The 51,914-nt window shown below is 49.7% G+C and carries 72 protein-coding genes (1 of these 72 running past the window's edge); 21 read left to right on the forward strand and 51 right to left on the reverse strand.

Translation table 11 applies throughout. The features are described 5' to 3' along the window. Nucleotides 1–108 precede the first annotated feature (108 nt). The 17 genes from NDA01_RS21525 to NDA01_RS21605 form a co-directional block, all read right to left on the reverse strand. Nucleotides 109–366, reverse strand: coding sequence for an antibiotic biosynthesis monooxygenase (locus NDA01_RS21525; protein ID WP_348229557.1), 258 nt, complete (start codon nt 364–366; stop codon nt 109–111). A 102-nt stretch (nt 367–468) separates the two neighbouring features. Further along, the gene (locus NDA01_RS21530; RefSeq protein WP_348229558.1) at nt 469–897 is read right to left on the reverse strand and encodes a hypothetical protein; all 429 of its coding nucleotides are present in this window, start codon (nt 895–897) and stop codon (nt 469–471) included. Continuing rightward, nucleotides 894–1,226 (reverse strand): hypothetical protein, encoded by a 333-nt coding sequence (locus NDA01_RS21535; RefSeq protein ID WP_199295633.1) that lies wholly within the window; start codon nt 1,224–1,226, stop codon nt 894–896. The genes NDA01_RS21530 and NDA01_RS21535 overlap by 4 nt, the downstream gene beginning before the upstream one ends. A gap of 293 nt (nt 1,227–1,519) precedes the next feature. Continuing rightward, nucleotides 1,520–1,693 carry a hypothetical protein gene (locus NDA01_RS21540; protein ID WP_348229559.1) on the reverse strand — a complete coding sequence of 58 codons (174 nt, stop codon included), beginning with the start codon at nt 1,691–1,693 and terminating at the stop codon, nt 1,520–1,522. Between the two features lie 2 nt (nt 1,694–1,695). Further along, complete coding sequence (locus NDA01_RS21545) at nt 1,696–2,181, reverse strand: hypothetical protein (protein ID WP_348229560.1); 486 nt, start codon at nt 2,179–2,181, stop codon at nt 1,696–1,698. 179 nt (nt 2,182–2,360) lie between these two features. Further along, complete coding sequence (locus NDA01_RS21550; protein ID WP_348229561.1) at nt 2,361–3,119, reverse strand: hypothetical protein; 759 nt, start codon at nt 3,117–3,119, stop codon at nt 2,361–2,363. A gap of 763 nt (nt 3,120–3,882) precedes the next feature. Then, nucleotides 3,883–4,491, reverse strand: coding sequence for a hypothetical protein (locus NDA01_RS21555; protein ID WP_348229562.1), 609 nt, complete (start codon nt 4,489–4,491; stop codon nt 3,883–3,885). Nucleotides 4,492–4,964: 473 nt separating this feature from the next. Then, nucleotides 4,965–8,495 carry a tetratricopeptide repeat protein gene (locus NDA01_RS21560; protein ID WP_348229563.1) on the reverse strand — a complete coding sequence of 1,177 codons (3,531 nt, stop codon included), beginning with the start codon at nt 8,493–8,495 and terminating at the stop codon, nt 4,965–4,967. Between the two features lie 294 nt (nt 8,496–8,789). Then, nucleotides 8,790–12,476, reverse strand: a complete 3,687-nt coding sequence (locus NDA01_RS21565) for a hypothetical protein (protein WP_348229564.1) — start codon at nt 12,474–12,476, stop codon at nt 8,790–8,792. Nucleotides 12,477–12,611: 135 nt separating this feature from the next. Beyond that, entirely contained in the window at nt 12,612–13,667 is a 1,056-nt protein-coding gene (locus tag NDA01_RS21570; protein WP_348229565.1) for a hypothetical protein, read from the reverse strand. Further along, nucleotides 13,664–14,455, reverse strand: coding sequence for a hypothetical protein (locus tag NDA01_RS21575; protein WP_348229566.1), 792 nt, complete (start codon nt 14,453–14,455; stop codon nt 13,664–13,666). The genes NDA01_RS21570 and NDA01_RS21575 overlap by 4 nt, the downstream gene beginning before the upstream one ends. After that, the gene (locus NDA01_RS21580; protein WP_348229567.1) at nt 14,443–14,748 is read right to left on the reverse strand and encodes a hypothetical protein; all 306 of its coding nucleotides are present in this window, start codon (nt 14,746–14,748) and stop codon (nt 14,443–14,445) included. The genes NDA01_RS21575 and NDA01_RS21580 overlap by 13 nt, the downstream gene beginning before the upstream one ends. After that, complete coding sequence (locus NDA01_RS21585) at nt 14,748–15,041, reverse strand: hypothetical protein (protein ID WP_348229568.1); 294 nt, start codon at nt 15,039–15,041, stop codon at nt 14,748–14,750. Before NDA01_RS21585 ends, NDA01_RS21580 begins: the two co-directional genes overlap by 1 nt. Further along, nucleotides 15,038–15,370: a hypothetical protein gene (locus tag NDA01_RS21590; protein ID WP_348229569.1), complete on the reverse strand. Its 333-nt coding sequence runs from the start codon at nt 15,368–15,370 to the stop codon at nt 15,038–15,040. The genes NDA01_RS21585 and NDA01_RS21590 overlap by 4 nt, the downstream gene beginning before the upstream one ends. Then, nucleotides 15,363–15,671, reverse strand: coding sequence for a hypothetical protein (locus NDA01_RS21595; RefSeq protein WP_348229570.1), 309 nt, complete (start codon nt 15,669–15,671; stop codon nt 15,363–15,365). The genes NDA01_RS21590 and NDA01_RS21595 overlap by 8 nt, the downstream gene beginning before the upstream one ends. 3 nt (nt 15,672–15,674) lie before the next feature. Beyond that, nucleotides 15,675–16,547, reverse strand: coding sequence for a hypothetical protein (locus tag NDA01_RS21600; protein ID WP_348229571.1), 873 nt, complete (start codon nt 16,545–16,547; stop codon nt 15,675–15,677). A 151-nt stretch (nt 16,548–16,698) separates the two neighbouring features. Further along, nucleotides 16,699–16,956 carry a hypothetical protein gene (locus NDA01_RS21605; protein ID WP_348229572.1) on the reverse strand — a complete coding sequence of 86 codons (258 nt, stop codon included), beginning with the start codon at nt 16,954–16,956 and terminating at the stop codon, nt 16,699–16,701. A gap of 248 nt (nt 16,957–17,204) precedes the next feature. Between NDA01_RS21605 and NDA01_RS21610 the strand changes: the two genes are divergently transcribed. The 4 genes from NDA01_RS21610 (at nt 17,205) to NDA01_RS21625 (ending at nt 20,741) form a co-directional block, all read left to right on the forward strand. Further along, nucleotides 17,205–17,573 carry a hypothetical protein gene (locus NDA01_RS21610; protein WP_348229573.1) on the forward strand — a complete coding sequence of 123 codons (369 nt, stop codon included), beginning with the start codon at nt 17,205–17,207 and terminating at the stop codon, nt 17,571–17,573. A gap of 154 nt (nt 17,574–17,727) precedes the next feature. Beyond that, nucleotides 17,728–18,093, forward strand: a complete 366-nt coding sequence (locus tag NDA01_RS21615) for a hypothetical protein (RefSeq protein WP_348229574.1) — start codon at nt 17,728–17,730, stop codon at nt 18,091–18,093. Between the two features lie 211 nt (nt 18,094–18,304). After that, complete coding sequence (locus tag NDA01_RS21620) at nt 18,305–19,546, forward strand: RNA-guided endonuclease InsQ/TnpB family protein (RefSeq protein ID WP_348229575.1); 1,242 nt, start codon at nt 18,305–18,307, stop codon at nt 19,544–19,546. Between the two features lie 661 nt (nt 19,547–20,207). Further along, nucleotides 20,208–20,741, forward strand: a complete 534-nt coding sequence (locus NDA01_RS21625) for a hypothetical protein (protein WP_348229576.1) — start codon at nt 20,208–20,210, stop codon at nt 20,739–20,741. 187 nt (nt 20,742–20,928) lie between these two features. Here NDA01_RS21625 and NDA01_RS21630 read toward each other — a convergent pair whose 3' ends face one another. After that, nucleotides 20,929–22,530 carry a DUF4055 domain-containing protein gene (locus NDA01_RS21630; RefSeq protein ID WP_348229577.1) on the reverse strand — a complete coding sequence of 534 codons (1,602 nt, stop codon included), beginning with the start codon at nt 22,528–22,530 and terminating at the stop codon, nt 20,929–20,931. A gap of 223 nt (nt 22,531–22,753) precedes the next feature. On the opposite strand from NDA01_RS21630, the gene NDA01_RS21635 reads away from it, so the two are divergent. Together NDA01_RS21635 and NDA01_RS21640 are read left to right on the forward strand one after the other, a co-directional pair. After that, a complete protein-coding gene (locus tag NDA01_RS21635; protein WP_348229578.1) occupies nt 22,754–23,323 on the forward strand; it encodes a Pycsar system effector family protein in 570 nt (189 codons plus the stop codon). Between the two features lie 43 nt (nt 23,324–23,366). After that, complete coding sequence (locus NDA01_RS21640) at nt 23,367–23,606, forward strand: hypothetical protein (protein ID WP_348229579.1); 240 nt, start codon at nt 23,367–23,369, stop codon at nt 23,604–23,606. Here the strand turns inward: NDA01_RS21640 and NDA01_RS21645 are convergent. From NDA01_RS21645 to NDA01_RS21670, 6 genes are read right to left on the reverse strand one after another with little or no spacing between them, the layout of a single operon-like run. Continuing rightward, on the reverse strand, nt 23,578–24,915 hold the full coding sequence (locus NDA01_RS21645) for a PBSX family phage terminase large subunit (protein ID WP_348229580.1): 1,338 nt from the start codon (nt 24,913–24,915) through the stop codon (nt 23,578–23,580). The two genes, NDA01_RS21640 and NDA01_RS21645, sit on opposite strands and share 29 nt — an antisense overlap. Next, nucleotides 24,897–25,370, reverse strand: a complete 474-nt coding sequence (locus NDA01_RS21650) for a hypothetical protein (protein ID WP_348229581.1) — start codon at nt 25,368–25,370, stop codon at nt 24,897–24,899. The genes NDA01_RS21645 and NDA01_RS21650 overlap by 19 nt, the downstream gene beginning before the upstream one ends. Next, the gene (locus NDA01_RS21655) at nt 25,354–25,524 is read right to left on the reverse strand and encodes a hypothetical protein (protein ID WP_348229582.1); all 171 of its coding nucleotides are present in this window, start codon (nt 25,522–25,524) and stop codon (nt 25,354–25,356) included. Before NDA01_RS21655 ends, NDA01_RS21650 begins: the two co-directional genes overlap by 17 nt. 35 nt (nt 25,525–25,559) lie before the next feature. Further along, complete coding sequence (locus NDA01_RS21660; RefSeq protein ID WP_348229583.1) at nt 25,560–25,835, reverse strand: HU family DNA-binding protein; 276 nt, start codon at nt 25,833–25,835, stop codon at nt 25,560–25,562. Between the two features lie 51 nt (nt 25,836–25,886). Then, nucleotides 25,887–26,846 carry a tyrosine-type recombinase/integrase gene (locus NDA01_RS21665; RefSeq protein WP_348229584.1) on the reverse strand — a complete coding sequence of 320 codons (960 nt, stop codon included), beginning with the start codon at nt 26,844–26,846 and terminating at the stop codon, nt 25,887–25,889. A gap of 34 nt (nt 26,847–26,880) precedes the next feature. Then, complete coding sequence (locus tag NDA01_RS21670) at nt 26,881–27,204, reverse strand: hypothetical protein (RefSeq protein WP_348229585.1); 324 nt, start codon at nt 27,202–27,204, stop codon at nt 26,881–26,883. Nucleotides 27,205–27,492: 288 nt separating this feature from the next. Here NDA01_RS21670 and NDA01_RS21675 point away from each other — a divergent pair, with 288 nt between their 5' ends. Then, nucleotides 27,493–28,269, forward strand: a complete 777-nt coding sequence (locus NDA01_RS21675; protein WP_348229586.1) for a sigma-70 family RNA polymerase sigma factor — start codon at nt 27,493–27,495, stop codon at nt 28,267–28,269. A 2-nt stretch (nt 28,270–28,271) separates the two neighbouring features. Further along, on the forward strand, nt 28,272–29,099 hold the full coding sequence (locus NDA01_RS21680; RefSeq protein ID WP_348229587.1) for a DUF3102 domain-containing protein: 828 nt from the start codon (nt 28,272–28,274) through the stop codon (nt 29,097–29,099). Here the strand turns inward: NDA01_RS21680 and NDA01_RS21685 are convergent. Next, nucleotides 29,096–29,293 carry a hypothetical protein gene (locus NDA01_RS21685; RefSeq protein ID WP_348229588.1) on the reverse strand — a complete coding sequence of 66 codons (198 nt, stop codon included), beginning with the start codon at nt 29,291–29,293 and terminating at the stop codon, nt 29,096–29,098. The genes NDA01_RS21680 and NDA01_RS21685 overlap by 4 nt on opposite strands. Before the next feature lie 68 nt (nt 29,294–29,361). Between NDA01_RS21685 and NDA01_RS21690 the strand changes: the two genes are divergently transcribed. Then, complete coding sequence (locus NDA01_RS21690; RefSeq protein WP_290224061.1) at nt 29,362–29,535, forward strand: hypothetical protein; 174 nt, start codon at nt 29,362–29,364, stop codon at nt 29,533–29,535. Continuing rightward, on the forward strand, nt 29,535–29,912 hold the full coding sequence (locus NDA01_RS21695; protein ID WP_348229589.1) for a hypothetical protein: 378 nt from the start codon (nt 29,535–29,537) through the stop codon (nt 29,910–29,912). Before NDA01_RS21690 ends, NDA01_RS21695 begins: the two co-directional genes overlap by 1 nt. Here the strand turns inward: NDA01_RS21695 and NDA01_RS21700 are convergent. Together NDA01_RS21700 and NDA01_RS21705 are read right to left on the reverse strand one after the other, a co-directional pair. Further along, nucleotides 29,909–30,118, reverse strand: a complete 210-nt coding sequence (locus NDA01_RS21700; RefSeq protein WP_348229590.1) for a hypothetical protein — start codon at nt 30,116–30,118, stop codon at nt 29,909–29,911. The genes NDA01_RS21695 and NDA01_RS21700 overlap by 4 nt on opposite strands. A gap of 77 nt (nt 30,119–30,195) precedes the next feature. Continuing rightward, on the reverse strand, nt 30,196–30,783 hold the full coding sequence (locus tag NDA01_RS21705) for a hypothetical protein (RefSeq protein ID WP_348229591.1): 588 nt from the start codon (nt 30,781–30,783) through the stop codon (nt 30,196–30,198). 92 nt (nt 30,784–30,875) lie between these two features. Between NDA01_RS21705 and NDA01_RS21710 the strand changes: the two genes are divergently transcribed. Then, nucleotides 30,876–31,949: a hypothetical protein gene (locus NDA01_RS21710; protein ID WP_348229592.1), complete on the forward strand. Its 1,074-nt coding sequence runs from the start codon at nt 30,876–30,878 to the stop codon at nt 31,947–31,949. A gap of 102 nt (nt 31,950–32,051) precedes the next feature. On the opposite strand, the gene NDA01_RS21715 is transcribed toward NDA01_RS21710, so the two are convergent. From NDA01_RS21715 to NDA01_RS21760, 10 genes are all read right to left on the reverse strand, one after another. Then, entirely contained in the window at nt 32,052–32,492 is a 441-nt protein-coding gene (locus NDA01_RS21715) for a metal-binding protein (protein ID WP_348229593.1), read from the reverse strand. After that, nucleotides 32,492–33,055 (reverse strand): transglycosylase SLT domain-containing protein, encoded by a 564-nt coding sequence (locus NDA01_RS21720; RefSeq protein WP_348229594.1) that lies wholly within the window; start codon nt 33,053–33,055, stop codon nt 32,492–32,494. Before NDA01_RS21720 ends, NDA01_RS21715 begins: the two co-directional genes overlap by 1 nt. Further along, nucleotides 33,018–33,653, reverse strand: coding sequence for a M23 family metallopeptidase (locus NDA01_RS21725; RefSeq protein WP_348229595.1), 636 nt, complete (start codon nt 33,651–33,653; stop codon nt 33,018–33,020). Before NDA01_RS21725 ends, NDA01_RS21720 begins: the two co-directional genes overlap by 38 nt. Further along, nucleotides 33,650–33,943 (reverse strand): hypothetical protein, encoded by a 294-nt coding sequence (locus NDA01_RS21730; protein WP_348229596.1) that lies wholly within the window; start codon nt 33,941–33,943, stop codon nt 33,650–33,652. The genes NDA01_RS21725 and NDA01_RS21730 overlap by 4 nt, the downstream gene beginning before the upstream one ends. Beyond that, a complete protein-coding gene (locus NDA01_RS21735; RefSeq protein WP_348229597.1) occupies nt 33,943–34,533 on the reverse strand; it encodes a hypothetical protein in 591 nt (196 codons plus the stop codon). The genes NDA01_RS21730 and NDA01_RS21735 overlap by 1 nt, the downstream gene beginning before the upstream one ends. Beyond that, on the reverse strand, nt 34,530–35,972 hold the full coding sequence (locus NDA01_RS21740; protein WP_348229598.1) for a hypothetical protein: 1,443 nt from the start codon (nt 35,970–35,972) through the stop codon (nt 34,530–34,532). Before NDA01_RS21740 ends, NDA01_RS21735 begins: the two co-directional genes overlap by 4 nt. Then, nucleotides 35,969–37,072, reverse strand: coding sequence for a hypothetical protein (locus NDA01_RS21745; protein WP_348229599.1), 1,104 nt, complete (start codon nt 37,070–37,072; stop codon nt 35,969–35,971). Before NDA01_RS21745 ends, NDA01_RS21740 begins: the two co-directional genes overlap by 4 nt. A gap of 65 nt (nt 37,073–37,137) precedes the next feature. Further along, a complete protein-coding gene (locus NDA01_RS21750; RefSeq protein ID WP_348229600.1) occupies nt 37,138–37,512 on the reverse strand; it encodes a hypothetical protein in 375 nt (124 codons plus the stop codon). Between the two features lie 17 nt (nt 37,513–37,529). Beyond that, nucleotides 37,530–38,111 carry a hypothetical protein gene (locus NDA01_RS21755; RefSeq protein WP_348229601.1) on the reverse strand — a complete coding sequence of 194 codons (582 nt, stop codon included), beginning with the start codon at nt 38,109–38,111 and terminating at the stop codon, nt 37,530–37,532. Further along, complete coding sequence (locus tag NDA01_RS21760) at nt 38,098–38,469, reverse strand: hypothetical protein (protein WP_348229602.1); 372 nt, start codon at nt 38,467–38,469, stop codon at nt 38,098–38,100. Before NDA01_RS21760 ends, NDA01_RS21755 begins: the two co-directional genes overlap by 14 nt. Before the next feature lie 259 nt (nt 38,470–38,728). Between NDA01_RS21760 and NDA01_RS21765 the strand changes: the two genes are divergently transcribed. After that, nucleotides 38,729–39,151 (forward strand): hypothetical protein, encoded by a 423-nt coding sequence (locus NDA01_RS21765; RefSeq protein WP_348229603.1) that lies wholly within the window; start codon nt 38,729–38,731, stop codon nt 39,149–39,151. Nucleotides 39,152–39,212: 61 nt separating this feature from the next. Here the strand turns inward: NDA01_RS21765 and NDA01_RS21770 are convergent, their stop codons facing one another. The 6 genes from NDA01_RS21770 to NDA01_RS21795 all read right to left on the reverse strand — a co-directional run bounded on the left by NDA01_RS21770 (nt 39,213) and on the right by NDA01_RS21795 (nt 41,503). Continuing rightward, nucleotides 39,213–39,899: an RAD52 family DNA repair protein gene (locus NDA01_RS21770; protein WP_348229604.1), complete on the reverse strand. Its 687-nt coding sequence runs from the start codon at nt 39,897–39,899 to the stop codon at nt 39,213–39,215. Continuing rightward, nucleotides 39,896–40,168 carry a hypothetical protein gene (locus tag NDA01_RS21775; RefSeq protein ID WP_348229605.1) on the reverse strand — a complete coding sequence of 91 codons (273 nt, stop codon included), beginning with the start codon at nt 40,166–40,168 and terminating at the stop codon, nt 39,896–39,898. The genes NDA01_RS21770 and NDA01_RS21775 overlap by 4 nt, the downstream gene beginning before the upstream one ends. A gap of 52 nt (nt 40,169–40,220) precedes the next feature. Beyond that, the gene (locus NDA01_RS21780) at nt 40,221–40,397 is read right to left on the reverse strand and encodes a hypothetical protein (protein WP_348229606.1); all 177 of its coding nucleotides are present in this window, start codon (nt 40,395–40,397) and stop codon (nt 40,221–40,223) included. 251 nt (nt 40,398–40,648) lie between these two features. Continuing rightward, a complete protein-coding gene (locus tag NDA01_RS21785; RefSeq protein WP_348229607.1) occupies nt 40,649–41,014 on the reverse strand; it encodes a hypothetical protein in 366 nt (121 codons plus the stop codon). After that, on the reverse strand, nt 41,011–41,142 hold the full coding sequence (locus NDA01_RS21790; protein ID WP_348229608.1) for a hypothetical protein: 132 nt from the start codon (nt 41,140–41,142) through the stop codon (nt 41,011–41,013). Before NDA01_RS21790 ends, NDA01_RS21785 begins: the two co-directional genes overlap by 4 nt. Nucleotides 41,143–41,185: 43 nt before the next feature. Next, nucleotides 41,186–41,503 carry a hypothetical protein gene (locus NDA01_RS21795; RefSeq protein ID WP_348229609.1) on the reverse strand — a complete coding sequence of 106 codons (318 nt, stop codon included), beginning with the start codon at nt 41,501–41,503 and terminating at the stop codon, nt 41,186–41,188. Between the two features lie 311 nt (nt 41,504–41,814). Here NDA01_RS21795 and NDA01_RS21800 point away from each other — a divergent pair, with 311 nt between their 5' ends. The 4 genes from NDA01_RS21800 to NDA01_RS21815 all read left to right on the forward strand — a co-directional run bounded on the left by NDA01_RS21800 (nt 41,815) and on the right by NDA01_RS21815 (nt 43,002). Then, complete coding sequence (locus NDA01_RS21800) at nt 41,815–42,021, forward strand: helix-turn-helix domain-containing protein (protein ID WP_348229610.1); 207 nt, start codon at nt 41,815–41,817, stop codon at nt 42,019–42,021. 338 nt (nt 42,022–42,359) lie between these two features. After that, entirely contained in the window at nt 42,360–42,533 is a 174-nt protein-coding gene (locus NDA01_RS21805) for a hypothetical protein (protein WP_348229611.1), read from the forward strand. After that, entirely contained in the window at nt 42,530–42,745 is a 216-nt protein-coding gene (locus NDA01_RS21810; RefSeq protein ID WP_348229612.1) for a hypothetical protein, read from the forward strand. Before NDA01_RS21805 ends, NDA01_RS21810 begins: the two co-directional genes overlap by 4 nt. Beyond that, the gene (locus NDA01_RS21815; RefSeq protein ID WP_348229613.1) at nt 42,742–43,002 is read left to right on the forward strand and encodes a hypothetical protein; all 261 of its coding nucleotides are present in this window, start codon (nt 42,742–42,744) and stop codon (nt 43,000–43,002) included. Before NDA01_RS21810 ends, NDA01_RS21815 begins: the two co-directional genes overlap by 4 nt. A 185-nt stretch (nt 43,003–43,187) precedes the next feature. Here NDA01_RS21815 and NDA01_RS21820 read toward each other — a convergent pair whose 3' ends face one another. Next, on the reverse strand, nt 43,188–44,075 hold the full coding sequence (locus NDA01_RS21820; RefSeq protein ID WP_348229614.1) for a pentapeptide repeat-containing protein: 888 nt from the start codon (nt 44,073–44,075) through the stop codon (nt 43,188–43,190). 369 nt (nt 44,076–44,444) lie between these two features. Here NDA01_RS21820 and NDA01_RS21825 point away from each other — a divergent pair, with 369 nt between their 5' ends. Continuing rightward, the gene (locus NDA01_RS21825) at nt 44,445–44,627 is read left to right on the forward strand and encodes a hypothetical protein (RefSeq protein WP_348229615.1); all 183 of its coding nucleotides are present in this window, start codon (nt 44,445–44,447) and stop codon (nt 44,625–44,627) included. A 638-nt stretch (nt 44,628–45,265) separates the two neighbouring features. On the opposite strand, the gene NDA01_RS21830 is transcribed toward NDA01_RS21825, so the two are convergent. From NDA01_RS21830 to NDA01_RS21855, 6 genes are all read right to left on the reverse strand, one after another. Next, complete coding sequence (locus NDA01_RS21830) at nt 45,266–45,844, reverse strand: hypothetical protein (protein WP_348229616.1); 579 nt, start codon at nt 45,842–45,844, stop codon at nt 45,266–45,268. A 13-nt stretch (nt 45,845–45,857) separates the two neighbouring features. Beyond that, nucleotides 45,858–46,214, reverse strand: a complete 357-nt coding sequence (locus NDA01_RS21835; RefSeq protein ID WP_348229617.1) for a PadR family transcriptional regulator — start codon at nt 46,212–46,214, stop codon at nt 45,858–45,860. A 233-nt stretch (nt 46,215–46,447) separates the two neighbouring features. After that, entirely contained in the window at nt 46,448–46,633 is a 186-nt protein-coding gene (locus NDA01_RS21840) for a hypothetical protein (protein ID WP_348229618.1), read from the reverse strand. 19 nt (nt 46,634–46,652) lie between these two features. Further along, nucleotides 46,653–46,838 carry a hypothetical protein gene (locus NDA01_RS21845; RefSeq protein ID WP_348229619.1) on the reverse strand — a complete coding sequence of 62 codons (186 nt, stop codon included), beginning with the start codon at nt 46,836–46,838 and terminating at the stop codon, nt 46,653–46,655. Continuing rightward, on the reverse strand, nt 46,838–47,815 hold the full coding sequence (locus NDA01_RS21850) for a hypothetical protein (protein ID WP_348229620.1): 978 nt from the start codon (nt 47,813–47,815) through the stop codon (nt 46,838–46,840). Before NDA01_RS21850 ends, NDA01_RS21845 begins: the two co-directional genes overlap by 1 nt. Continuing rightward, nucleotides 47,761–48,660, reverse strand: a complete 900-nt coding sequence (locus tag NDA01_RS21855) for a hypothetical protein (protein ID WP_348229621.1) — start codon at nt 48,658–48,660, stop codon at nt 47,761–47,763. Before NDA01_RS21855 ends, NDA01_RS21850 begins: the two co-directional genes overlap by 55 nt. A 198-nt stretch (nt 48,661–48,858) precedes the next feature. Between NDA01_RS21855 and NDA01_RS21860 the strand changes: the two genes are divergently transcribed. Both NDA01_RS21860 and NDA01_RS21865 read left to right on the forward strand, forming a co-directional pair. Beyond that, a complete protein-coding gene (locus tag NDA01_RS21860) occupies nt 48,859–49,071 on the forward strand; it encodes a hypothetical protein (protein ID WP_348229622.1) in 213 nt (70 codons plus the stop codon). Nucleotides 49,072–49,234: 163 nt separating this feature from the next. Continuing rightward, nucleotides 49,235–49,927, forward strand: a complete 693-nt coding sequence (locus NDA01_RS21865; RefSeq protein ID WP_348229623.1) for a hypothetical protein — start codon at nt 49,235–49,237, stop codon at nt 49,925–49,927. Here NDA01_RS21865 and NDA01_RS21870 read toward each other — a convergent pair. Further along, nucleotides 49,917–50,498, reverse strand: coding sequence for a helix-turn-helix domain-containing protein (locus NDA01_RS21870; protein WP_348229624.1), 582 nt, complete (start codon nt 50,496–50,498; stop codon nt 49,917–49,919). The genes NDA01_RS21865 and NDA01_RS21870 overlap by 11 nt on opposite strands. Nucleotides 50,499–50,974: 476 nt before the next feature. Between NDA01_RS21870 and NDA01_RS21875 the strand changes: the two genes are divergently transcribed. Then, on the forward strand, nt 50,975–51,487 hold the full coding sequence (locus NDA01_RS21875) for a hypothetical protein (RefSeq protein WP_348229625.1): 513 nt from the start codon (nt 50,975–50,977) through the stop codon (nt 51,485–51,487). Next, nucleotides 51,484–51,914, forward strand: partial view of a hypothetical protein gene (locus NDA01_RS21880; RefSeq protein WP_348229626.1) — the 5' portion only. It continues 91 nt past the right edge of the window; the window shows 431 of its 522 coding nt (coding positions 1–431); its start codon is at nt 51,484–51,486; its stop codon lies beyond the right edge, outside the window. The genes NDA01_RS21875 and NDA01_RS21880 overlap by 4 nt, the downstream gene beginning before the upstream one ends.

Below are 51,914 nucleotides of genomic sequence, written 5' to 3' on the forward strand. Positions count from 1 at the left end.
TGACCGTTTTTGACCGTTCGGGAGGAGGCACAGAGGGGACAAGCAGGCATGAGCAAACAAAGAGCATTCGAAAATGAACTTTACTCTTCTATCATTACATCTTGAGCACTACCAATATATGAAGTCAGGAGACTTTACTCCAGCGTCAGCTCTTATTTTCACAAGTTCAGGAGATTCAAAAAATCGCTTGGCATCCTCTATTGATGTCCAGGATGAGAAATGCACCACTTTGTTAGGATTACTTTCATACTTCAAGACCTGATACGCTCTCTCTCCAGCTTCCCTTCTGATATCGGAGGCATCATCGAAAATCTTCTTCCATGACTCATAGTCTTCAACTTCATGAATAATCAACACATATTGCATGTTTTTTCTAACTTCTAGTATTTTGATTGACTGAATAAATGCTTCGGCCTGCGTTAGCTGATTGGACTCAGAAAGTGTTTGTAAATAGGAGTAATCTGGGGCTCATCGTAATATCCCGGATCTTTCCGCTACCAAAGCAACGATCACTACAACGACAGTGAGCTTAAAAGCGTTGCGAGTGGTCGGTGCAATCCGAGCTTCTTCCTGATCCTCCTCTGTCTTGGCCTGGGTGAAGCGTCGGTTTTGGATAGCAAAGTAGAGCACCTGAGAGCCTGTTAGCAGTCCTAAGGGGATGAGTGCCCAACGGCTTGCAAATGCCAATCCCACACCGCTGAGTAGGGTCAAAATCCCCCCAATGAAAATAAAGCGACTTACTAAGCGATCCTCTTTTTCCTGCGTAATGGCTTCCAGGGCAGTATCCAGAAAATGGGCTTGTCGCGCCTTTTGCATCGTTAAAGCGCCACCGAGTACCCAGAAGACTCCAAAGCAGCGTAGCAGCCATTCCAGAGACAGTGCGATCGCATTCGTCATAAATCTCCTTCCCAGATAATTTCGTATTCCTGACTCAGCTCCGAACGAACTCTTGCTAATAGCTCTTTCACCGCAGTTTGAAAGCGATCGCTTTCTTCCGGTTGCCACGGGGTAGGGCCAAGGGGATCGCTCCAGTCCAAGGCTGTATCATGCCATCTACCGAGCGATCGCAATTGTTCAGAGATGTCAGCGTTGAGTCCTAATTCTTCAGGTTCAATCGGACCTACGTCAAATTTATTCCGTGCCACATCATTACCGCACCAAAACGGTGAATCACAGCCCCAGTCATAAAAAAATCGAATTTGGCAATTCTGCGTTGATTGATTCACAATGCTTTTACCCTGCAATGGATCATGTAGCGATCGTTCCAGTCTTCTACGCTCTCTTTAACTCCAACAAGTTTGATAGCAATCCCAGTATTTATGTAGGTAAGGAAGTATTTGTAAATGGTGTAAAGCAGCAAGGATTGAGATTCAGGATAAACTGCAATATCAATTGAGACATCACTTAGGACGAGAGGCCGACTCTATGGTTGTGATCGGAAATTCTCAATCGGTCAAACTGACGGAAAAAAGCAGGGCCGAAACCCTGCTCTGTGGCTGTGTGTAGCTGGCTATTTGTTTTAGGCTTCCGCGATCGCTTCTCCTAGTCTTTCGCCGAACTCAGACTGCAATTGCTTCCCAAATTTAGGAAGAAACTGTTCACTCATGACCTGCCCAGCCTTCAAGTGCTCATTTAGCTTGACTTCGGTTGTACCCATTGCTTGGGCAGCAAGAGCGATTGTGGTCTTATCCATAACTACTTACTCCTAGCTTTCCGCGATCGCTTCTCTTTAACTGGCTTCTCCTCAGCCGCCGGCTCTACTGCGACTGGCATTGATTGACCTGGCTTCAAGTCTAGACCCCAATCAAAGATTCGTTCTACTGCCAGCACGCAAGTTTCGATCGCCATAGTCCAAGCTCGACTTTCAGCTGCGTCCATTGAACTTTCAGCTTCAATATTGCTGGTAACTAAATCCCGGTAGGCGTCGAGAGGTGCCAGAAGCACATGGATTAATTCATGGCGCAATGAGTCAAGAACATCCTCCTCACTCTCAGCCATGTGTGGGTCAATTCGAATTGTGGCCCGCTGATAGGGCAGGTTGGTCAAGCATGACGCAACCCAGTTCGAATTATTGCCAGCAGGCTCATACAAAACTGAAACCCTCCAGGCCTGCACACCGAGCTGACGCATCATTTTGAGGATGTTGGCATCCACAATCTCCCGACATTTGCTTGCATCCATGCCCATAACTATTTCACCGCCTCCAATACTTGACTACCTACCCAGTTCAGTAGCGCAGCGATGAGGAATGCCGCGATCGCTGACTGCCATTGAGCATGCGCCAAAAACCAAATGAAAGCGCATGCTGACCCTACCCAAGCTGTTATCAGTCCCAGCAACATCAGTCCTATCACTCTCATCTACTTAACCCTCGCTGCTGCTTTCATGGATGCGGCTAGCGTTGGGTTCTCGCGCATCATGCGGCCTTGTGCAGTCAGGTTGAAGCTCTCCTTCTTCCAGGGGTTTACTGTGCCAGAACCACCGGAACCTTGAGAGGGAACTGAGCCAGAACCATTGGCACCATTGGCCTTGAACTGGTTCTGATATCTCGGCTGGTCTTTCAGTCCACCTAGGAAGTCGGCGATCGCTACTTCTTTATATTCGTCCCCAGAGACCAGCTTGCCAGCCTCGCTCAAGCGGATTTGGGAACCAACCAGCATGAACAACTGCTCAGGGTCGAACACGTTATATTCGGGCTTTGAAAGCTCAAGGATGGTTGTAGTCTTCAGTTTCTCAGCAGCAAGAGTTTTCTGCTCATTCTCGCGATCGAGTTTCTCTTGAGCCCGCTCTTTCTCGATTTGCTCCAATCGCTTATCGAAAGCAGTCTTGTCCTTGTCGTAAAGTTCTTGGTATTTAGACTTGCTCTCAGAATCAAGGCTTTCGTAGCGCCCCTTGATTTGCAGCAGCTCATCGATGTCAACGTCGGCGTGTGCCTCGAACTTCTTGAATTTGTTCAGCTTGCCCAGTAGTTCATCGCGCTTACGGAGTAATGCAACCTTCTCTTCACCCAGGCCAGTTACTTCGGTTTCAGCGGTGGTGATGAGGGTTAGTGCTTGGCTTTTCAGTTCGGCATCAGAGCTTGCTTCGATCAGTTGCTTCAGTTGCTGGAGAGTCGTCATAGTTTCCCATAGGGCCAGGCATAGCCCGGTGTTAAGTTCGTCGGGCGTATGGTTCCTACGGGATGGGATTATGGGCGATCGCGCCTAGAATAGAATTGCTTCTGGGGCGGGCTGGGTTATACCCGCAGTAATGTTGCCTTTGGGTTCGACTCCTTGACATCTGGGGCCACAGATAGGAAACGAGGTCGTTGCCATTCAGGTTCGAATCCTGACGGAAGTATTGAGCGATCGCCAGTGATTCAAATGTGTTGCTTGATAGGGCTCAAAGTCTTGCGGAATAAGTCCTTAAGGGCGATTCAAATCATTTTATTGTGTTAGGGTGCTGGGACTCCGTTTCAAGCCAAGGATGGTGAAAGACTGCCCTCTCGCAGATGTAGGACGGAATTGAGGAAGGGTGATTAAGATGAAAAGAGCATTAAAGATTGCAGCGATCGGCATCATTGGGGTAGGTGGGTTAGCCTTCATTGGGCTGCTGTATGGGATTTCTGCGTGGTTGCTTTGGAATGCAGTTATCTCTCCAATATTCGGGCTACCAGAGATTGCATTCTGGCAAGCGCTAACGTTATCGGTTCTCTGCTCGCTGCTATTCAAGTCTTCAAGCAGCAGAAAAAAGGACTAGTTGCTTTATTTAAATCATGAGGGCATCGTGACCGACGGGCTATTTAATCACTTAAACTGGCAAACTGTTCAAGCTCTACATGGCAAATCACTTCAAGGAATTGAATCAATCCATCCACCAGATTAATGTGCGCGATCGCCCCTTCTAAGCATCCCTAAACACAATCCGACAGCGGCAGCGGCTGTTGCACTCGCAATCAACCCCCGGCGCAACAACCTGACCGATAGGCAGCCATAAGCCCCTGGTTGAGTGACCCAGGCAAGATGAACAATGTCGAGCTTGGCTGTCTAGGCTGCGCTTTGCCTCCCTCGCACCGTAGCTCTCACGGGTCAGCTTCTCCGACTTAAAGAAGGCAGTTCTAGCACTCACCCCATAGGACTTAGCACGGGCAAGGATCTGCTTCTCACTCAGCTCACCTTGGCCGATCGCGTCTCCAAACCCTTGCAAGTACTTATATTGCCGCTTCAACTCTTGCCCAGCGGTGCCAAAGTGACGGGCATTCAGTTGCTTCTCTCCACCTGCACCAAATGCCGCCATCCTCAAATGAGAGAGTTTGACATCCTCAGCCATCCTCAACTGAAACTCAGTCACACCAATTTTGTCTTGGGTCAGCAATCGCGCATGACCACTCAACCGAGTTTCTAGCCGTGCTGCCTCGGCATCAACCAGCCGCAAGACTTCGGCACGGGCAATAAAACGGCGATCGCCCCCGTGAAATTGTCCGGTTCGGCGATCGTAGGTGACTTTGTTCACTGGATTCGTGGGTCGTAAGCATTGATTGCTACTCTTCCCATTAGCCCAGTTGAGGCAAAGGTTTCAAGATTATGCGTGCAGCGATCGCTCGGGTGAAGTAGAGGGGGCGATCGCTCTAGTGAAGTGAAGAGGGGGCGATCGCGCCACTGATTCAGCCCCCTCAGCAGTGCGATCGCCTTACCTCTAAGGTGCCCAATCGTGCCCCATGTAGATTCCTTGAAGTACCGTTGTTGCTGCTGATTGGGATGGTTTTTGGGAGTGAGCTAGGTGCTGGGACGGTTGGTACAGCAGGCGATCGGATTTTTGAATTGGTTTGAATTGGGCTTTTGGGGCTTCGATCCCGTGTAGGTGGGGTTTGGGTCAAAAGGGGCCAATTCAAAATTTGGGGTGGGCTAGTGGGGATGGTGAAGGAATAGAGAGGCGATCGCGTTTTCCATTTTGGGGAAATCGGGGTGACTCTGACTCACAGTCAGCTATTGATCCTCCGACAGGTCTTCTAGATGACGTTCTACGACTTTAGTATCTGGATGTTCATCTCCTAGGGCTTTACAACGGATGCTCAATCCTTCAGTCAGCAGGAGCTCGGCTGCTTCGTAACATCCTTGAGCTTGGTACAAGTTAGCCAGATTGTTGAGACTGGCAGCTATATAAGGATGCTCATTGCCTAAGGTTCTACGACAGATGCTCAGGGCTTCAGAGTAGAGGGGCTCGGCTGCCTCATAACGCCCCTGAGCATCGTACAAGGCAGCCAGATTGTTGAGAGTGAGAGCTGTATCTGGATGCTCATTGCCTAAGACCTTGCGACGGATGCTCAGAGATTCATTCAGTAGGGGCTCGGCTGCTTCGTAACATCCTTGAGCTTGGTACAAGTTAGCCAGATTGTTGAGACTGGCAGCTATATAAGGATGCTCATTGCCTAAGGTTCTACGACAGATGCTCAGGGCTTCAGAGTAGAGGGGCTCGGCTGCCTCATAGCGCCCCTGAGCATCGTACAAGAGGGCTAGATTGTTGAGACTGGTCGCTGTATCTGGATGCTCATTGCCTAAGACCTTGCGACGGATGCTCAGAGATTCATTCAGCAGGGGCTCGGCTGCCTCATAACGCCCCTGAGCTTTGTACAAGAGGGCTAGATTGTTGAGACTGGTCGCTGTATAAGGATGCTCATTGCCTAAGGTTCTGCGATAGATGCTCAGGGCTTCAGAATAGAGGGGCTCGGCTGCCTCATAACGCCCCTGAGCATCGTACAAGGTAGCCAGATTGCTGAGACTGGTCGCTGTATCTGGATGGTCATTGCCTAAGACCTTGCGACGGATGCTCAGAGATTCATTCAGCAGGGGCTCGGCTGCCTCATAACGCCCCTGAGCTTTGTACAAGAGGGCCAGATTGTTGAGAGTGAGAGCTGTATCTGGATGCTCATTGCCTAAGACCTTGCGACGGATGCTCAGAGATTCATTCAGCAGGGGCTCGGCTGCCTCATAACGCCCCTGAGCTGAGTACAAGGTAGCCAGATTGTTGAGACTGGTCGCTGTATCTGGATGCTCATTGCCTAAGACCTTGCGACGGATGCTCAGGGCTTCAGAGTAGAGGAGCTCGGCTGCCTCGTAACGCCCTTGAGCATCGTACAAGGCAGCCAGATTGTTAAGACTGATAACTGTATTGGGATGCTCATTGCCTAAAACTTTGCAATAGATGCTCAGGGCTTCAGTCAGCAGGGGCTCTGCTCTGCCGTAATATCCCTGCTCGTAGAATACATAGCCTAACATGGCCGCTCTCTGGGCCGTTGCAGCCGTTGCCTCAAAATTACTCAGCCCGATGTTTGCATTGTGACGCTCCGCAAACTCGTTTGCCGCTTCTATTTGTCCCATCTTTCTACATAGACGAGACAGAGACTCCAGCAAGATTAAAGTTTCGCCATGAGCCGGACCGAAGACGATTTCTGCCGCATCCAGCGCTTGTTCGTATTGAGCCAAGGCAGTTGGGTACTTATGAGCCCCCATACGCTCGTAAATGTACCCCAACAGGGCTTGACTGAGGATGGCTAAAGGATGCTCGCTTCCTCCCACTGCTTGAGCGAGTTGCATCGCTTCAGTACAGAGACGTGCTGCTTCATCTCGCTGGTTGTTGTAGACCCTGAACAACGCTGCTGTCTTCTTCCAGCCTGCTAGCTGTAGGGGTTGAGTGCCTGGGTGAGCTTGCAAAATTTGCAGAGCTTGTCCACTGAGTGTCACCGCTTCTGAATAGTTGCCCTGTCTGGCTGCCACTTCAGCCTGACGGTTCAATACCTCTGCCACTTCAGGAGAGTTAGCTCCGAATAGAACTGTGTACATTTGACGCGATCGCAAACACGCATTGTTCGCATCAAACGTCTGCCCTAGACGAAGATACACTTGAGCCAGAGTTAACTCCACTGTTGCGGCCTCTGCACTGTTCTCCAGTTGCAAAGCGCTCCACTGGGCTTTGGCCTGCTCTAACGCTTTGAGGGCACTCTCCCACTGTCCCAGCTGCATCTGCGATCGCCCCAATAGAGTCAACGCAACTGCAATCGGTTGGCTCGGTTGATCCGGTTTGCCTGCTCCAATCAAGCATTGCAGCATGAAGATCAACGCTTGATGCCCTCCCTGTTGTTGCTGCGGCACTTGCTCTAAGAACCAGCTCATCGCTTGCTTCGGCTGGATGGCTTCTAGGCCATGATAGAGAGCTGCTTCTAGAGAGCTGAGCTGATTGCCTGCATCGGCATATTCTGCCTGGTAGTACTGATATAGCTCTTGGTGAATCTGGCTGCGCTCGGCAACAGGTTGGCTCTCTTGCAGGGATTGCCGCATCCCTGGATTCAATTGCCATTTTTGCGCTGCAACTAATTCGATATAAGGTGATGCCACCACTTCACTCCAGCGATCGCGCCAGAGATCGAGCTGAAAGACTGACATCAAGTGCTCAAACACCTGCTGATCCCAGGTGCGAGGAACCGAGAGGATTTGCAGCATCCGGCGCTCGTCTGGCTCCCAAGCAGCATCCAACTTGAAGAACAGCTCCTGCAAGTTCTGAGCAAAGTCGGCAGCTTGCGGCAGTCTTCGAGTTTTGATCGTGCTCCAAGCCTTCACAGCGGCACTTAACTGGAGCGGCAGACCTTGAGCCGACTGGATAATAGTCTCACAGAGCGATCGGTCCTCAATGCCAGCCCTTTGCAGCCAGTTCCAGCTCTCTGCCTCACTCAAGGGCAGGAGGGGAATTTGCTTCTCAGCGGGCACAAAACTAAGGGGACGCTCTGAAAAGAAGACCCACAAAACATAAGGGTTGGGCTCTGCCATCAATTGCTCTAGCCAAGCACAATGTCCGGACTCGTCGAGCAAGTCGTCATAACCGTCTACCAGGATGACCACATTTTGCTTGTGCTCGCGCAGGTATTGCTTGAGACTCTCGGTGAAGTAAGAGGGCAGCAGTTCTAGCACCTCATAGGGGTCACCACACTCATCGAGCTTCTTGAGGTCGCAGCCGCTTTCCTTGTACCAGTGCCAGACAGGCTCTGAGAATTTGATTAAGAACCAGATCAGCTTGGAGGCAGTCCCGACCCAAGGCAGGCTTTTCTGTAAGTCTGCTACCAAGGCTCCCAGCAGATCCCCCGCAGTGCTGATGGTGTCTGCCTCATCCATCCGGTCAGAAAAATCAGTGGGGTCAAAGGCAATATGCGGATTCGCCAACGCCCAGTAGTAGGCATAGGCAAGGTCAAAGCAGCGCAGGTCTACTCCCTGACGCCCTAAAGCATTTCTCAGCAACCGAACGCCTTGCTCTAAACCAGGTGTACTGTGCTCTTTGAGCCCAGAGCCATTGAGGACAACGGGTAGATTGGGTGGCTGCAAAGACCTAGCTAGAACCTTCCGCAGTCCTGTCTTGCCAATCCCAGAAGGACCATAGAAGACTAAAGTGTTCTGCGCTTTATAGCCGAGAGCCGCGATCGCCTGCTCAAGTCGGGTCTGATACTGGGGACGGGGAAGGAGAGGCAGCATGATGGCGGTTCCTGAGAATCGAGTAGATCTGAGCCGTAGACGCTTGAAGTCCCACGATTCTAGTCTTGGCCACCCCGCTCCTCAGTAGAACCAGCCAAATAAATTCACACAGCTTTCAAGATTCCCAGCAGTGCTTGAAGCCAGGATGAGTTAATTGGGCGATCGCTAGTGCCTTTGATATTCAGAAACTTTCCGATTATTTAGACTGTGTTGATAGGTAGTACAGGGGCTCAGAGAAAATGTCCAAAGTTCGGACAACTAGCAGGGGCGATCGCAACTAAAAACTTTTAGGCGCTAGTCTATTCTTCGCTCTTCATCAAGTTGACGCCAGAATTTGGCATCTTGTCGTGAACTAGATATTTCATACTGCGCCCATTCTCGGACTCTCCTAAGAGGGTGATTGATAAACTTCTTAGCTATTTCAGCCTCTTTTTCTTTTTGAGAAGCTATATCACCAGAGTAGACTTGAAGGCTATGTGATCCAGAGCAGAAATATCGAAATGTACTATCATCTTCTTCAAACTCTGATAGCACAAACTCTGTGAACGCTGGAACTACAGGATTTCCAACTTCATCTAAATAAGGAATTGGCAAGCTTCTGGCAATCCTCTGTGCTCCAACAACACCAACTTCGCGCAACCACTTTTGCATAGCCTCAAAAGGGAGCGATCGTATAAGGAATCGAAACTCTTCTATGTAGAACTGCCAACTATACTCCTCATTGAGGATAACTTCTCCTACCTTTTGCATCACTTGCTCCGAACGAGCCTCAGCCAAGTCAACAAGAATTTTTTCAGCTGTCATCTTTTGTTGGGAATCCTCAGAGACAAGAGCAAGACTAGCGATTTCTATCGCCTCATCTATATCAATTCTTGCCATGTCTCTCAAAATTTGATCCCAGTGGTAATCTTCTCCACAAGTATTCCTTGCAGTTTCCTCTAAAAGCTCCCATATTAGGGTTCGGATAGCAGCATCAGCCTGAATGAGCGATAGCTGGCTTTCTCGTTGCTCGCTTTGTAAGCGATAAGCTACTAGCTCTATAGCTGTCTTAATGACTGATTCTGTTGGTTCCTGCTTTATGGAACTAACAAGTCTTTTGAGAATCTCATGAAACTCTTCCAGAAAAAGGGGTCGTTGAGTTAGACCAAGTATAAATTTACCTAAATAATTTAGCGATAAGATTCCAGCATCAATTAACCTCAAGGCCCTCTCTAATGCCTTTGTATCTATACCACCTGCTGTAAACAATTCGAGAGCACTAGTAGGTGCTTGATTCTCAAGCTGATCAATCCAGTGATTTATCGCATCAATGTGCTGAGGATGATTCTTGAGAACACTCCATACATAGCCTCGCGCTAAACCAGTAAACTCTGTACCAGCTACTGCGTTCATTATGGTGTTCAGACAAGATCCCTCAGAATCTTGTAAGCCGATCGCTTCTCCTAGAACAGCTGCACTACTTGCTTGACTTGAGCAAAGCCACTGCATCTCGGACTTTAAAAGTTCTTGCTGCTCACAAAGCTGTTTGGCTAGATTTGCTAATTCTGCATGCCAACGCTCTTGATCATTTTTGAATGAATAGTGCCAAGGAGATTTTCCTACGATGTTGATGAGCCTTCCATGAAAATCAGTTGGGCTAAGACTTTGTAACCACTCCTGTACTTCTAGATGGGCAGCATAATTGAAATGCGCCAATCTTTCTAAATTCTCGATTAGTTGAAACTTCAAACCCTCTGACACATTGTCTCGGGAAAAGATTATTTTTATTTGCTCAAAATACCCATTAGTCAAGAGCATACGTAAATGCCTGATTATGCATTCCAGTGCTCCATCTCGAAGGCGGAAATTTCTACTTTTTGCGGCTTCTGATAAAACTTCCATTCCTAAATCTATACATTGTTTAAGTTCCTGCTGATCTTTAGGCATCCATTCGGATGGGGGAAGTTGGCCAGATACTATATACGAACGTACTATACGAGAGCCTCGTTCTTTAAAGATATGGTTCAAACTGTTAAGAGCAAGCGTGACCTGCTCTTCATCATCTGTAAATAATCTGAACCTCAATAAAGTGAGGCGTTGAGTAAATGGTGTTGCCGTTCCAGAAAGAAAAATACTGAACAGCTGTTGCCAAACATTTGTAGCGTTATTAGCTATGCTGATCTCTGATTCAGCTAATGCTAGTTTCCAGAGAATGTGCTCTGCATGTGGCAAGAAGTCAGGAAATGCAGCCATTCGCTCTGCAAGCCATACTAATGAACGACGTGATCCCCCTCGCAATCCACCGGGCATCTCCAAAAGCTCATCTTTAGAAGCTTGATCAATTAGCTGCCGCAAAAGTGGGAGATAGCTCTTTGGATCGGTGTCTACTAACACCACGAGTCTTTCAACCTTGAAGGTGTCGGCTAAATCAATAGGCTTGATGGTGGTAGCCCACGACCGAAAAAAATCTCCGACAACATAGCGCACCTCTTCCGAAGCACTAATAGACACACTTTCGAGGAATGACTCTAAGAGTGAGTCTGGAATTTTTGACAAGAAGGAAGATGGATCATATGCCGCCCATCTTTGCCACGCGCCGCTAAAGGATACCCGAGCAATAATAGCTGGGGTAATGTAGAGATAACGACCCGCAAAAGCCACAAAGCCAGGCGCATCCTTTAACTTGTTTAAGGTTTGAATGACTTCAGCTGTATCTAAGTTTAAAGTCTTACAAAGGCAGTCGAGTTCTTCTCCTACGTCATCACGAAAACCTACCTTTCGAAAGAGTGATATGGCTTCTACTTTTTCCAGAAGCTTATCCTCATTATTTAGACAGTTATGGAAGTAGTCTTCGATACTTATCAAAGCTTCCCTAAAACTGCTCCTACCTGTTGATGCATCCCTCTTACAAAGCTCTGCTGCGAATCTTACAAATCCGCGCGATAGCTCCACGTATCCACGCCGTCGGTCTGCTGGAACCAGAGGGAAGTTGCTCTTTAGGATGCTATCAACATCATCTTCAGGTATGTTTTTAAGCCAAATCTCTGCTGCAGCCGTTGACGTGGCTCTCCCGGAGTTGTCCAGGCATATAACACGAATCCTATCACTATGCCCTGAAAGAAGGTTTATAAGTTGATGTCTCGTTTTCAATAAGCACTCATCAGCTACTAAAATTGCTCTAGCTGAAAAATCATTCGCTAGGGCATGAGCAACTTCTAGCACTTGAGCATCGATTGCATATAAAACTAGATGCTTAGCGCCTTCTACACTCGCTAAGGTTTCATAGACAAGCCTTGTTTTTCCGACTCCAGCCTCGCCCTGGATTGGAAGAGTTACTTCAATACAAGACTGATTAAAATCAATGTGTTCAAGAATACTTTGTTGAACTGCAGCCCAGGCTTGGATCTCAACAAAGATAGGCGTTGACACTGTAATATTTGGTCTCCACGCCTCAAGATGGAGTAGCCGCATCAATCCAGGCTTAAAGAATTCAATAACTATTCCTGGGCTCCAACCAACCCATTCAGCTAGATCTGATGCTGCAATTACCTTTGACTTAGGTGCTGAAGCATTTAACCGTTTGACTTCGCTATCAAGAATTTCTTCCCATTTCTGTTTTGTAACTGGTGGAAGATCATCACAGATACATAATCGATAGCCATATCCTTTTTTGATAAGTTCTGCGGAGTAAGGCTTTCTTACTTCTTTACACAAGTCCGCTTTACTAACACTGCTATAGTCAGTAGCTTTGTACTGCCAGCATGTAGGCATGTTCATCCAGCCAGTTAGACTAGAAGCAATAGCGCTATGAACTGCAGCATCAACGCCTTTATCAGCAATGGTTGTGCGATGATTGGTGCTTATTTTTGACAAAGGTATGCCTTGTTTGTAAGCTTCGGCCCTCACTAAGGCATCTACAAACTGAGTGAAGCGCCTGCCACTGGATTGGAGTTTTAATTTAAGAATGTTGCAAGTATCTACCTTCCACATCAATTCACCCACTATGATGGCTCTACATTAACCTCTAGGAAATTAAACTTCCACACAACTTATCCAAGTAGCATCAGCTAGACCATAGCTTTGAGCCATAGCAATTAAGCTTTTTAGGCGGAGTTAAAATCGATTTTTGCAATACGTTTAGCCCAACATCTGCCTGAGTCGGGCGATCGGGAATGCGGCCGCTAAGAAACCCCAAGGCTCCCACTCGTCATCATTAGTCAGGATGTATTGCTCTCCTTCAATCAATTGACTGGCAGTCACCAACCTCAGCTTATGAGCCAAGTCAAACCATTCTTTGAAGCCTGGCTCTGCGGCTTTGGCTGCTTTGGGGTGTTCACTGGCTCCCAGTTTCCAGCATTGACTAATCGCATCTCGAAGTAGGCCGATCGGATTCCTCACTTCATGCCTGTCTCGATACTCAACAGCCGCTGCCAGAGCATCGCTCACCACGTTCAATGGAGCGGCTAAAACTTCAGCCTTCAAAGGCGAAGTGAGCGGAAATCCCGCTTGTTCAATTTTTTCAAAAATTGCAGTTTGAGCGGCGGCGGAATCAGCGCCCTCTGCAACCTGTTCCACTTGTGACCCAAATGCTTCTAGAACGGGCTGAGACTTAACAGGCAGGGGAGCGCTTGCTGGCTTGGCATCTTCAGATTTCTCTAAACCCACAACAACAGGGCGGGTGGGTGGCTCCGTTGTTGTGGTGTCTATTGAGGTGTCTAGAGTGGAATCTATTTCTATATGATCACCACTCGTTTGGGAGTTGATGACCTCTGAACTTGGAGTTGAACTCCCAGAATCCGAGGCATCATCTCCTAGATTTGTGAAATGAGACGGAGCAAGGGTTTTAGCCTGTTTCTGGGCTAAGGCTTGTTCAATGGCCTCTCGGTTGAGTTGGTATTGGTAGGCGCGATCGTACTTCGCTTTGGGGTTGTTGCGCCGTTTGAGGAGCTGTAGTTTGTTTGTCAGCTTGGCGAGGGCTTGGCGGATGGTCTCGATGCTGTACTCCTCAAACAGATGCTCTCGGATTTGCTCTAGAGTGAGGCGTACCCAATCATCGAGCTTGTGCTTGGCTTTCCATGCCTGCCAACCTTCGATGATGGCGAGGATTTTAGCCGCGCAGTAGTTGCGCTGGGTAATCTGCACGTACTCTTTACAGAGCTTGAGGTAAGTCAGGTTAGGGGTAGCGGTGCTCATCGTGGCTGCACCTCCGTCTCGAAGCTGTGACGCACGGGTTCAATGAATTTATGTGGGGTGGATTGGTCGAGTTCGATGGCGTACCACCAGCCGTTCTGATACTCCATGCCAATCACGGTGCCGTGTTCGTTCCACTCGTCGTTGATGCGGACTTGCTGCCAGAAGTGGAAGCGGGGGCTAGGGATGCCCCTAGGTATGGGGAGGCTCAGCTCTGGAGTCTGGCTCCTAGGTTTAGAAGCACAGACTCCTAGAGTTTGAGAGCGTTTGACGGTATCCGCTAGGCGCAATAAATAAGGGACGTAGCCCGGACGCTTACGCCATTCTTTGCCCCAGAGCTGCACATCGGTCGGCAGCACGCCGCAAGCATGGGCCAAGGCTTGATCGCACGCTTGCTTGTAGTTCTGGAGGTGCAGAGGATGGAACACCCAGCGCTGGCAATACTCGACGGGTTCTAGCGGTTGGTGCAGGGTGTGGCAGATGCCAGAGAGCACAGCTTGAATCCGAGCCTCACGCGATAAAGGCAAATGGCTAGGCACGAACTCACAAGCACAGCTTGCCGTTTCAAGGGTTTCTAGGTCTGACTCATGGGCACATTCAATCGAGTCTGGCTCCCAAGTTGGGCTATCAGGCTGGAACTCTAGTTCGTAGTGCCAGCCCGCAGCAGGGCCACTGCGCTCGTATTGCAGGCCCACAATCACGCCGATCTCATCGTTGCGCTTGAGCCTGACTTGCTGATTGAAGCTGAACTTAGGGAAAGTCCAATCAGGGGGGAGGGTTAGGCTGTGCATGGACTCACCTCCCGCAGTGCTAGGTCTGCTTCCTTTACGTCTTCGATGCCGCTACTCGTCGGGCTGCTGGGGTCTACCTCGACCAGGTAGGACCAGCCCACCCAGTCGAGGCTGTTGGACATCGCCTCAGACATGCGAGGGGTGAAGTACTGCAAGCCGCGAATGATGCCGTAGTTTGGGTCTTGCTTTCCCCACTGTACCTGTTGCCCAAACTGATACTTGGGCAGGGGCAAGTCTGAGGGGAGTAGGAGCAGGCGAGATTTTAGCTTCTGGTTTTGGTGAAGTTGGTGCATCAGACGGCCTCCCGGATGACTTGACTCCAGCCTGCATATTCGGCGTAGTTCATCTGGCCTTGCTCGTACAGCTCGTCACACATCGAGTGGAAGATGGAGCGGAACAGCCAGCGATCTAAAAACTGCTTGCCTGCCTCGACCGCAGCTTGAGGCGAAGGGTAGGTAGTGTCGTTGCTCATGAACTCGCCCTCAGCCGTGAGCAGTTGAAAGGTGAAGCCACTGGGAGCCGTGACAGGGCAGAGGTAGTGCGCTTTGTAGACGAGACCATAGAGGTGAATAAAAGCGGTGCTCATGACTCATGCTCCTGCTGCTTGGGTCGGAGGGGGAATAAGCGCTGCATCCCAGTCTCGAAGGACACGTAGAGATGCTTGTATTCGTCTGGGTTGAGTTGATTGCTGTCTCTGAGCTCTTGCAGTAGGTGCTGCATGGTAGAGCTGGGGTTGGTCCAAGTGACGTAGTTCACCGCAGCGTGAATGGCATCAGCGGCGAAGGCAAAGGAGCTTTTGATGGTGGCGAAGTTCTTGCCTCTCGGGTGCTTGGCCTTGGCGCTCCAACCGTCTTCGTCAAAGGTGACTTGGATGAGCCAGCCCCGGTAAAGAAACTCGATGGCATCGTTAGTCATGGCTGTGCTCCCGGTATAGCTGGAACTCTTGTTCGAGGCTGGGTTTGTGAACTGGCTCTTGGGCGAGTTGGGCAGTTTGTTGAGCAATGCGGGTTTCGAGCTGAGCTTTGTGAATCAGCTTGTGGCGAATCTGTTCAGCGCTGAGGCTGTAGCAGCGAGAGCAGACTTCACCCCAGCTCACGCCAGAGTCACTGTAGAGAGTGGCGATGATGCTAAACGGTTGCAGCGGGTAACGCTGATCGCAGATCGGGCAACAGAAGGGGTTGACCCAACCCCCGACGCGAGTGAGTTTGAGTTGCACGGCTCAGTCCCCCATCACAGAATGAATGGCGGAGTCAAGAATGCTGAGGTCGTCAGCGGTGTAGACATTCACCATGCGAGTGGTGCCGCCAACGAATTGCTCACGCTTCTGAGGAGGGCGACCGTGACGAGCACGATAAAAAGCAGCGGCAACCTGACCGATTCTGAGCAGTTGCTTGGTGTTGGGGTTGTAGCCCAAGTCGAGGCAGCGGTCTGAGATAGGGACTTCTAAGCGTTTGGCTGGCTCTGGCTCTGCTACCTCAGTCAGTAAGGCAGAACTTTCAGGCAGTAGCCGCTCCTGCATGAGCAGGTTCATTAACTGATCTTTGAGCAGCATCTTCTGACGGTCATCGAAGCCGCCGAGCTGATTGCCGATCTCAACTGCCTCCTTGAGCAAAGTGAAGCGATCCGGTGAAGGAAGAGCAGGGGGTTCAGGAGTGGGAGCAAGAGCCGGAATAATGTGCTCTACTGCATCCAACAAAGAAGTTCTGATCGCTTTAGCAATTTCAGAGTCCCGCAGCAGCATGCCGAGACGCAGAGCAGCGCGAGGAGTCCAGACTAGAGCCTGACTGGTTTTAGATGGTATGGACAAGATGTCCACAGCATCCCTTAAGTCTTGACCCCGTAATACTTTCAGTCCATCTGTTTCAAACTCATCTCGATGTCGCTGACAGAGCTTCTGAACTGTTTCAACATCCGTTTCATAGAACTCTGCCAGATGGTGAGAAGAGGCAAGCCCTACCCCTTGCCACAGAGCAAAGAATAGGGCTTTGGTTTTGTTCAATACTTCAGTCGCACGGTCATGGGATACCTGTGCTAGCTGATTGTCACGTGCCGATTTAGACTCCACTAACACGGAGTCGGATACGATAGTCATGGCTTCACCTGAGCTAAAGGGTTTTAGGTGGAGTGCAGAGGCGATCGCTTGGCCTGAGAAACTTGGCGATCGCTTCCAAAGTGGATGAAGAAATTAGATTAGAGGCACGAAGGCCACCAAAATATTCAGTCAGCCTAAAAAACTTCTGGCTTTAACCTCCAAATTTTTTTAAGGTGGTACTTTTCCACTGCACTAAGACTTCGCCGTCTAAGGCAGCGATTATGTCCATGAAGGTCTCCAGAGTTGGATTACCATCATCGGATATTGCCTTAGCAAGCATATTGCGGCGGTTAACAGGGGTAGCAGACTTATCCCCCTTTGCTTGTCTAATTTCGCAGTAGCGACGGTTAAGGGCTGCAAGGTCAAGTCCTAGTTCCTCCATTCTTTCTCTAATCATCGACATATCCATCCCTACATGCCCTCCTAAGCATAGAAATAAGCTTAGGAGGGCATAGCTGTGGTTTGCAACAGCCTCAATCAAGCGATCGCCGCTGTATAAGTCTCAATGTAAACCATAGAAAGTTTATTGACAAGCCATAAAAAGCATTGACTATGCCATAAAAAGCATATAGTATTTAAAACAAGAGGTGGTAGAGCCGTCTGGACAACTTCTCTACCACCTCTCAAATCAACCCTTAAGTCAAAGGTCTTGAAACTATGCTACTCCAAACCCTAGAAACCGCTCAAGACGAGCGGGGTTCCGGTCGTGTTCAAGCAACGGCTCAGCTAGAACTCGAAACCTACTTAGAGGATCAAGTTCGCTCCATTGCCCCTGCCAAAATCGACAGCCTCTCTCTGGTTGATGGGTACACCTACCTCTCGATAAATGACGAGAGCCGCCCCATCACCAAGCAGCCCATCCGCTTAATCATCCAGCTCGAAGACTGCCAAGGCAACGAGCGCTTAGTTGACCTAGTGACCAACAACGATCGCTTTGCCTTCATCACTCGCATCATCCGCAATCACTTCGATGCTTGCTGGAAGATCAACGAGACCTGGACTCCTACGGACGGTTGCCCCTTCTAGATGACAAAAAACGATCGCTCCTCTGTATGCGGTAGGGGCGATCGCAACTTTTCCTTTACGATTCTCTTTCATTCAATCAGCGAACTCATGCGTTTAGATCCGTACTCCCACGCGATCGCACCATTTCCCACCTCGACACATTTAGTGGAAAGCCATGAACTTACAAGACTACCCCCAAGCCATTGCCCAAGCCTCAACTCTCGTCAACGATTTGGAATTCCAGATCAGCCAAGCCAAGCGAGTGATCACCGCTGTAGAAGGCAGAGTTGATTCTCAAGTTGCCTTTGGTGACTACAAGAATGATCCTCAGCGTAAAGCCGCCCGCTTTGATCTGCTCCACGGTGATGCTGACTACCAGGGAGCACTGCACAACCTCGGTCAACTGATTGCAGCTAAAGCTAAGGCAATGGTTGAGCTGGAGCTAATCCGCAATCAATATTCAGTCGCGAAGATTGAGGCGAGAGCCGAGATGGTGAGGCAGATAGCGGCTCTAGAGTGCGCCGAATTTGTTGGATTGTAGTTTCCCCAATTGGGGAAAAGCTCAAAATCCGAACTGTTCGGAATTTGAATGAGAGGCGATCGCTCTGACTCACACAAAAGGGTGATAGAGCGATCGCTCCTCCCAGCTTCCAAACTTCATATTCCGCAAATTGCGGATTTTGTAAGGGCGATCGCCTCAACAGTCTCAGATTTTTTCAAGCTCAAGCTACTACCCTAGATCCACTTCTCCTATGAAACGGCGATACCGCTACAGAATCTATCCCACCAAGACACAAGAAAAATCACTCGCACAGTTATTCGGCTGTACTCGCGTTGTCTGGAATGATGCTTTAGCGTTTTGCAAAACAGCTTTGGAGAGCGGGCTTAAATATCCTGGGTTTAGCACGTTATCTAGCCAATTCATCACTCAAGCCAAGCAAACTGAGGCAAGAGCTTGGTTATCTGAGGTTGCCTTTGCTCCTTTGCAACAGTCTCTTCGAGATCTCGATGAAGCATTTCGCAACTTTTGGAACTCAATCAAGGGCAAACGCAAAGGAGCCGCAATGAAGCCACCTCGGTTCAAAAAGCGCTCTTCTACCCAATCAGCGCGATTTACCCGTACAGCATTCAAACTAAGACAGCACAAGGTCTATCTAGTCAAAGTCGGCAACCTCAAGATTGAGTGGTCTAGACCGCTGCCAGCACAGCCGTCCTCAGTAACAGTCATTAAAGATCCTTCTGGTCGCTACTTCTTAAGCTTCGTTGTTGAGTGTGAACCTACACCCATGCCCCAGACGGATAAGGCTGTTGGCATTGACTTGGGCATCAAAACCTTTGCCACACTAAGTAATGGTGAGAAGATTGATGCCCCTATGCCGCTCAAGAAGAGCCTTAAAAAGCTTAGAAGACTACAGCAACGCTTGAGTCGTAGACAAAAGGGTTCTCGTCGTCGCGAGTTGGCTAGACTTCAGCTTGCTAAGCTATACGCCAAAATTACAGACATTCGCTCTGACTTCCTGCAAAAGTTGTCAACCAGGCTGATTCGCGAAAACCAAGCGATCGCCTTAGAGAACCTCAATGTGTCAGGAATGCTGAAGAATCGCAAACTATCCAGAGCCATCAGTGATTTAGGGTGGCGATCGTTCCGAGATATGCTTGAGGCCAAATCAGTCATGTACGGACGAGATCTGCACATCATCGATCGCTGGGAGCCAACCTCTCAAGCTTGCTCTTGCTGTGGGGAGAGAGGCGGAAAGTTAGATCTCTCTATTCGGCTTTGGGAGTGCTTGTTTTGTGGCACAACCCACGATAGAGACGTGAATGCTGCCAAGAATATCAAAGCCGCTGGGGGGCACTCAGAGGCTATAAACGGACGTGGAGGGCTACATAAGACTCGACTCGATCGAGCAGTGCCCAGTGAAACGTCAACCCACCAGGAACCCATTCAGCTCAGCCTGTTTGGGGAGACTGGAATCCCTGTGCCTTTAGGTTAAGGAGGATGTCAATGGCCCGTGCGTTTGTCATAAACAGCTTTATTCGGCATCACCTTGCAGGTAAGGCTTCAATTCTGAGTTAGCCGTTGCGATCGCTTTCCCCAGGTCTTTCACTCGAATTTTAGACAAGCGGAAAGTTGGCTCTCTCTATTTGGTAATAGGAGTACTTGTTTTGTAACACAAAGCCGCTGGGGGGCACTCAGAGGCTATAAACGGACGTGGAGGGCTGCGTAAGACTCGACTTGATCGAGCAGTGCCCAGTGAAGCGTCAACCCACCAGGAACCCATTCAGCTAGGTCTGTTTGGGGAGACTGGAATCCCTACACCTCATGTTAAGGAGGATGTCAATGACCGGTTCTTTTGTCATAGACAACTTTGTTCACTAGCTTCGTGGGTTGTAAGCATTGATTGCTACTCTTCCTGTCTTTCTATTGGTCAAAGGCAGCAGAGAGCTAAGTTCTGAGTGCTTAAGAGGGCGATCGCTCCGGTGAAGTGAAGGGGCGATCGCGCTACCAAGTCTTTGCCCCCTTAGCAGCGCGATCGGATCGGTGAGGTAATAAGGGCAAGCGGCGGGTAAACGGGATCGTTACCCCCCCATCCAACATCGGGCATTCTAAAGGCATTGCCTTACGATCACTTAGGTGTGGAAAAAGGAGACATAATGAGTGATTTTTATGAGTTTGCTCTACTGTTTACTGTTAAGCCAGATGTTCCGCAGGAAGTAGTTGGCACACTGCAATATATGGTTCAGGGGCAAGGTTTTGATTTTACCCCGACACTCAGTAATCCTTTATTTTCCGAGCCTGGAGGCACAGTTATTCACCCTTCAGGTACGCCAATACGTGTTTTACCCGCGTGGCATAGTTTTTTTCGGGATGGACATAGCGAGCTTGAAGAATATCTAACAGGAAGCTTTGGTAATTCATTTTCTGAAAATAGATTGGCAGTCCGCCAAGTCATTCATGAAGATGCTTTCTTTAATACCTGGGATGAGCTGGGGGAGTGGTTAGCTTCAATTAGCGCAACAGTAGGACTGGTTGGTTACTATCGAAACCTTGAAGACGACTCTATAGAAGACGCCAATTTCATTTGCTTTGAAAGTGGTCAACTATCAGAACCATCGATTGAGGATGTTCAAAATGTTGATGCTTTTCTACAAGACCTTGAAAATGCTCTGTCTGCCTCAGATACATAAACTATGTTCCAATAAGAGGCCAATTATAGGATTCAGGGCTCATCATTAAGCCAGCATCCGTTTTAGTCGGGCGATCGCATCACCAGACCATTGTCCCCTTAGCCATGCGATCGCCGCTCATCTACTTGACCAAAGCGATCGCAGTCACCCTTAAACGCTGGCCTGTAAGTAAAGCTTCAGCTCTAAATTAGCGGTTGTCATCGCCTGACGCAGCTCCTTCACCCGGATCTTGCTCAGTTCGCTGATTTCCTGCTGGGTCAGTGCCGTTGGGTTGGTCGGTCGGAACTTCTGTGTCATCGGGGTTTAGAACTCTGTCTTGTGGGCGATCGCTCGCCTCTAACTTCTTAATTTCGGCTTCAATGTCAAACTCATCTGGCAGGACCTCACCTTTCTTCAGCAACTCGAGCAGGGTTTCTAGGCTGATTTGCCCCATCTGCTGCAACTGCGAGTAGGCGGTTATGTCCTGAGCCATCAGAGCATTGAGATTAAAGTCACGATTCACCTGGCACGTTCCAGGTTCTTCTCCCAGGTAGGCGGCGTGGTATTCCAGGCAGAGGTCAAAGCCATCCTGCAAGCCCTGGGCAATCACAGCCATGATTGAGTCACCCTGCGAGCGATCGAGCTTCTTGGCTTCTGCCGACTCACCCACGTTCTTTTGCCCAACGATGGTGGCGAGGCCCAGAGCTGACATCTGTCCTTCAATGGTGTCGATGCGTGATTGTTGGGCATTGAAGCTTTCAACCGAACAAACCAACCACTCTGCCCGACCTTCCTTATTTTCAAAAACTAAAGCTTCATCTGCCCCAACAACGACATCCCCTTCCCCAGGGTCATAGCCGTAGAGCACCAACTTGGGCTGAGCTGCCAGGTGCAAGCTGTGGTCTAAGTCCGAACTGAGCTGATAGTGCTTGATATTTAAATGCGCGATTTCCAGCATTGGAGGCTGAACAACCACCTCTTTCTTTTTATTCGTATAGATGAAGACGAAGGGAATATAGGGCAGGCTTAAAAACCCGTCGTCAATCTGTTCAAACTCATCCTTGACCTTGCCAAAGAGTCGCCATCGGCAACGCCCCTCAAGCAGGTCATAGACCTTGATTCGCTCAACTTGGCGATCGCTAAACTCACCGTCTTCCTCGGTCACAACTTCTCTAATCCGAAGCTGGGTAAATCGTCTCAGGTTGCCTTGAATCTCATAACGCCAGCCAATAATCTCAGGTGCAGTGTAGTGGACCCAATAAGGTCTCAACCCTGCTGCAATCTGCTCAGAGAGCAACTGAATGCCATCCGATCGCGGGTAATCGACGAAGATGCCTGTGTAGCCGTGGTCGATCGCTGCCTCAAACACTTCATGAGCAAAGGTATTCAGGTCATCCCCCAGCAGGTTCACATTATCTAGGTGCTCGGTTGTCTTGGCTCTAGCCTCAACCTTGACAGGCTTTCGTAGCACCATCCCCACCAACCCACGCACCAACCGCGCATACCAAGGCGTGAGACAGGATCGGTTCCGTCGTCGTAGATAGGCCGTGTCCTTCTCAAACGGCTCAAGGGGCAGAAAGGCTTCGCCTCTATCCCGAATCTCTGAGGTTCCGCCTCGGACAGCCGAGATGACGGACCAGTAAGCCAACATTTGTTCGTAGGCAGCACTGGGCACCTCGACCCCAGATTTGCTGCTCTCTGGCATCGGGCCAAGTTTGGCATCAGGCTGGGGAGTTTTTTTGAAGCGATCGCTATAGGAATAAGTCACGGCTGGCAGGATAATTCTTGCCGCAAGAGTTCCTATGCTCATGAAAGGCGGGCGAGCGCTAACCAAAACGCTTTGGTTAATTTGTTTCAATCCGCAATCTACTAGGGACTAGATTGCTACGGCGCGAGCGCTGTAGGGATGAGACACGGCAAGCTAGGTAATTCTTGCCGAGATAGTTCCTATGGGTATGGAGAGGGCGATCGCTCTAGTGACGTGGTTGAATTTCTCTACTAAGCTTTGTTCACCAAGCCGAGAAAACTACTGTATGTGCGATGAACTTCCTGAAAATAAGAAATTTGTCATTGACCTCCTAGAGCAAGCTCTAGAGAGATATGAAGCTGAATATAGTGAACTGTTTGACCGATGGCGTGGACTAGAAAGCAAGGCCCAAGTGGCACTAACAACCTCTGGCATATTTGTTTCTGCATCTGGACTGTTGGTTAAAGAGGTTGGCAGTACTTTCCCATCTGAAATGAATCTGGCTCTAGCCTTCGCGATCGCTCTGTTGGTTCTGTCAGTTACGTGTTCTGTAACAGTGCTTGTAGTGCGGCCACTTGAAAGCTCTCCAACAGGAGAAGGCTATACAAAATATGCTCTTGATGCACTAAGGGTAATAGAGCGATTGGATAATGGAATAGCGGATTACCAAATTCATCTTATTCAGGACAAAATTAGAGTCTGGCAGGACACCGTTGTAAGTCTTAGGGATGGTAATGACCTCAAGGCACAATGCCTAAAGACTGCGCAATACTTGCTTCTAGCTGGACTTCTGCTTGTGGCTAGTGCAATCATAATTACAATATTTTGGAAGCAAAACAAAGGAGTTGTAAGCTAGATGGGACAAGGCACACCAAGAACGTGTGTTGAGGCAAACTGTAATGCCCCTGCGATTGAAAACAGCAATTACTGTCAACAGCATCTTCCAGGTCGAGGCGATTCCAAAACGAAATGGACACATAAAGCCGACTTTCAAGAAGACAGCGACGACACTGGAAGAGCCAATTTTAATCGGCCCTAGCTTAACTGCTCTAGGTAAAAACGGTTTAGGACATCTACCCAAACATCTGCTGGTATCAAGCGACCAGGATGTTAGTACAACTGAATACCCGATCGCTTGATACCTTTTGGTCGAGCACAAATCATAGGCTCAAGAGCGTATCTCAGGGCATCTATTAAATGGTTATGAGCATCAACCACGACTGGTAGCACGTCTCCAGTAATCCGATCGGTCTTATAGGAATAAAGCCTCGCCTCCTCTGCGGTGTGCTTGCAGCGGGGGTGGATGATAATTTTCTCGTAGCTTCTCAAGTGAGCAATCCCATCTTCGACGCTGCCAGCTCGCTTGGATACCCCTTCAATTTTGGGAATGCCGTGCCGCTTTAGGTAGGAGATGGATTCGGGACGGGCACTGTCAGCTCTGACCACAAAGCGATCGCACCCTACTACATCCAACTTCCAGCGTTCCGCAGTGTAATCAAGCTCTAGGCCCACTGCACAGGACTCTTGCTCAATATAGAGTTGATTGCCATAAATCCAGCACTTCACCAATGTGGTTGGGTCTTGAGCAAAGCCGAAGTCAGCGCCGTGATAAGGGCCATTCCAGCCCGACTTGATGAGCAGCTCCCCACTCTCAGTCGCGTCATAGGGGTCAAACTCCTCAATAATCCATTTCTTATTTAGAATTTGGGCATCAGACTGCTCCCATAGGCCACCCTCCCAAATGTGCTGATAGGTATCCGGGTCAGTCGCCGCCATAGCCCGCCGCTCATCATCCAAGACCTTTGGAAAGTGGGGATTTCTATTCCAGTTGACTTGCTCGACATAGGCATTCGATCGCGCCTTCTCAACCAATTCCTGATAGACCGCATCAGTTTTATTGAGTGGATTAAATGTGACCCAGATCTCGCTGCCTTCCTCCCGAATGGTAGGTACCAAGACTTGCCAGCTCTCAGCCGAGATGGTCTGAGCTTCCTCTAGCCAGCAATGAGTGATGCCTGCCATTGATTTAATGGATTGTACGTTGTGACGAACGCCCCGAAAGATGAAGCTGGAGCCATTCGCACCCAAAATAATGGTGTCTTGCACCTTGTAGAAATCGTCTAGGCCCAGCACTTCAATGCGGCCTTTGAGCAGAGCATGAACGGAGTCTCGCATCGATGCCTGAAACTCACGAGCGCACAGCACTCGGATTTTGCGCCTCAATCCTTCAATCAGTAGAGCGTCGGCAGCTGCCCACGATTTTCCAGATCCGCGCCCACCCCACAAGCATTTGTATCGTTTGGGAAGGAATAAGGGTTGTGCCCAGTCAGTTAGACCCTGAGCCAACTTCGCAGCTAAGTCAGGGCGATCGCCCTTATCCTTCAAGTCGAACTGTTCTTCTAACTCGTCGATAAGCTCTTGCTGCTTGCTTACGCGCGGCGCTGCCATTTTTCCTTAAGCTCGGTCACGAACTCAGTGGGCGAAATTCCTAAGGCAAGCACTTGTTCCGCCAACTCAGCAGCAGTTGCAGGCACTAACTTCCGTCGCAACTCAATCAGCTTGGCTAGAGCTGAGGCACACCCCTCTAAAGACTTTGGCTCAGCACCGCCTCCAATCCAGCCAGATAGCTGAGTGATGGCATGGTCGATCTCGTCAACTTCGTCAATTTTTGCCTTGCGATCGAAGGATCGCCTGCGATGAGGAATTTTGGATGAAGAGTCTTCCTCCTCAACAACTTCGTCACTAACATGACCCGCGGTCTTAAGTGCCTCCCATCCACCTTCAGCAGACTTATCCTCGATCGCCCGCTTGCTCACGCCAAAACGCAGCGCGACAGCCGCTAAGGACTCGTCATTCGCTAGGTAATGTTGCTTAATAGGCTCCCAATCAATCTTCTTTGGCATGACCGCAAAACGCCGCAAATAAACCGCAGATAAACTCTATTTCTGCGGCTAAAGTTCCCACTGGGTTTGAGGTTTGGGTTTTGCGGTTTGGGGTCAGGAGATGGAATGAGAGGGCGATCGCACCCAATAAAAAGCCCCCTACAAGAGGAGGCACGGTTAACTGTTAGGAGAAAAGAGCCTGCTAGACCGCTAGGGTGAAACTTTTTCTTTGAAGACTTTGCCAGCACTGAATGCCGGAACCTTGGTCGCTGGAATCTGCATCTTGTCTCCGGTCTTGGGATTGCGACCCTCGCGAGCCTGTCGCTCTCTAGCCTCGAAGGTACCGAACCCAACCAGAGTTACTTTGTCGCCTGAGGCTACCGTCTCCTGAATTGCCTCAAATGTAGCGGTCACAATTGCTTCAGCTTGCTTCTTGGTTACGCTAGCTTTTCCAGCCACTGCGTCTACTAATTCGCCTTTGTTCACGTAAAAACCTCACAATGCTTGCTGCGATTATAATTCAGGTTTTTGGAGCCTTCACATCATTTCAGACAACAAGTCCGTTACCTTTTGTTGAGCATTGAGGCGAGCATCATCATACAGGAGAACGGTTTGTAGGTTCTTATGCCTGCTCAGCTTTTGCACCTCTCGCACGTTTCCGCCCGTCGCATCAAGGGCTGCTGTGATTGAGGAGTGGCGGCAACGGTGAGGAGAGAACCGCTTCTTGATGCCTGCCTTCTGTGCTGCTTCAAATACTAGGTTGTAGATGGCGTTCCCTGTGAGCCTGTGTCCGTGGTGTACGTTATCCAGGGCAATAAATAGTGGACTATCTTTTCCCCAATTGGGGAAATGCTGCAACCAAGCCTCGATCGCTTCCACCGTCGCAGCTGACAAACTAACCCGCTCCTTCTGGGTGCCTCGCCCTTTCCCTAAGATGGTCAGCGATCGCGCCTCTGCATCAAAATCAGACACATTCAGCTTCACTACCTCACCTCGACGGAGAGCGTTATCCCATAGCAGTCGGAGAATGGCGTAATTGCGCTGGCCTTGCAGAGTTGAGCGATCGCACCCTTCCAAAATTGCCCGATAGCTATCCCGATCCACACCGCTGGTATCTCGGTAGGCTTTGGCCTTCTCTCCCTGAACTTCCTCCAGGCTCCACTCACACTTGCCAATTTTTTGAGCATATTTGACAAGTGATTTGATGGCTGCCAGTCGTCGATTCACGGTTGCTTCGGCCAATCCCTTCTCAATCAGTTTGGCTTTGTACTGGAGAACCAGGGCGATCGCTGTGAACCGCTCCAGCTTCAGGAATTCAATGATTAATTGGGGGTTTGGCTCATGCCCACTGACCGATAAGAAGAAATCTTTCAAGTCTTTGTCATAGGCACGGCGTGTATTTTCTGAGCGTTTGTCTGCTAGAAGTTCGGCGAGGATGTCACGCTCTTGGGCATGGAAAAACGAGCTGGGTTGCTGATGAGGGATTAGGTTGCTCACGGAAGTTTCCTGAATCCCCTAGAATTCCTTGGACTTAGACGAAAAGATGGACAATCCAGCCAAACAAAAGCATTGCGCCGTAAGTGATTAGGAACTCAGCGATTGCCTCTCCGTTGCTTTGGTCTTTGCTTTTCTTGCTCTCTCTAGACCCGCTTTTGACCAGTACGGCAACAATCGCTGCTAGGCCAATACTCTGAGCAAGCGTCAGGTTTGGGGCACCTGAGAAGACTGGATGAATAAACCAACCCCAGAACAGATAGACCATAAAGCCATTGGCGATCGCTGCACCCGCAATGAGAGCCGCAATAAATGGAGTGACGAGAGCGACTACCCCAACTGCCTGAAAAACCTGTGTCATTACCGCAGTCCTAATGCATTATCTCCAGGATACCCAGCTGGTGATAATGAGAGTTTCCGCAACCTGAGTATTGGTTTGGCGATCGCCTTCTCTCCCTCAGCCGGAATTCTCCACCTGACTTCATCATTGCTTCACAGCATCAACAAGAATTTATGAAGCGCCTGAAATGTCCGTGTTTCAACGGGTCGGGGGCTTTCACGTTCAAGGGTACTACTTTAGATAGAGACAGGAACGCCCCACCTGAATCGTCACAAATCGCCACACGATACAGGTAAGGTAGTTCCTCAAATGAATAGCAATACTGGCAGCAAGCGGACCGTGGAAGGAGCTTGGGCACAACACCGCAAGGGCGCTCAGCAGAAATCCCAGCAACAACCGCCACAACGTAGAGTTTTAACAATTGAAGAGCGTAACGAAATCGCTCAACAGAATGACAGGCTTGCTCTTAAAGTGGCTCACCGGATGTCCGGTCAATGTGCAGAACCACTAGAAGACTTGATTCAACTCGCCCGGATTGGCTTGATTAAAGCAGTTGAAAGATATGACCCCAGCAAGGGCGTAGCTTTTAGCTCATTTGCAGTGCCCTACATCCAGGGTGAGGTTCAGCATTTCCTACGCGACCATTGGGGTCACGTTAAGATTCCCCGCCGCTCTATTGAGTTGGCTTCCAAAGTGAAGCAGGTACAGCGTCGGATGGTGGCCCTAGGTCGAGATGTTTCCGAGGAAAAGATTGCAGAGTCTCTGGGAGTTTCCAAAGCAAAATGGACTTGGACCCAACAGGCTGTCAGTCGTAAGCCATTGGTGAGCCTGGATGATGTGCAGCTCTCCGAAGAAGAAACAGAGGACCTACAGGAAGAGGAAGCGCTCAAGCAGGAGATGTACAAGAGATTAGGGAAACTCAAAGATCCCTACCGGACCTGTATCATGGAGCGATTCTTTAAACAGATGACTGACGAGGCGATCGCCCGCCAACAAGACACCACCCCAGAGCAAGTACGCTTCTGGATTGACGAAGGTTTGCAACGCCTCAGAAATGGGCAAAATGAAGATAGGCAGAGGGTTTGAAGATGACGACGACAACAGCAGTAGAGATTCTTCAGCAGTTCGATTACGGTTCACTTGATCTGGAGCAGCGAGTAGTAGTTCAACAGCGCACGAGCGAGATCAAGGACTTAATCAATCGCAATGCTCAAAACACTATTGAAATCGGCCAAAAGCTGATTGAGATTAGGGCTCGTTTGGGGCATGGGCACTGGCAGCAGTGGCTTGGGGCCGAGTTCAACTGGAGCCAGTCAACCGCCGAGAGTCTCATGCATGTCGCCAGAGCCTTCGACCATAATCGGAAAATTTCCGATTTTGCCCCTTCTGCCCTCTATTTACTAGCTGCTCCCTCAACCCCTGAATCAGCACGTGAGAAAGCGATCGCCCTAGCTGAATCTGGTGAACGAGTCACCCACGCCAAGGCCAGAGAGATCGTCAATGAGCATAAGGCTCCGACCGCCAAGGCCAAACCAGAAGAGAAGTTCTACCCGGGTCGTGAAGTACTTGTTACAGATGCCGACCATCCTCACCACGGCAAAACGGTCACCGTCTCCCGAACTGAAGGTGCGATCGCGCTCTGTGAAGTGGAAGGAAGCGACGAACCAGAACCGTTTTTGCTGAGTGAGATTGAGCCGGAAGATACCCCACCCCCACAAAAATCTGAACCCAAGCCGTTATACTCGAGTCCAAAAGTGGGGCAGACGACTCAGGTTATTTATGGATTAGAAGGTGAGCTGGAAGTGCAAAAGCAGCGATCGCGTCTCAGGGCGGAGTGGATTGCTAAGGTGCTCGAAATCTTTCAAGAGGCTATGTCCGAAGATCTTTACGATGAAGGACTGAGTCTACTCGACTAATACCAGACGAGCTTGACCTTGTTCCCTTCACCACAATGCACCCGCTCCAAGTCCGCGATCGATTCGTAGTGATAGGGGCGGGTTGCTATTTTCATGGAGAGTGAGCACCAACCATTCGGGAATTGAACACCCTCAGCCACCTTAATGGTGTGGTCAACATGCTGTAGTTTCAGGTGCAGAGAAAAGAGGCGCATAATCGCAGGCCAGTAACAGTCCCTAGGTTTCCCGGTAGGAAAGCTGAGGCGAATAGAGGCACTTGCAAATGAACGGCACAACTAAAGTTTTGGTGCCAGCGATCGCTCTGACTTTAGTTGTGGGTTCGTTGGCTCTAGCGATTATTGATGAATCAACTCGCCCTGCCTTTGGCAAGCTAGCTGAGACAGGATTAGTTGGACTCCTAGCATTTGCGACCCCTGGAATCAGAAAGGAGTCGTAATGGAACTTGGCACGATATTAGAAAAGGGCGGGCCATTTATTGCCGCAGTTATCTCTGCGAGTGTGGCAGGCTGGGCCACCACCAGAAAACAGAAGGATGAGTCCATCCACGCTGAGCGGAAATATTTACAGGAAGAGCGGGAGCGCCTCACCAAATATATTGATGAACAGCTCGACGAAATGAAGGCGGAGCGCTCCAAGCTGATTGAAGAATTGGGCAAAACTCGCGAACGTGTTGCCGTACTAGAGGACCACATTCGTAAACTGGAATCCTCCAAGAATATGGCGATCGCCCGCTTACGACGTGAGAACGAAGCCCTGAGAACTAGTAATACAAAGCTGATCTCAGAGCTCAGCCAGTGCCGATTAAACGATTAATCTAACCACTGAGCAACTTGGTCGTTGTCAACCGCTTTGATTGAGATTCCCTTCTGAACGGCAGCTTTTCTAATCTGTTCAGCGCGATCGCCCTGGACTGCAAGCAGTGTAAATGACTCCTGAACCCTAACACCCAACTCCTCTGCCAGTAGCGCTTGAATTTGTTCTGGCGAGGCGTTGTGACAGTAAAAAACGACTTTAGACATGAGGGGGGAACTCTCAACGAATGGCCTTACTTTTGGCACCCTTTATTGATCCTAGGGTTCCCCCAGCAGCATTGTCGTCAGACGCGCTCTACCTTCCAGGCTGCTTCCCGTCCCTGTCTCGACAGTTTGGTGCAGGTGAATCCAAACTTCCGATATGTTCGCATGCCACCCAAGGACTTTGGGTGAAGTTCTAACAAAGATGCCAGCTTTGATGTAGGCAGTTCCCAGCCCGCTTCAGAAACCTCTTGCAGCGATCGCAGGTTGGCCAGTGGGTCTTGCTGAAAGCGATCGCTCAACATCTGCATCAGCGGCAGCAACCAGGCAGGAGGCTCTAGCAATTGTGTAGGTTGTTCACCTTGTTCTATCACTCCCATGTCAGAGGTCAAAGCGATCGCGCCCTGTTCACTTCGTTCAGACTGTTCACCTTGTTCATGGAGCCGCTTGAGGAAGGCTGCGATCGCCTGCTCACCTTGAGGATGAACCGCTGCAAACTCTCGAACCAGCCTCGCTTCTGAGTCGCTAACGTAGGACCTGCCTCTAAACTTCAATGGCTTCTTAATTCTTAGGTCTGGCAGCCACCGAGTGTAGAAGGTCGTCTTGCCCACTCCAATTTCGTCAATAAGCTTACTGACTTGAACGTAGTTGGCGAGGCTAGCTGAGTTCACGGTCTGTTCACTCCGTTCATGTTGTTCACCTTGTTCGGAGTCAGATTAACACCTCTAGGGAAATCTAAGCCAGCCTGCATGCCGCGATCGCTATGGACCTCTTCAACTTCCCCGACACCGCCTCCTTTGATGACCTGTTCCGACTTGAGGATGCTCGAATCGAGCGCTTCGGCACTCTACTGGGATTGTCGCCAGATATCACCTTATTTCTGGACCCTTACTTGGTGCTGGTGATTAGCGGTGGCCCTGAAGTAGTAGACCTCAAACCTGAGCTTGTGCATCTCTATGCATGGTTAGTGCTGAGTACAGAAACGATCGCCCTCTACAGTGACAACGCCCGCATCTACAAAGGAGCTGTACCAGAAGGGATATCGCGCCAAGCCTTAGCTGATCTAGAATCGGGGGTATCGGCATCAGCAGAGGTAGATGACATGGCTACAGCGACTCTAGAAAAAACTCTCGACGTGGTAGAAACTCAAACTCCAACTCAGCGAAAAGCTGTACCTGTCATCAAAAGCCTCAGACGGATTGCTGATAAAACTGGGCTCTCAGAAGAAGCGATCGCCTCCGAGATGTTAGCCCTCAATCTCAACGTCTTTAAAGATGAGGAGAGCGGATTCTACAAAACTCCCGCCGCAGACCTCGAAAAGTGGGCCGATCGCTGGTCTCTCCAATTTGCCAAGAAGCAGCGTGAGTGGTTGCTGCAAGAAGAAGAGATTGCTACAGAGACACCTACAGAAACCAACGGCAAAGTAGAAGCAGAATCTGTTGAGGCGGCAGACTTCAATACTGATGATGAGCCTACCTTGATAGAAGAACCAGTTGCAGAGGAGACGGCAGCAGCTCCAACTCTACCCGCCTTAAAGTTCAATAAGAAGCCGCGTCCGTCGAAGGATCTCAACGCCAAGGGATACCGAGAGACGCTGGATAAATCCCTGAAGGCTCTGAATGATAACCCTGACGAGCAATTAATTATCTGTTCCGCGATCGCTTCTCCTGAAGAGACGGAGATGGGAAGCACGGCACTGGATTTGATTGCAGGGCTTTATTCAACGGCTGACCGTCAGAGTAAAGGTGCCAGAATTCTCAAGGGCTTGCATACGGCAGCGGTGCAGTGGATGAGTGAGGCGAAGCAGACTGAGCCAGCCGCTACAGCTACAACTTAAGTTTCAATAGTTACCCTTCATTCAGCTCTCCTGACTCCGGTTGGGAGAGTTTTTTCATGGGCACTTTTCCCCAATTGGGGAAACAAGGTTGCTATCAAATCACTATTTTGAACTCAGCCAATCCATCAATAAGTGAATACAACACCCTGCTTCCACTCCACCCAGGAAAAACCAGCCTCCTGCAACCATTCCGGCGTTTGCTGTCTCTAAATCAATCTTGACTCCCATCAGTACACAGGCGATCGCCACCGGAAACCCGAGATACAGCAGTTTAATCAGGGTTCCAACGATTGGAGTGTGAGATAGAAATGAACGGTGTGGCACCCATGCTTGGTACGGAGTCCAGATCCACCGCAGCAATCCCCAGCGCCGCCACGGTTTTGATTTGAGGTCTAGATCTGGGCTGAACATCAATCCGCCAAACAAGCAGCCAGCGATCGCCCAAGTAGTTTGTTCAAAGCTATTGGTTGCCGTCCAAATGGCTAGCCCCAATCCTGCGGCACCCATCCAAGTGGTTCGGTCATGCACTTCTCCACTAGCCACTATTTTTTCTCCTGCTGATACTTAACAAAAACCGAAGCGGTGTAATCGTTAATGCTGGGATAAGGATGGCCGTTGTAGAACTGTGGAGTTGTGTCATTCCACCACTTTCCTTGGCCGCTGTACCAGGTTGAAGCCACCCAACGAACTGCCACCTCTTCATCTCCGCCTGACTTCTTTAACCCCTCTTGGTAATACTGATTCAGCTTGAAGTCGATTACCTTGATTTGAATCTTGGGGTCAGCTAAGAACTCATCAGTAGTGAGCGATCGCCCCAGTGCCTCCTTTGTCCAACTCGGCACATTCTCAGGCATCACCTGGCCATAGCCCAAAGCTCCAGAGTGGGGGTTGACGGCCTTAAAATTACCTGCGGACTCTTGGCCGATGATGGCTCTACGAATCGCTGTCACTTTGCCACCTGACCCCGCAGCACTCGCCCTGCCAAAGCTGGTGACATTTTTGGACTGGACAGCAACCATCAAAACAGCTCCCACAATCACCAAACCCAAAACCGTTTCAGTCAGAGAGTCACTTCTTCCCTTTTGTGCCCACTGGCTTAGTGTCATTGCTCTTGTCTAAATACTTCATGGGGTCAACAACCTGCCCCTTCTCTGTCACCTCAAAATGCAGATGAGGGCCTGTGGAGTTTCCAGTACTGCCCACCGCCGCGATCGCCTGTCCTGGCTGCACTTGTTGCCCAACTTTGGCGTAGAGGCTGCTGGCATGGGCGTACAACGTCTTTCTCTGATTGCCGTGGTCAATTTCAATCGTGTTGCCATATCCACTCATCCAGCCAGCAAATGTGACTTTACCCGCAGCAGCGGCACGGATGGGATAACCTGAGGGCGCACCGAAATCTACCCCGGCGTGAAGCTTGGTCTGTCCCGTAATCGGGTGCTTTCTAGTGCCAAATCCGCTTGTAATCGGAGCATCCACTGGATAGGCCAGCTTCTGGGGAGCGGGTTCAACATGCTCCAGCTTGGCAGACTGAGGCGTGAGTTTAATCGGGTGCGATCGCAACCACATTCCCCACACCCCAAGCAGAAGAAGAAGAAGTAGGAAGAAAGCTTGGGTTCTTTCAGCATGGTGTTTAGCAATGCCGTGGATCGCAGCCTCTAACTCTGCCTCATCTAGATACTTGGGGAGTGGAGCTTGCTGGGTCATAGTCCAGTGGGGCAAGGCAGTTTGTTTGGGTCAATTGCTCCCCCTAGGTCTTGAGCAGTTGCCGCAACCTTGGCTTTGTAGTCGTCGCATTGAACAGAGACTTCAATGACAGCGGGACCGGAGGGGTTAGGGTTTTCAGCGGTCGAGGCTTTTTTACCCTGTTGCATCACACCCTGGAGAAATATCAGAGCGGTATTGGTGCCCTTAATCTGCTTGATGGCAGACCACATTGGGTCAAACAGAATGGCACCAACAACCAGAATTCCAATCAAGCCAAACACTCTGCCCATTACTCCGTCACCTCACCCAAGGAGATGACACCATCACCGTTCTTATCTTGGGGGCCAGCAGATTGAGGCTGCTCAACATACTGCCAAGTGGTTCCAGTCAGAGGCTGACCGTTGTAGGTGTAGTTGTTGGTGTTACGGAAGAACGGGACATTGAAGCCACCATCCTGATTGTTTTCGGTCGCACCTTCAGGCGCATTGGGGTTGTGAATTCGGTATTCCTCTTGAGGGGAAACTTTGTGGTTGTACGGGCCGTTATAAATGGTTGGATTTTTACTCACGTCATTTTGGGTCCGGCGATCGCCTTCAGGTAGACCAACACCCCGCCCAGTAATGGGGATGGTTCCGGCAACACGGCCCTGGGTCTGCCCTTTGAACAGATTGGCAAAAATGTCACTAATTGCCCCGCTTCCTGCCGCGCAGACGGTTTGGGCTGCTCCCGTAGGCCGATCCCAACTGGCATCTAGCGGAATGACCTTGGTGGTTCCTCCGCCCAGGCAAGGTCCCAGGAAATAAATAAATCCGACTGCTGCGCCTGCCATTGTGCAAACGGTTCCAACCATTGCACCAGCGCCGCCGATTCCACTGTTCATGTTTTGCTCCTCGCTAACTCTTGTTCAACTGCTGCCTGAGCGTCTGCCCAAGCTTCCTTGACGAAACGGTTGTATCTCGCGTCCTGGTTCGTCACTTGCACCTCGAAATAAGGTGCAATTTCTGTTTTGAGCGGAGACTTAATCTCCTTGTTCAAATACTGTTTAGCCAAGCTCAGTAACCATTCCTGAACCTCTGGCGTATAGGTTTCAATCCACCAGCAGTAGTCTGGATCTTCAAAGGGCTTGAACTCTAAGCGAACGTTGTTGACGTTGATATTAGGAATCACTCGAACTGCCGGATCATCGTCTCCCACCTGAACGATCGCGGCTCGGTGTCCTCGACGGCGGAGGTCTTTCACCCTGGCAATGAGATTTGCTGCGTCATCCCCAGCAAATTTCTTCACTTCCTGGCTCTTGACCGCTGTTCTACCCAGCAGGGCAACGCAGAGCTGGTCTTGATTCGCTTGGTTGATGCCGTTCTCGCCCACTGCGGAGTTTTGAGAAACGATGACAACTCGCTTGCCGTATCCCAGACCGAACGTGAACAAGTCGCCCAACCAAAGTAGAATCTGGCTCTTCTCGTCGGTGTTCATCATCTTGCCGACGATTTCCGCCTGCCTCATGAACGCTGGCATTTCTTCTAGGATCAACAGGCTTGGTTGCAACTTTGCCTTTTGTCCTGTCGGCAACTGCATGCAGTATTGCCGCCGCTGGTGGAGGTCTAGCCATTCTTCATAGATGGTCTGCTTGATGGTGGCGTATTCAACTCGAATGAACTGCTTCTGATCGATGCCAAACCAGTCATTCACCTCGCCTGCTTCGTTCGGCTTCTTGAAGTTGATGTCGCAGATTGTGAAATAGCCATCGGGCCATTCTTGGATGAACACCAGTAACAGATAGAGCAACAGAACTGTCTTACCAGCGCGGGTCTTAGCTACTAGCCAAACGTGACGACGCAAGAACTCCTTGAACCAAGTCTTGTCTTTGACCATTTCCTCCACTGCATCTTTCAGCGCAGGCGGAGCGCACTTAACATAAATGGTCTTGGCGAGTTGCTTGCCACTGCCTCTGGTCATCCACTTGATCAGACCTTGAAAGGCGCTCCCAGAAACATCGTTCAGCCCTTCACCCAATAACTGAATCAGCTCTAGGGTGTCAGCCTTGAACGTATCTGGATTGACCAAGCGATCGCCGTTGATTTTGAGCTTGGGGTGCAGTGTCGCGGCGGCTCCAATGGTGCAACCCATGAATCCAGCCAAATACAGGTCGCGGTGGGGAGTGGGAGTTTCGATTACTTGGATGCCATATCCAGACGGATTGGGCACAAATTGCGGGGTTTGGATCTTTTGCATTCCGGCAACCAGAAAGCCAGTGGCGCAGGCACTCAGTCCGAAAAATGCTCCGACTCCAAAGTGCTGTAACTTCAATGGCTTACTCATTTCGGTAGCCCCACACCTTCTGTCTCAGTCTCTGACTTGGCTTCAGACTTTTTGTCTTTCTTCTTGTCTGAGGATTTGGCTAATTCCTCTTTTGCAGGAGGGCGATCGAATACTACAGAATCCCGTAAGTTTTGCTGTGGCTTGCCGTTGCGAGTTAGCGCTGCCAACTGCCAGAGCGTGGCCATATCAGAGGACAGTGGAGCCAGGTCAACAGTAGTTGTGGTTCTTGCTGGCAACGTCTGCCCTGCCGCTTCCTGAGCTTGCCGAGTCCATTCCCAGTCCAGTGCCTCAAGAATTGCCAGAGCATCACCTGACAGCGATCGCGCGACTCCAATTTGGTCTAAGTCCTTTGTGGCAAAACCACCCAACTCAGCGTTGTATGGCAGGATTTTGGTCTGCTCTCCAATCTGGCGGTTCAGTTCACGTAGCAGGGTAACTTCAACGGGCACGCCTGCCTGGAGGTTGGCGATCGCTTTGTCTAAATAGTGGTCCCGTCGCGCTTGGCAGACCCTACCACAACTACCCCAAGCTGCTCTTGCCTTTTGCAGTGCCTCCTTAAACTTGGTGTTTCGAGCTTGCTCGTAAGCGTTGATGTCAATCGTGGGAGGCCTCGGCTGACCCTGGCCTTGGCTGACCATTTGAGGCTGTTGCGGATTGTTGGTATTGGGCAGGCTCCCAGAGCTTTTAGCCTGTGGCCGATTGAACCAAACAATCAGGAGAAACCCACCCACTAGAACACTGGCAAGAATAACCCAGAACTTTGTTGGCAGCTCTTCCGCAGGCTTGACCTCTACCCGTTTGACTGGAGCGGCGATCGCAGTGGCCTGAACTGAAGTTGGGGCTACTGGCGGATTGTGAGCCTGACTCGCACTCGCTCGGCTGACTGGGGTAGGGACTGGAACTGGAGCGGGTTCTTTGCCTGCCACTTCCTCCGGTGTCTCTGAGTCTTCAAGTTCGTCTGACTCCGCTTCTTCTGTCTCACCCAACTGAGCTTCTTCACTAGCGTTCTCCTCAAAAGATTTAGGTAGGAGCAAATCACCTTTGACAACCCACTGACTGTTATCGATTGACTTGCTTACTAGTCCATTACTGCTGGTCATTTTGGTTGGGAAATTTGGTTTTTGGTTGGCGGCGGGCTACGAGATTTCAAGAGTTTCACTCGGTTTTACTGGTTTGGTTGGCCTGCTAACGCTTGCGGTTGACGATCCATCGCAAGTTCTTTCAGGCGAACTAGGTTGTTGCTGAGTTGAGTGAATTCCGAGGCGGAGAGCGACGAATCTGACATTCTTTGGGCGATCGCAGCCTCCGGATCGGTGGGTGGCTGAAGTTCTTTTCTTGTGAGTTTGCCGAAGCCTAGAGCAGTCAAAATTCCGCCCGTAGCCACCCCTGCAATCAGTCCGTTTTGACCCGCGATCCAGTACATTTTGTCTTGGTCAATTTCGTTCTGAACTGATGTTGGCAAGCCTCCCAAATAGAACGCCATTGCCGCGATCGAACCGATAAAACACCCTCCGACAGAACCGCCCCAAAGTCTAATCATGATTCGCCTCACCTCAACTATTGCGGTGTAGATGTATTCGAGATCTGCTTCATTTTTGGACTCGATCCAATCCCATAGGTCTCTCGGAACTTGCCGAGAAAATTTGAGGATCGATACCCATCAACCCCGCCTAGAATGCCAGTAAACAGAAGGTCCTTGGAAGCCTGAACAGCGGTTGCTAGATTCGGATCTTGATAGTCCCCAGTGGCATAAACGTGCAACGCAGTCATGTTCTCTACAACCTCAATCGAGGCGGCTTTTTGCTCCCCTCGTGCGATCGCGATCTGCTGCATTTCGTCCAGCTCACGCTGGTTCTTTTGCTCAATGAGGGTATTAACGTCAGTGGTGATTTGGTTATAAGATTTGTCATCTTCCTTAGCCTCCCGATTGGCGCTGAGCGACCGGATCGCCTTGACAACTGAGGTGGTTTTGAGCCGCTTCATCTCTTTGGCGACTGCCCGAATTTGACTCAGCCAACCCTTCTCAGGCTCCTTTGCATCGTCCATATCTTGTGTTGGGATATTTAGCTGCTTGCAGATTGTGTTGAGGTAGCCAACCCCAATCTCTTGCTGTAAATCTGTGAACTTAATGATTGCCATTTAGCACCTCTACGATGGTCTGAAACTCTTGTTCTACCGAGATTTGCTTGGACTCAAATAGTGCGCTTAAACTCTCAAACTCTTGCCCCTGAATCCGGGTTCGATTGTTGTTAAACAATCGGTTGAAATTAGCTCGTGAGTAGTCTGGGTGATTGTCTCCACATCTGATGAACAGTCTGATCTGAAGCAGCTCTTTGACTTGGCCTAGAGTGAGCGATCGCAGTTGTTCGTAGCCGAACTGGGCGCGATCTTGAATAAAGGTTTGTCTGTGACCAATCTCTAGAGCCGCCTGAACTCTCTTAGTTGGGAACCGCCTTTCTCCGTCAACCTCCCAGCTTGAGCACTGGCGGATCGTCATTTCCCTTTTTGCTTATCCTCATTGGCGGACTTTACTGGCCGCATGTTTTCAACGACTTTCTGACGTTCTTCCTCGGTCATTTCCTGGACTCTTTTCATGGTTTTTTAACCCTGAACGGATAGGCACTGTGGGGGTGCGTTCAACCTTGAACACAACTGCAATATTAGGTCTAGTACTATACCTTGTCAAGCTCTGGTACTAGACCTAAAAGCCAGAAAAACAGTTACCTCTGGTACCTGACCTTGCTAAATTGGAGAGCATGGGCAAACCAGGCAAGGGAAAGTCACAGAAGGGAAAACCTGAAACAGATTGGGCTGAGCTTAAGACCTCTCAGCTCAAAGCTGTCGTGACTCCAACGGCAAAACAACTTTTCCCAGAATTTCTCAAAAAGCTGGGCATTAGCTTTTCGGAGTTCATTGAGTATTTAGCGCGGGACTACTTACAGGTGAAATGGCGAGACTTCACCATTGCGGAATTAGTGGGCCGATGCAATTTAGATGAGCTAGCTAGAGAATCTGGCATAGGGCATGAGGAGTTAGAGGCGATCGCCCAAGGTGTAGAACCGTCCCCAGATGCCATAAATCGACTAGGAGGCTTACTGCGTTTGCCAGATCCCAATTCAAAGCCGCTCTCCGCCGAGGAACTGCATCAGATTCACCGCAAAACCTCTCTCCCAAAGTAGGTAGCAAAGAAAAAGCCCTGCCAGCGACAGGGCTCGAACATCTTAAGTTGAAGTTATTTTACTAGGCCACAGCCGATCGCTGGCTCTTCAAATAGGCCAAGAACTGGCTCAACTCATTGTTGGTGAGCTTGGCGCGAGTTTCCTTACCTGCGAACTGCTGCTTTAAATAATTGCGACCCTGAATCTCAGTCCATCCCAACCGCTTCATTTCCTCGGTGGTTTCGTGCATTAACCGCTCTCGCCCAACGGGACCATCAGACACTGGAGTTGGGTCACCACTCCAACCATTCTCTAAGGCAAACTTGGCAGCTCTACCATCACCTTTACCCTGCATATAGCGAATGAAGGCTTCTTTGCCCTGTCGTCCCTTTTGCTCATCGAGGTAAGCGCATAGGCCAAACTGCTCGGCTGCATCCTTAAAAGCGTTGCGAAATGCCCGGACTGGTGGCGTGCCGATAATTTTGGCCTTGCCGCGATCGTTCGTTTCTGGAAAGGTTTTGTCGTCCCCGATGCCAGTACGGGTCACGCCGCAGATTGTTAGCTCACAACGAATGACGGTGTAATCGCCTGTGGTGATGGGGTCACTGTATTGAGTGCTCCACTCGCCAGGGCAGACAGCATTCAGCCTTTGGGTGATGAGCTGATGCGGAACAAAGAACCAGCGACCACCACCGGGGAGATCTCGCTCCTTGTGCTCGCTAGGCAAAAACCAAGCTTCAAGTTGGGGGAGAATCTCTTCTAGTTTCATGGTTGCTCGCTCTCAACTTCTGCCCAAGCCTGAGCCTCCCTGCTGACACCTTCCACATCAATCCTCAACCGCTTCAGCAACTGATAAACACTCAAATCACCACCCCAAACTGCATCACTGATGTGCCCGTAGTAGCCGCTATCGTCAGGCTCAACTTCTAGAAGCTCGGCGATCGCCTGCTCAACTCCTTTAAGCTGCTTCCGCTGTTGCTCAGCTAGGGCTAGCAGTCCAACAACTTGCAGGTACTGAGATTGCTTCAATTGGTCCACGAGTCTGTCTCCTTGATTAATTGTGGTTACTGCGATCGCCTCTATCAAGCTTCTAGTCAGTCTTTCGATGCCTAATAACGTCCGTCACCATAAACAGCGCCATAACAACCCCGCCGCCATAGCCAACCTTGTTTAGGTTGTCATTTTGTAGATACTTGCCAGCAAGCAAACACCCAGCAGCAAAGGCCCAGAGGCTAGTTGCGATCGCTGCTCTTTGAATTAACGTCATCTCCAACTCCTACAAACATTGATTGCAATTAACAAATCAGCCGCAATTCCAACAAAGCTAATCGCTCGTGCAGGGCCTGCGTGCTTCGGCTCTACTTCCGCGATGATGAGCGATGCCTTTTAAATCAGCTGGCATTTATTCATCCTTGGCTACTTCTTGAAATCCGCCAATTTGCTGCGATCGCCCCTATCACCCGTTTGTGTGAGTCAGAGCGATCGCCTGTTCATTTCCCCAATTGGGGAATTACGCTCTTACAACCCGACAATTTCCCGAGATTCGAGACCTGCTAGCTGAGCAACAATGGCGGCTCTCGCTTCAATCTTCGCCACAGAATAACCATTGCGAAGCAGCTCTAGTTTTGTGATTGCCTTAGCTTTAGCGTCTTTGAGTTGGTCTAAATCAGCGATCGCGTCTTGATACTCTGATCTGGCTTGCAGCAGGTCAAAGCGTGCGGCTTTACGTTGTAGGTCGTTCTTGAATTCGCCGCCAGCAATTTGAGAATCAACCCGTCCTTCAATCTCATAAATTTGCTGTCTGAGGCTGTTGATTTGAGATTCTAGGTCGTTCACGAAAGTTGAGGCTTGAGCGATCGCTTGGGGGTACTGATTTAAGTTCATGGCTGGATATTTCCGTAGGGCAATGTGTAGGTGGGCAGTGGTTTTTGGGGTTCGCCGATACCCGATAGGAGTGAGACCAGAAGCAGGGTAAGGGCGATCGCGATTTGGTGTCGCTGTTCTTGGGTCATGGTGTGGAGAGTGGGGAGCTGCGGCGCTCCCCTGACTTAGAAGTTAGTCAATTGATACGGTGCGTTTGCCAACTTTGACTTGAGTTGGGCGCTGCCGTCCCCAAGGCTCAGCGTCAAGGTGCTTCTCGTCTGCGGGGTCTAGTCCTGCGGTGCGGTGCTGTTCAACTAAGTTGGGGTAGCGCTCTGGGAAGCAGAACTTTTCCCAGTCGAGGCGTGCCCAGAAGTCACGGTCTGAGATGCGACCACTGCCACGCTCGTCTTCTTCGCCAGATTCAGGAGCAATGACGCTAACTTGAGCTTCGAGATGTGCTTCAAATTCAACTTGAGCAACGGCTTGAGGGTTGATGGTTTGAGTTAACATAATTGTGAATCCTTGATTTTGTTTGGGGTTCCCTCAGGTCAGGTAGTTGTCCAGACGTTCTGGCCTTAGGGGTTAAATTTGAGGGCGATCGCGAGTTTCCGAGGCTTGCGGTTGCCCTTTTAAGTTTTTGAAGCTCTTTGTTCCGTTCGGGTGGGGGCTGCTTCGTTCCCTTTGCCTCATGTCTTAAATAGTAAACTGTCTAGTTTGCAGTTGTCAACTAGTTAGTTTGCAGTTTATAGTAATGTCTAAAGGAGGTGAATCGGATGTTTGCAAACGTGAAGGTTAGACGTATTCAAAGGTTGGAAATAGAGGTGTCTGAACTGCCTGTGCAGCTAAGAAGTGCCCTAGAGCGATCGAACAAGAGTGCATCCAAGCTGTGCAATGAGGTGGGCATCAGTAGGACATATTGGTATCGCTTGATTAATGGCGAGGAGGAAGCGATCGCCGAAGAAACCTTGCGCAAGCTCGAAGCTGCCCTAGACGTGAATTTTGGAGTGAGCTTTGAGGGCGATCGCTAATGATAAGTCATTATTTCTTGGTTGGCGTTTGGAGTGCTCAAAGCTCCAAGGGTGAATTAAATGTAAGGTGCGAGCGGCATCTTAAGGCTTTTCATGACGGTACGCCTGAGGGAGAGGCTATAGGAATTAGTAACGCTATCGCCTTAATTGAAACTGACAATTGGCAACGAATCTTGGAGGAGGCCTTTTTAAGGGGTATTTCAGAAAGCGATTTTTACTGGAAATCTATTTCTATTTGCCCTTTGCAGTCGCAAGGCGACCCCCCTGGCTAAGCCATTTATCTAAAAAGGTTTAACTTTGAAGTTTATCTTCTTGACTAAGGAGCCGGATCGCCTGCTATGACACCAACCACACTTGCTGAATTTCATGGCAGATGGGGTGATTTTGACCCACACATCTGGTGGCACTGGCTCATGCTGATTGCAGTCATAGTCGGAGGCGCTTGGCTCAAAAACCCTGGCAGCAAATCTGATAAGCCAAAAGATGAAGATGAGGGCGATCGCCAACCATGACACTCCCTATCCATGACCACTACCCCAGCCCAGAAGAATGGGCAACTGTCCGAAATTTGAGCTATTTCGAGTTGGAGAAAATCTTTAAATTCAAGTACAGCCACCTAGAGCCGTTTGCTGAGCTAATTGATGGTGTGCTCTACCAAACAGGAGCCATGCGAAAAATTAAGCTGAAGGGCTGGGATGCTTTGAAGGAGTTCGATCGCCCATGAATAAACGTAAAATTCTTGTTCTCAAGCAGTGTTATAAGGCGAATCAACTCAGCCTTGGAGAGGTCTTTGAAATTGCCCGCCAAGACGCTTATGTGGTTCGGCCCCAGACACCTACTCATCCACCCGTCCAGTGCAGAATCAGGGCTGGGGCAATCGCCTTTCCGCTCACTGTAATGTGGCTAAATTTAGAGAAGTTGCTTTCGAAAATTTCACCAGAGATGAGCGATCGCGGCCATGACTCATCAGAAAAATCTTGAACTTGCTTCATGACTGGCAGCGGTAATACAGCTAATGCCAAGCTCTAACTTCAGCGTTCACTACGATGCTGATAGCGATGTCGCTTACCTAGACTTTGGTGGTACCAAGAGCGCGAATGAAGTGCAATTATTTCTTCTGTTTGGTTTTTCTGAAGCAACTAAAATCAAGTAGTTTTCAAAATAATCTAATCTCCTATGGTGCGTCTAATTAGCACTGTTACCAAAAGGCCAGTCATTAAATAACCGATCGCCCCCTCGGCAACTGCTAGCACTCTCCCCAAGGGCGATGCTGGCTGAATCTCTGTACCTATGGTCAAAAAAGTCATTGCTGAGAAATAGAGACTATCCCAGAGGTTGATTCTGGGGTCAGAGCCAGAGAGCAGCGCAGTTTTAACAACAGAGCCTTTGAGAAAGAAACAGGCAAAGGCAAAAGTCAAGATGACTATCAGACACCAAAAGAGAAATCTTCTAAAGGAACGGCCATAGTCGCAGGTGATGCGAAGCAGCGCAGCTAGAAGGGGACGCTTTCGCTCAAGATTGACAATCCTTGCTTGGCCCACTGCTAAATCCTGAACCAAGGCTGCCAACGTAAAGTTGATGACGCTTAGATTAACTCCAATGAAGCTGGTTTGACTGTTGAAATCAACCCCATCCAAGTAAACACGCTCCATCTTGGCCCAGTCAAAATTAGTGCCTTTGATATTGGCCTCTGAAAGGTAGCTGTTTGTGAGGTCAGCTCCCTGAAGGTTAGCGCCCTCAAGATTAGCGGAATATAGTTCAACATTACTCAGGTCGGCCTGCCTGAGTTCTGCTTGCACCAGGTTAATTCCCCGCAGGTCTACATGATCATAGATTTGGCCAACTAAGCTTTCAATTACCTGTCGATCAAAATTGTTGGCTCTCCAACGGGTAATGATGTTCTGACCCGTTGATGTTTCCCATCTCTGCCTAAGTTGAGCTTTGGTCAGTTTAACCGCAGTTAAATAATCTTGACTGCCTTGCTGCAAATTTGCACCAGGCACTACAAAAAACTCTGAAGTAAGCTCTGACTGAACTTGAGGCCGAGACTGCATGGACTTTACGCAACATAAGTAAGGACTTAACGACCGTTAATCGTGACACATGCTGCGCTCAAAAACTATGCTTTGTAACTATCTGATAACAGCGAGGTCATCAAAATTGAACAATCGAAGCAAGGCGATCGCCCCAGGCTGACCCCATCTCCTAACCCTTCATCCCTCATCCTTCACTTTTCCCCAAAATGGGAAAACCCCGATCGCCTGCATCAAACAAGGGTTGGGGGTTTTGTCGATTTCACTAATCTTCATCACAGACCATCGTGAAAGCATGAGAGTGATCGGTAATGCCTAGGATAAATCTAGATACTCACCTCTCTGACTGGGTATAGTTGACCTGAATTTAACGTCGGTGGAGTAATCAGAATGAGCGGCGCAGAAATCAAGTCAACTAAGCAGACTCTTGTCGAAATTCACGCCTCTCTAGTCGAAAAACTAGAAGACAACGTCAAATCCCTCCCTCATCGTGACCGAGAACGACTGAAGCTTTATGCAGAGATTACAGAAACACTAGCTAGAGTTCAAAAGCTTCTTGAGGGGGAGAGTTAGCCTTCCCTTTTTCTGTAACTCCTCAACTGGTTTGAGGGGTTTCCATCTTCCTAACCTTAAAAATGGAGCCAAAGTTATGGGCATGAGAACATTACCCCACACATCTGCATTCCCCTCGAATGGACCCAATGGATCTACGAGCGACGGATTGAGCAAGCGCGAGCACTTTGCCGCCCTAGCCTTACAGGGATTATTAAGCTCTGAAAATGCATCTTCAGAACCTCCCCAAAGAGTAGTTCTGATGGCCGTCCAGTACGCAGATGCCCTAATTAAGGCATTGGATAGTACAGCGAAGTAAAACTGATTGAACGCGCAAACTTTTCCCAAAAATGGGAAAACCCCGATCGCTCACTCCACTACCCTCTAAGGCATAATAATCACAAGTAATTTAGGGGAACCAGCGCCGAAAAGCCTGGTTCTTTTTTGTCGCTCACTTTCGCTCATTCATAAACGGCAAAGGACTTTGCGGTTAACAGATTCACTCCAAACTCTTCCTCAATTGGGGAATCGCGATCGCCCTTCGTTCTTAACCTTGCAGACTACTAAGCTATTCAGCTTGCTGAGAAATTTCAAACAAAAAGGACAGGGGGTGAACCTGTCCTTACGGGGCGATTGTTAGCCCGCCAATATCGACAGCTCTATACTTTGCCTTGCAGCTTGAGGATAAAGTCAATGATATTGACGGCAATGGAGGACTTAAACAGTCTGGCGATCTTCCCGATGTTGATGATATTAAGCATCCACATTGAGCAGTCGTCACGCATCAGCTTGCGGTTCTCTTCCCGTAAATCACCCAACCACTCTTCCCGCTGATCCTCAGATAGGAAAATTTGGGCGATCGGCACAGCTAACCATTTGACAATTCCAGGTTCTGTCGGATCAGGGACTTTGAACCTACGGAGTCGCCTTTCAACAGCAGCACGCTCTTCGAGGGCATCTGCCCAAGTTTTCTGCACTGCCGTTTCAGCCGTCATGATCCTTGCAAGGTCGGTTAGCTTCTCTTTTTGCCTTACCATTACCTCCATCGACATTTCGTCAGGGGTTTCAGCGTATCTTCTTAAGGCTGCTCTATAGGCTCGAATTTGCCGTCTCATTTGCAAGGCCTCCACATTAGATTTTTTTGCGGTTGGCTCTTTTGAGCGGCTAAGAATGACCTCGACTGCCTCTTCTATGTTTTGCATCCACTGCTCGTCAGGATGCCCCTTTTCCTGAGTCATGTTCTTGTTCCCCCTAAGCAGGCTGCCATGAACTCAAATTAATGCGGAGCAATTGCACCGCTTCGAGAACGTTGGTTCCCAGTCCTGTTAGTTGGTAATATCGCCTACGCGCCCCACCTCGCTCCTCTGGCCTGTCATCACCCCATCTAGAGCTAATGAAACCTTTCTTTTCTAGTCGATGGAGGGTGGGATATAGGGACCCAACAGCAAGCTTGCGCCTGCCATTGCTGGCCTCATCAATAGCTTGCACAATCTGCAAGCCATAGAGTTCTTGTTTTAGCAACGAAGTCATGATTAGTTCTTCCAAAGCGGATAAATCCAGCTCGCTTGGTTCTTTATTGCGGGCCTGGGGTTGATTTTTTAGTGGCATGAGATTACTTACCTTCCAGACTGATGCAGACGAACTTCAGCCGTTACGACCTTCCCACTACGTGAAGGCGGCTGTCCTGACTTCTATTATGTCTTACAAATTTGATAATAGCTATTAAGTAGATAGATATATTTCAGCTAACCGTGCATTGGCCAGGAATGATACAGCCTTTATCCTTTATCTCAAGACAAAAACCCCGCTCGCCTGCATCAAGCAAGGGTCGGGGTTTCGTTTTATAGGCCAGTTCCGCCACTACAGGCAACGCCTTGAGCTTTGGTGATGGTGCCATCCGGCGCTTGCAGAACACAAACTTGGTCTGAGAATATCTGAGGCCAAATCCATTTCCCCCAGACTGGGAGTGCTGCGATCGGGAGCAATAGGGCGAATGCAATTAAGGTTCGTTTGATGGTTTTAGACATGATGCACCATTAAGAAGCTTCAACCTGGATAAGCGAGAGACATGAATATTTCCCATAACTTGTGCACCCAGTAAGCAAAGTGAAGCCCTAGAAGCACAAATGCAGTTCCCCAAAGAACGGGCTTGTTGGATACCCTAGCAGCGAAAAATGCGATCGCCAGTAGCGCAATGCCAACAATCTGCCATGCTGAAATTGGTAATGGCATTACCGTCCCCCTGCTCTCTCACTGGCAGCTCTCGCACCACAACGGCGACCCCGTGAGTCAAGGTCGTCAGGTGTATCGCAAGGCCCGCTACCGGAACCGCCACCAGAACTACTGCCCACGGAGCCGCTGCTAAATCCACTAGAGCTAAAACTTGAAGTAACAGGACTGCCTGCGGAATCACAAAGACCTGTGAGATCAAACATCTGACCTGCTCGGTTTTGCATGTAGCAAATGGGAGGGTCGAATCTATTGGCAACTGGTGAGTAGCCAGCATTGAGAGTGGAATTAAACCCGCTAGAAGTCCGATCGCTCACCATAGGGCCTGAATAGCTGGCGGCATCACCACTAGAGGGTGAAGAGTCTTGGCTCTCTGATGCAGGCATCGCTGAAATTGGAAGGTTGCGAGAAAAAACGTTGGGCGACATTTTGCAAACTGCCTCAACCATGATGGCCTCTAAGCTGCCAACCTGCGGTTTAGAGGAGTTGTTAGTCCTACTGGATGTACTGATCACCCTTCCAGTACTGCCAAGACCTTCGGTCTTAACCTTAGTCAATGTTTTATTACTGCAATGAGCCAGCCAGTAGAGTCGGGCTCCATAATCATTGCCTCTTGGCTTTAGAAAGACATTAGTTTGCAGAAACTCCCGAACATCGCCATCAATTGCAATCGGGTCTAGGTAGATGTCCATATTCTTGTAGGCCTTGAAGGCCAAGAACTCTTCAGCGATCGCAGCTCCTGAGAAGCTAATAGCTAGGGGGATGAATGCTAGCGAGAGGGCAGCGGTCTTGCGAAGGGATTTGAGCATGGAGTCTCCGAGGGAGGTCTTGTTTAAAGTCCCCGCTGTCGAGAGGAAAATTGCTGCGCGATCGTGAAGAGGTAGTGAATTTTGACAGGGGCGATCGCGGCTGCCTGAGGTCGTTTCTACCTTGCCACTTGGTAAAGTTTGCGATCGTTTATCAGAATCTTGCGTTGGCAACCCTCACACTTTACTTGTTTGAGTTCCGGCATAAGGCTCAGCTTCCTAGCGCAGTAGGGGCACGGTCCCTTCAAGAGCCTAACTGGCTTACTACTCTTATATTCGTGAACTGCCGCCCAAATGCCGCCAGCTACAACTAGAAGCGCTAGGAATGCTCCAACTTTTGGAATCAGATAGAAGAAGATGGCAACAACAAGGCTTGCTCCTACTAAGCCCGCAGCTGCTTGAAGCTTATCTTCCTGGGTTGCGATCGCAAGCTCAGCATTAGTGTACTTATCGCTAGGTCTGTCTATTTTGGCAGGCTCCCACTGATGGCCACAATTGATGCAGCTCAGTTGCACTTGACCACTACCGAGCATTCCGCCAGCCAAGCCAAGCGGTCCCAGCAGCACAACTCCAGCAGCAGCCTTACCAACTCCAAAGCCTTTCTTACCAGCCGAAATCTGGGTTGAGTTGCACTTAGGGCATCTGATTTGCGTCTCAGTCTCTGGCTGGACAACTTCAGATTGCACAGCTCTGACTGGCTCTATCACTTCAATCTGGCTACTTGATCCGCCCAAGCTAAGCTCCTGGCTCCAGGCGGGAAATTCTTCCCCTACTTGACGACCAAACACCTGAACCTTAGAGATTGATTGAACTCCTAGTCCCTGCATCCCTTTCTGAATAAATGCAGTTGTACTTCTTTGTTCGGGAACGTCCTCAGATTCCAGCATGACCCTCAAGCAATCATCTTTCATGCTGGCCTTAGCCGTGATGCCCTTAGGCTGAAGAGTGCGGTTCATCAGGGCTGCTATGGCCTGAGCGTTGCCTTGCTTAGCTTGCTCCAGAATATTCTGCTGGGTCATTGTAGGGGGGTTCCGAGGTTCTACGCCTCCAAGATGCCCTGTGACACAAGTAACGTAAACACTCAGGATGGTTTCTTCATGCGGACTTGAAGCAACTGCAATGAATTTCGCTTAAGCATTAAAGCGCTGAATTGGTTTTTCATTAAATCAGTCGATCGCCTCACTGCCATGCTGCTTTGGTAATTCCGGAAATACAGCATGACAGGACAGGAGCCAAAGAAGCGAGGCAGGCCAAAGGGCAAGCGCAGTTCAAACGAACACATTCAGGTGGCTGGCTACATCCGCAAGGAAACTTTTCGGCGAATGAAGCACTTACTGCTGGATGAGGAAATGGAAATTTCTGAACTACTCCAGCAGTTAATTGACGACTGGATTTTGCTTAAGCAAAATAATTCATCAGACGGAGGGTGAGGGTTATGCCTTTTGATAGACTCCTCTAGAGGGTGTTGTGTAAAGTCGATAGAATCCAAAGAAGCCAGAGTTTTTAGCGGCGATCGGTGCAAGCCACGAAACCGCGCTAGCTAGAATCAGTCAAATCCCCCTGAAGGTTACACCCAGTCGGACAGGCAGAACCATGAGCCAAGAAGCCACGGCCAACTTTTCAGCAATTGCGCTGTTTATCAAGCTTTGTGATTGTCCTGAAATTGAGAAAACCTGCAAGGTTTATCAAGAGTTTTGGCAGGGAACAATTGCCCTATTCATCGACTGCCAAAGTCAAAAAGTTGTCTCTAGCCTCTGGAAGCAGAAGCAATTATTGGATGAGGCTGCAATCCGATTGGGGATTGGTAAGAAAATTGTCATTATGCTCAATGGGAGGGTATGCGGCCCTCCCTGGAATCCAACTTTACCGGGTCAGACTACCATCATGATATATCCATCGCAGATTAGCGGGACGCAGCAAAATGGGGACGTTGCCAAGCGAATTCTAGACAGCGGTCTAAGCGCTGGCATTGTAGACATCGAAACCAACGTGTTACTGCTTGGCAGTCAGCAGATAGCTTCTACAAGCGGCAGAGATTCTTTCTATATGCTGACCAGCGGCAAAGACCTAAATAGTCTCTGGGAACCCCAAGTGCTTGATGAACTCAATCGAGACCTAAGGCAGCGAGGCAAAATCGACAACCCCGAATATGAGGCGTACACCTGGGTAGAAGAGAACGGGCTGTGGAAGCGTGCCAAGAAGCTATTCCATGCCGTTAGCTTTGAAGCTCTACCCTTTCTAGATCGCTGGTGCCGAGTGTCTTACGGAGTCGAGATTATTTCGTAGAGCCGTTTCCAATGTGGTCATGATTGCCGTTCCCCTGCTCTTCTGGAGTGGGGGATTGTTTTATTTGGGGGCCTGGGCCTGCGATCGCTCTCAGTTGTTCAAACTCATAAGTTTCATCTGTTTCAGCAAAGCACCCACCAATCGCGAAGATCTCATAGTCTTCGATGGGGACTCTGCCTGCCTGAATCTCGTGCAATGCCTGAATGGGCAGCTCCCTCTCTTCAACCATCTGCTCTAGCTGTCTCTGACTAATGCCGTGACGCTCCATCCAAGAGCGCAGAAATGCTACGAAGCTAGGTGGTTGTGAAGATGCCATAGAGCTGTCCCGGTACTGTCCTGTTTGCGAGTCGATAACTTCACAGGCAATGAGCATCAATTCATTAGCAGTAAACGGTAGATCGGTTAAAGGGCTGCGAATAATCCCCAGCAAGGCGATCGCGTTAACCAGATCCCATTGAGGGCGGTCAATCTGACCCTTCTCAAGTCTTCTGGTAGTAGCCTCTGGAAAATCAACCGCATTTGAAAAATATTCAAGCGACCAGCCCTTTGATTGCCTAGCTGCTCGAATCATCTGCCCCAATCTTCTTACCCCCTGCTCAGTAAAACGGGGATTCCGAGTCCGCATTAAAACTACCAAATATCTGTTTTCGAATATCTCTATCAGATTAGCGTCACTAGTGACGGACAGTAGTCAGTATGGTTACCCGACAATAGTCACTATTGATCCGTCATTAATGACGGACTATGATTTTACTAATGTCATCAGTGACAACCCATGTACAAAAGACCCGAAGTACTTGAAGCAGTGCATCAGCAAGCCAGAATCGCAGCCATTCAAAGAGGTATCGAGCTGCGCGACTTTTTGAGCAAAATCATTCCCCTTGGTATCGAAGCTCTTGAAAAGCAGGAGCAGACAGAGACTAGGCAGGAGCAGCTTACGTCATGACTCAGCCTCCGCCCATTGAAAAGGCAGCTCCTCTCCCTCGCAAGGTTCCGAGCTGCCCTTCAGTCCAAGTAACCACAACGAAACCAGGACTTGTTTAAATTATGAAGTGTAAAGTCAAGCGGTCAAGCGATCGCCCAATCCCCGTCAAAGGACGGCCCACTCAGCCCAATCTAACAACAGCCCCAACTGTATCAGTTCCGCAGCATCTTCGCCAGTTACAACAGCTACAGCCCCTCAGCGACATGACCTGCTACGAGGCAGAGTTTGTCAGAAGCGCGATCGCTCATCCCAACCAACTCAGCCAAGGCGAAATCAGCACAGTTGCCGAAATCCACAAAAAGCACCTCGGCAGCTCCACACCAAAGCCAGCCAAGAAGCTCAACAACCGCCTATTCCGTCCACAACCCGCCGCGATCGCCAAGCTCGGCCAGCTAGACAAAGCAGCGCTCGACCTCTACAGCTACCTAGCCTTCTACTGCGAACCAGGCGAGTACTACACTCAGCTCCCCACCTGGCTAGAAGCTGAACTGCAATCTGGGCAGCATGACGAAGCAATTAGCACCCTCCAAACTCAAGGACTTCTAGAGGTAGAAGCCGTGCGAGGTGCCGCATGACTACCCTCGCCGACAAACTCAACCTCCTGCACTTCGACGAATCTACCTTCAGGTTCGCAACCAAAAACCAGAGTGGTGTTTGCTGCCTCTGCTGTCTCAGCGGAACGCGAACCTTCGCCCCAACTCGCCTCGTCATCAAAACCAGAACCCAGCGCGGTAGATGGCCCGATCGCTACCTCTGCTCAATCTGTACCGCCTACATTGCCAAGACGCATCTCGGAGTCAAACAGGTCTTGGTGGGTGACAAAATCCTGGCCGAGCAGCTACTCAGCCTCAATCTCAACGCCAGCGAGGAAGAAGAAGCCATTGTGGGCTTCCTCATCAGTAGTACAGGTGGCAAAGGCTCACTCACCGCTGGGCAGCTCAAGCTCGCGATCGGTGACTGTCTCAAGCACCTTTCACCTACAGACATCTTAGAAATCTGCCA

Origin of the sequence: Trichocoleus desertorum AS-A10 (genome assembly GCF_039962155.1) — a bacterium.
Lineage (GTDB): Bacteria > Cyanobacteriota > Cyanobacteriia > FACHB-46 > FACHB-46 > Trichocoleus.

Excerpts from the sequence above, each read along its gene's own strand:
- NDA01_RS21525 (WP_348229557.1), bottom strand. The coding sequence starts at position 366 with ATGCAATATGTGTTGATTATTCATGAAGTTGAAGACTATGAGTCATGG.
- NDA01_RS21530 (WP_348229558.1), bottom strand. The coding sequence starts at position 897 with ATGACGAATGCGATCGCACTGTCTCTGGAATGGCTGCTACGCTGCTTT.
- NDA01_RS21540 (WP_348229559.1), bottom strand. The coding sequence starts at position 1,693 with ATGGATAAGACCACAATCGCTCTTGCTGCCCAAGCAATGGGTACAACC.
- NDA01_RS21545 (WP_348229560.1), bottom strand. The coding sequence starts at position 2,181 with ATGGATGCAAGCAAATGTCGGGAGATTGTGGATGCCAACATCCTCAAA.
- NDA01_RS21550 (WP_348229561.1), bottom strand. The coding sequence starts at position 3,119 with ATGACGACTCTCCAGCAACTGAAGCAACTGATCGAAGCAAGCTCTGAT.
- NDA01_RS21560 (WP_348229563.1), bottom strand. The coding sequence starts at position 8,495 with ATGCTGCCTCTCCTTCCCCGTCCCCAGTATCAGACCCGACTTGAGCAG.
- NDA01_RS21570 (WP_348229565.1), bottom strand. The coding sequence starts at position 13,667 with ATGAGCACCGCTACCCCTAACCTGACTTACCTCAAGCTCTGTAAAGAG.
- NDA01_RS21575 (WP_348229566.1), bottom strand. The coding sequence starts at position 14,455 with ATGCACAGCCTAACCCTCCCCCCTGATTGGACTTTCCCTAAGTTCAGC.
- NDA01_RS21580 (WP_348229567.1), bottom strand. The coding sequence starts at position 14,748 with ATGCACCAACTTCACCAAAACCAGAAGCTAAAATCTCGCCTGCTCCTA.
- NDA01_RS21585 (WP_348229568.1), bottom strand. The coding sequence starts at position 15,041 with ATGAGCACCGCTTTTATTCACCTCTATGGTCTCGTCTACAAAGCGCAC.
- NDA01_RS21590 (WP_348229569.1), bottom strand. The coding sequence starts at position 15,370 with ATGACTAACGATGCCATCGAGTTTCTTTACCGGGGCTGGCTCATCCAA.
- NDA01_RS21600 (WP_348229571.1), bottom strand. The coding sequence starts at position 16,547 with ATGACTATCGTATCCGACTCCGTGTTAGTGGAGTCTAAATCGGCACGT.
- NDA01_RS21605 (WP_348229572.1), bottom strand. The coding sequence starts at position 16,956 with ATGGATATGTCGATGATTAGAGAAAGAATGGAGGAACTAGGACTTGAC.
- NDA01_RS21610 (WP_348229573.1), top strand. The coding sequence starts at position 17,205 with ATGCTACTCCAAACCCTAGAAACCGCTCAAGACGAGCGGGGTTCCGGT.
- NDA01_RS21615 (WP_348229574.1), top strand. The coding sequence starts at position 17,728 with ATGAACTTACAAGACTACCCCCAAGCCATTGCCCAAGCCTCAACTCTC.
- NDA01_RS21620 (WP_348229575.1), top strand. The coding sequence starts at position 18,305 with ATGAAACGGCGATACCGCTACAGAATCTATCCCACCAAGACACAAGAA.
- NDA01_RS21625 (WP_348229576.1), top strand. The coding sequence starts at position 20,208 with ATGAGTGATTTTTATGAGTTTGCTCTACTGTTTACTGTTAAGCCAGAT.
- NDA01_RS21630 (WP_348229577.1), bottom strand. The coding sequence starts at position 22,530 with ATGAGCATAGGAACTCTTGCGGCAAGAATTATCCTGCCAGCCGTGACT.
- NDA01_RS21635 (WP_348229578.1), top strand. The coding sequence starts at position 22,754 with ATGTGCGATGAACTTCCTGAAAATAAGAAATTTGTCATTGACCTCCTA.
- NDA01_RS21640 (WP_348229579.1), top strand. The coding sequence starts at position 23,367 with ATGCCCCTGCGATTGAAAACAGCAATTACTGTCAACAGCATCTTCCAG.
- NDA01_RS21645 (WP_348229580.1), bottom strand. The coding sequence starts at position 24,915 with ATGGCAGCGCCGCGCGTAAGCAAGCAGCAAGAGCTTATCGACGAGTTA.
- NDA01_RS21650 (WP_348229581.1), bottom strand. The coding sequence starts at position 25,370 with ATGCCAAAGAAGATTGATTGGGAGCCTATTAAGCAACATTACCTAGCG.
- NDA01_RS21670 (WP_348229585.1), bottom strand. The coding sequence starts at position 27,204 with ATGACACAGGTTTTTCAGGCAGTTGGGGTAGTCGCTCTCGTCACTCCA.
- NDA01_RS21675 (WP_348229586.1), top strand. The coding sequence starts at position 27,493 with ATGAATAGCAATACTGGCAGCAAGCGGACCGTGGAAGGAGCTTGGGCA.
- NDA01_RS21680 (WP_348229587.1), top strand. The coding sequence starts at position 28,272 with ATGACGACGACAACAGCAGTAGAGATTCTTCAGCAGTTCGATTACGGT.
- NDA01_RS21685 (WP_348229588.1), bottom strand. The coding sequence starts at position 29,293 with ATGCGCCTCTTTTCTCTGCACCTGAAACTACAGCATGTTGACCACACC.
- NDA01_RS21690 (WP_290224061.1), top strand. The coding sequence starts at position 29,362 with ATGAACGGCACAACTAAAGTTTTGGTGCCAGCGATCGCTCTGACTTTA.
- NDA01_RS21695 (WP_348229589.1), top strand. The coding sequence starts at position 29,535 with ATGGAACTTGGCACGATATTAGAAAAGGGCGGGCCATTTATTGCCGCA.
- NDA01_RS21700 (WP_348229590.1), bottom strand. The coding sequence starts at position 30,118 with ATGTCTAAAGTCGTTTTTTACTGTCACAACGCCTCGCCAGAACAAATT.
- NDA01_RS21710 (WP_348229592.1), top strand. The coding sequence starts at position 30,876 with ATGGACCTCTTCAACTTCCCCGACACCGCCTCCTTTGATGACCTGTTC.
- NDA01_RS21720 (WP_348229594.1), bottom strand. The coding sequence starts at position 33,055 with ATGACACTAAGCCAGTGGGCACAAAAGGGAAGAAGTGACTCTCTGACT.
- NDA01_RS21725 (WP_348229595.1), bottom strand. The coding sequence starts at position 33,653 with ATGACCCAGCAAGCTCCACTCCCCAAGTATCTAGATGAGGCAGAGTTA.
- NDA01_RS21730 (WP_348229596.1), bottom strand. The coding sequence starts at position 33,943 with ATGGGCAGAGTGTTTGGCTTGATTGGAATTCTGGTTGTTGGTGCCATT.
- NDA01_RS21735 (WP_348229597.1), bottom strand. The coding sequence starts at position 34,533 with ATGAACAGTGGAATCGGCGGCGCTGGTGCAATGGTTGGAACCGTTTGC.
- NDA01_RS21740 (WP_348229598.1), bottom strand. The coding sequence starts at position 35,972 with ATGAGTAAGCCATTGAAGTTACAGCACTTTGGAGTCGGAGCATTTTTC.
- NDA01_RS21745 (WP_348229599.1), bottom strand. The coding sequence starts at position 37,072 with ATGACCAGCAGTAATGGACTAGTAAGCAAGTCAATCGATAACAGTCAG.
- NDA01_RS21750 (WP_348229600.1), bottom strand. The coding sequence starts at position 37,512 with ATGATTAGACTTTGGGGCGGTTCTGTCGGAGGGTGTTTTATCGGTTCG.
- NDA01_RS21755 (WP_348229601.1), bottom strand. The coding sequence starts at position 38,111 with ATGGCAATCATTAAGTTCACAGATTTACAGCAAGAGATTGGGGTTGGC.
- NDA01_RS21760 (WP_348229602.1), bottom strand. The coding sequence starts at position 38,469 with ATGACGATCCGCCAGTGCTCAAGCTGGGAGGTTGACGGAGAAAGGCGG.
- NDA01_RS21765 (WP_348229603.1), top strand. The coding sequence starts at position 38,729 with ATGGGCAAACCAGGCAAGGGAAAGTCACAGAAGGGAAAACCTGAAACA.
- NDA01_RS21770 (WP_348229604.1), bottom strand. The coding sequence starts at position 39,899 with ATGAAACTAGAAGAGATTCTCCCCCAACTTGAAGCTTGGTTTTTGCCT.
- NDA01_RS21780 (WP_348229606.1), bottom strand. The coding sequence starts at position 40,397 with ATGACGTTAATTCAAAGAGCAGCGATCGCAACTAGCCTCTGGGCCTTT.
- NDA01_RS21785 (WP_348229607.1), bottom strand. The coding sequence starts at position 41,014 with ATGAACTTAAATCAGTACCCCCAAGCGATCGCTCAAGCCTCAACTTTC.
- NDA01_RS21790 (WP_348229608.1), bottom strand. The coding sequence starts at position 41,142 with ATGACCCAAGAACAGCGACACCAAATCGCGATCGCCCTTACCCTGCTT.
- NDA01_RS21795 (WP_348229609.1), bottom strand. The coding sequence starts at position 41,503 with ATGTTAACTCAAACCATCAACCCTCAAGCCGTTGCTCAAGTTGAATTT.
- NDA01_RS21805 (WP_348229611.1), top strand. The coding sequence starts at position 42,360 with ATGACACCAACCACACTTGCTGAATTTCATGGCAGATGGGGTGATTTT.
- NDA01_RS21810 (WP_348229612.1), top strand. The coding sequence starts at position 42,530 with ATGACACTCCCTATCCATGACCACTACCCCAGCCCAGAAGAATGGGCA.
- NDA01_RS21815 (WP_348229613.1), top strand. The coding sequence starts at position 42,742 with ATGAATAAACGTAAAATTCTTGTTCTCAAGCAGTGTTATAAGGCGAAT.
- NDA01_RS21820 (WP_348229614.1), bottom strand. The coding sequence starts at position 44,075 with ATGCAGTCTCGGCCTCAAGTTCAGTCAGAGCTTACTTCAGAGTTTTTT.
- NDA01_RS21825 (WP_348229615.1), top strand. The coding sequence starts at position 44,445 with ATGAGCGGCGCAGAAATCAAGTCAACTAAGCAGACTCTTGTCGAAATT.
- NDA01_RS21830 (WP_348229616.1), bottom strand. The coding sequence starts at position 45,844 with ATGACTCAGGAAAAGGGGCATCCTGACGAGCAGTGGATGCAAAACATA.
- NDA01_RS21835 (WP_348229617.1), bottom strand. The coding sequence starts at position 46,214 with ATGCCACTAAAAAATCAACCCCAGGCCCGCAATAAAGAACCAAGCGAG.
- NDA01_RS21840 (WP_348229618.1), bottom strand. The coding sequence starts at position 46,633 with ATGTCTAAAACCATCAAACGAACCTTAATTGCATTCGCCCTATTGCTC.
- NDA01_RS21845 (WP_348229619.1), bottom strand. The coding sequence starts at position 46,838 with ATGCCATTACCAATTTCAGCATGGCAGATTGTTGGCATTGCGCTACTG.
- NDA01_RS21855 (WP_348229621.1), bottom strand. The coding sequence starts at position 48,660 with ATGACCCAGCAGAATATTCTGGAGCAAGCTAAGCAAGGCAACGCTCAG.
- NDA01_RS21860 (WP_348229622.1), top strand. The coding sequence starts at position 48,859 with ATGACAGGACAGGAGCCAAAGAAGCGAGGCAGGCCAAAGGGCAAGCGC.
- NDA01_RS21865 (WP_348229623.1), top strand. The coding sequence starts at position 49,235 with ATGAGCCAAGAAGCCACGGCCAACTTTTCAGCAATTGCGCTGTTTATC.
- NDA01_RS21870 (WP_348229624.1), bottom strand. The coding sequence starts at position 50,498 with ATGATTCGAGCAGCTAGGCAATCAAAGGGCTGGTCGCTTGAATATTTT.
- NDA01_RS21875 (WP_348229625.1), top strand. The coding sequence starts at position 50,975 with ATGAAGTGTAAAGTCAAGCGGTCAAGCGATCGCCCAATCCCCGTCAAA.